Origin of the sequence: Paenibacillus phytorum, from assembly GCF_013141715.1 — a bacterium.
Lineage (GTDB): Bacteria > Bacillota > Bacilli > Paenibacillales > NBRC-103111 > Paenibacillus_E > Paenibacillus_E phytorum.
In genome coordinates this window covers 173,015-226,336 of sequence record NZ_WHOA01000197.1, presented here as the reverse complement: position 1 = coordinate 226,336, position 53,322 = coordinate 173,015, and the positions used below count along the sequence as shown (strand labels likewise).

Genomic DNA, 53,322 nt, shown 5'->3' with positions numbered 1-53,322 from the left:
GCAATCCCCAGGTCCTTCCACCCTCCGGCGTAATATTTCACCGTTCCTCCGTCGAGCGGATTCCCCAAGCTGATCTTCAGCTGTACCGTCGTGTTCACCGTCTGGAATACAACCATCCCAGGCAAACCTGTGTTCTGCGTTTTTTCCTGATAGGTGCCCAAGTAAGACATGCTGAAGGTGTAGTTGCCAGGCAATAATTCCTTGCTTGCCGTTCCGCCAACTGTAGTCCCCAGGTCCTTCCACCCTCCGGCGTAATATTTCACCGTTCCTCCGTCAAGTGAGCTCCCCGAACTGTCCTTCAGCTGTACCGTCGTGTTCACCGTCTGGAATACAACCGTCGCAATCGAACTCGTGTTCTGTACTTTCTCCTGATAGGTGCCCAAGTAAGACATGCTGAAGGTATAGTTGCCAGGCAATAATTCCTTGCTTGCCATTCCGCCAACCGTTGTCCCCAGGTCCTTCCACCCTCCGGCGTAATATTTCACCGTTCCTCCATCGAGCGGGCTCCCCGAACTGTCCTTCAGCTGTACCGTCGTGTTCACCGTCTGGAATACAATCGTCGCAATCGAACCCGTGTTCTGTATTTTCTCCTGATAGGTGCCCAAGTAAGACATGCTGAAGGTATAGTTGCCAGGCAATAATTCCTTGCTTGCCATTCCACCAACCGTAGTCCCCAGGTCCTTCCACCCTCCGGCGTAATATTTCACCGTTCCTCCGTCGAGCGGGCTCCCCGAACTGTCCTTCAGCTGTACCGTCGTGTTCACCGTCTGGAATACAACGATGGGGCTAGCTCCTGTATTCTGCACCTTTTCCATGTATGTACCTTCGTATGTCATGCTAAAGGTGTATGCTTTATCAGGCAAGTTCTTACTAATCAATCCAAAAGCGTCGGTTACCCCAAAATCCTTCCATCCGCCATCGTAGTATGTAACGATTCCACCGCTTATCGGATTACCGCTGCTGTCTTGCAACTTAACGACTGCGGCAGTCAAATTTAATTTAAAGCTAACATGGTTGTCAAGTTCAACATTCCCCGCTTTATCGGTCGATCGATACAGTATGTCGTAATTGCCGCTCTGATCAAACGTCACGGGTGCCGTATAAGGCTGCCACGTAGTCCCGTTATCCAGACTATACTCCGTCTTCTCCATACCCGATACATGATCGGTGGCGGTCAATGTTAGCGTTACCGGATTTACGTACCAACCATTTTGTCCATCAGGTTGTGCTGGAGACACGGAAGCTGTCGTAACTGGTGCAGCCCCGTCGCCTCCGCCGCAGTCCGAGCAAACATAGGGCAGCGTGCTGACCGACAGCTGTGGGCCGTCCTCGCTCCATTGGCCGTAAGCGTCCATGGCATGCAGCTGAACCCGGTATGTGGTCCCTGCAGTCAATCCGGTAATAGAGGTAACGTATACATCACCGCCAACCGTCTGTTTGCCTCCATCCCAGCGTACTTCATAAGTACTGACCGGCGTTCCGTTCACTGCGGGATCCCAGCTCAGCTTCACCGAGCTTTGCGTCACATCGGACGCCATAAGCAAGCTGCCGGCCGGCCATTTGGGTCCGCTATGCAAGGTCGTAAACGAGGAGCCGGGTCCGTTCGTCGACCATAAGCCGGCGGCATTGCCTGCTTGAACGCGTACAGTATAGGCACTTGCCGGCGTCAAGCCGGACAGCGCGTATTCGTACACTTGGCCGCTCACGGTTTGATGCAGCTCTCCGTTCAGCCATACCGCGTATTCGGCAACTCCGACCGGATCGTCGGCCGCTGTCCACTGCAGCTTGGCCGCCGTTGAAGTCACGCTGTCCACGGTAAGCTCCGCATTCGTCCAAACCGGCGATTGCGGCTCGTTCCCGGTTGCGGCGTCCGCCTTCTTGACCACGACTGTAAATGTCCGTTCAGCGCTAGCTTCTCCTTTGCGGATCGTCGCCGCCAAGACTACCTGTACGTCACCTTGTTCATTAGACGGCCGCGTTACCGAACCGTTCGAGGAGACGACGGTTTCGTCCCCCGATGTCCAGTCAATCGCCGTTCCGTTCGCTCCCGCTGCCGGCAAAACCAAATGCTTGGTAACCGATTCAGCCACATCGCCGGCAGCAAAACCGATCGCGACGCTTTGACTGTCCAGCGTTACATCCGCCCGATCGCTTGCGTCCATCGGCCTTAATTTGGCGCTAAACGATTGCCCGTAAGACTGAGCCGCATCGATAGTCAATTGAACGGTCGGAGACAGCCGCTCGATACGGATACGCGGATCATTCGATATGACCCCCGCCGCCTCCCGGTCGAGTTCGATCCGGATGCTTCCGGCATTTTCTTGCGTAGGGTCGGAAACCGAAATTTCCAGCTCATTCGCGTCCTCTTTAAGCAAAACGGAAGCTTTGCTGTCGCTCGTAATGCCGCCCGCCGTCGCCGTCGCATTCTCCCAAAAGTTCGCTCCCGTCAAATGCAGCGTACGATGCTCGACGGCTTGTACCGCGGCCGTATTAGCGAGTATGGAAATAGCCGGATTGCTCGCATAGGCGCCGACTTCATCGCTCGTACGATTCGGTAGAATGACGTATGCATAGCTGCTGTCAGCAGGATTCGTCCCGTGGCCGAACCATATCGTTTCGTAGGTTGCCGTCTGAGTATCGTTTACGGACAACGGAACGTTGCCGATCGTGCTCCACGTACCGGTCCGCTGCTCGCGCAGCATATGAACGCCGGATGGCTCGGGGAAGTAATAGCCGACATCCGAGCCGGTTGCCGTATTGCCCGTTACGTGCACCCAGGAAACCTGCTCGAGGAGCTGCGGTCCCGCCGTCAGCGCATTCGGCTGTATGCTCCCGTCTACCGTAACGACGTTTGCATTATCATTGCGCAGCTTGCGGTTGTCGACGATCGTTTCGATCGTCCTCCCTTCAGAGCTGTTGATCCCCGCACCTATGGCGACGACTTCATCGTCGAACATGAACCATGATTTTCTGGCCTCCACCGCTTCTCCATTGCCGTCGGCATCGAAGCCGCGGTAATCCATCCCGGCTATGCCATACGCTCCGAGCGTCGTCCCTCCGGCCCAAGTCAAGGGGCTGATCTTCTTGAATCCCGAAGAATCGGTTCTCGCTTGCGTGTCGACCGTCGTTCCGGGCAGCCGGTAAGGGTCGACCGTCGGCCAGTAATTACCGTCGAATTGCCCATGATCCTCATTGTATAGATAGGTCATGCCGTCAGCGGTAAACCAGCCGCGCTTATTTTCCCCGACGGTGAATTCATAGTTCGGAATCCGCTTGGAATGCATGCTGATGCCGAAGCCGAAGTCCGGCCGAAGGTGAACGGCTCTATCCATCTTCGGGAATACCTTGCTCAGCATAAGTCCGTCGGCAGGAGCGACGTTCCCGTCCTCCAGCAAGCTTTTGACGCGTACCGCATTGTAAATGCTGCCCGTTTTGCTGATGTAAGACTGATACGTATCCTCCTGCACCCACTTTTTGATCATCCGCTTGTAGTTCTCCTTGTGCTGGGATGGCGCGGACTGGGAGAGAAGCGTCATTGCGTTAATCAGCGTCATACCCGAATCGTGACTGTTGGTGTCCCCTTTGGCAATAACCCTGCCTCTCGTCATGTCCATGAAACCGCCTTTGTGCATAAAGGGCTCGAAAGAATCGTATATCCATTGATACACGTTATCGACATCCGGATCGTCGATTGCCCACTCTGAATCGTTTACAAGATACAGCGCCGTAGCCACCGTATACAGCAAGCTCAAGCCGTACCCGCCGTTATAAGGAATCGATTCGTGCTGAATGAAGGAGCCGTCGGGATAAAAGCCGTCCCCCTTCGAAACATACTTGAACAAGCTATATGTTCCGTTCCCTGAAGTCGGTTCCGCGCTCTTGTATGCGTCGCTCAGGAGAACCTTACCTGTCGCAACGATCCCGCTGTCCTTGTTCAAAATGCCCGCCAAAATATAAATCTGGCTCAACCACGCCCGATTGGCCCCTGTCGCGACCGTCTTGCCGGCGTTGTATTTATTCGGATCTTTTATATAGAAATACATGGCGTTCGACCAATCGGCAATCCGGGAACCGGGCAACTGGTCGTAAAGCAGCACCATGATGTCGTTCAGCAGCATCGGGATACCCATCTCCCAGTAATAAGGATTATCGGAGAGGGGGGTGACGCCATCGTACCAATTGCGGTGCAGCCAGCCAAGCGCATCGGTCATTTCCTTCAGAAGTTCGTTATCCCGATAATACGTCGAGCCTTTCGTGGAATAAGCTAACGCCATCGACCGCAGCCGGGAATAAGAATTAGAAATATTGATGGCGGTGTCCGATCCGCCCGGCACGTACACTAAATCTTCCCATACGGCTGCGCCCGGACGAACGAGGTTCACATAGTCGACGAAAAAGCCGAAGCCGGTGCTTTTATCGTTCTTACCTATCGATTTTAGCCGAAGTTTATGCGTTCCCGCTTCCAGGAATCGCGTCCCCAAAGCCTGCATAACAACCGTTCCCGCGGCAGTGGAAATGTAATGGTCCTGAGGCGAGCCCTGAGGTACTCCGTCGATCTCCGCCTGAATGATCCCCCCGCTGGTCAAGGTTCTCGCTCTGACCCACACTCCATACGTCCCGGCAGCAGGAACCGTTATCGTATATTCGATATAGTCATCAGGCTTGTTCAGCGTAACCCGGTCCCCTTTGCCGCCGCTTAACCGCGCATCGTTAGCCGTCTGCCGCTTTACCCCGGCTGACATGACCGCCGCGAGACCTTCTCCCTCGAGGAACGGAGCCCGCTCGGTTCTTGCAGGCAAAGCGCCCTGCAGAGGTGTCTTGATCAATTGGATGCTATCGATCGCCAATTGGTAATTACTGCTCGCGTCATTGCGGTCTGTAATCGTAAAACGGAATTTGCTCTCGCCGGAAGCTGCGCTCAAGCTCCCCAAATTCAGCGTTTCCACGACTCCCGGCGCCGCGCTCGGGTAATACGTATCCTGCGGCTCGCTCTGCTCTTGCCCGTTCACGGAAAGCTGGAACCGGCCGTAGTTCGAAGCTTTTTTGACCCTTACAAGCACCTCGTATAAGCCTGCTCCGGGAACGTTCAACGTGTACTCGATGTAATCCCCGACGGCATTGAGATTGACCTTATCCCCTTTGCCGTTGCTGAATCTGCCGTCGGCAAACACGACATGGGTATCGGCGGACGATAATTCCGCCTGCAGATCCTCCGCTTCGTAAATCGGCAAGGGCGGTTCTTCCCTAAGTATTTTGTCGTAATACCCCTTAGCCGTCCTATCGATATAGTCGATTTTGTCCCGAATGTCTGAATCGTCCGGATTGTACGACTCCCCTCCCGTCAGCAACTCGTACCAACGGCCGCGGAGCTCGTCAAACCGGTCGGCCGACGATGCCGAAGCCGGCAATGCAGCTAAATTCGAAAGAAGCAGCAAACATGCCAGCATGGCGCAAAGCGATTTTCTTTTCATCTCCTGGTTCCCCCTTCAAAAATCAATCTCTTAAGACAGCGCTTTCATTTGACCGCACTCCAAGCAGTACGCCACTAAGTAGCCCGCAGCCCCCCCCGATTTTTCGATTGATTCCCATCTAATTCCTTTAAACTAAAATTACAAACGTTTTTTTCAAACTGATTCCTTTCTGATTTACTCAGAATTATAGCTGAAGCCGGAATAACTGTCAACCTTCATTCCACCTGTCTCTCCGGACACAACCCGATGTGAATGTATAGCGGCATCTCTAAAACCTAGCAGGACATTCTCCTTCGATGTGACGCCGGACAAAATAAAAAGCAGAACAAGCGATTCGCTTGCCCTGCAGTGCTGTGTGCTGTGCCGGTTTCCTTTTCTCTACAGTTTCATTTCTTTACTCAAAAGCAAATCCGCCACACTGTCCTGGAACTGCCGTTCATCCAGCACGCCGGACCAGTAATATTTAATCTTCTGCTCGACGGCTTTAAGCGTTTGAATGGAAACGCCCAGATCGCGATGGTAGGCATACGTCGGGAAAAGCTCCCGGTACATCATATATCTGGATGGACGATTCAACCCGTTTGCGGCAGGCTTGTCCGCAATGCTTTTGAGAGCCGGTATGCTGACTGTCCGATCATGAATCATGCGCTGCGCGTGCGGAGAGGAAAGAAACCGCAGAAGCTGGCGGCCCGCCTCCTTCGACCTCGAGTTTTTCATGATGGCCGTACCGAACGTAACGAGAAGCGATTTTTGCGGATCGCCGCGGCGTAATGTCGGCAAAGGCGCAATATCGTAATCCAAGGGAAGCTCGTTAAACTGGTTCAGATTGTAATAGGTGGACAAGATCATCGAAACGTCGCCGCGAATAAACAACTGATTCGTTTCCTCGTTGCTGGCCGCAAAATATTTCGGAAAAATGTCCTGGTCGCCGATCATCCGGCAAAAGGTCCGAATGCTATCGACCAGCATCTCCCGGGACCCAGCCCGTTCTTCGCCATCCTTCAATACCTGAATTCCGGCTTGTAGCAAAAAGACCGGATACCGGTTTCGCGACAGAACCTGAAAGTAAAAACCGTGTTTATTGCGGTATTCCGCCAAGCTTCGCCCCGCAGCAATGACATCGTCCCACGTCCAATAGCTGTCCGGCTCCTGCAAGCCGGCCTCCGCAAAATGCTGCCGGTTATAACAAAGGAGAACGGGCGACAGTGAAATCGGACTTGCGTACATGCGGTTATCGTATCGGAAGGCCTCATTCGCAATCGGATACAGTTCAACGTTCGTCTCTACCGGCTCAAGCAGGGAAAGCATGCCGGATTCCGCCATTTCCTGCAGCATCGCACTATTAAGGCACACGACATCGAGCATGTCGTTCGCAGACATTTCTTTGATCGATTTAACGTAATGGTGGATATCGAGCGACACCTTTTTGATGTGGATGGACGGATGAAGACGGGTAAACTCGGCCAACAATTCGTCCAAGCGAATGTCATTGTTCATGGAATAGCTGCATCCGAAATTGAGCGTGATCGTTTGCGCCTTGCTCTCGGCTACTACGCTTCCGACCCTGTCGATTTTGACAATCAGCCCTTCCTCGACCAATATATCCAGACCTTTGCGAACGGATTTATTGCTCATCTGAAAGTCTTTGGCCAACTGGCTCTCCGCGGGCAGGAAAGAGCCCGACTTGCGCATGCCGCTCACGATTTCCGTACGCAGCTTGTCGACCATTGCCTCTAATTTTATTTGGAATGCGTTCATAGTTAATTCCTCTCTAATGTATATGTAAATAAAATTATTCTTAAATATACATCAATAGATACATTCTCTCTTTTCGAGGCAGTTTTGTCAACATTCTGCCAATTCGTCAGAGTGTTGTATCGCGTATCCGTTGAGCTCGAAGCCGAATCAATTGCTGCAAGGCGTACACCTATTGGGCAAAATGAAGCCATTCGTATCCTTGTGGGAAAAGTATACGCAGCAAAGCCCCGTGATGAAATCATCGTGGGGCTTTGCTGCGTATGCTTCAACAGCCGGTCGCAGAACCTCGTTCGTCCATCGTTCCATTTGCAAAGCCACTCCTATAAATACAAAAAGGACACCACTTAAGGTGTTCCTTCTGATAAGTCATATGGAGCAGGGCTCATTATAACGCTAGAAGCCTTACTGCATTTTGTCAGCAAGCATCGCTAATCGGGCTGCTCCAATTATCCCAGCTCGGTTTCCTAACAACGCAGGCTGAAGACACAGCTTTAAATTCGTATGTACAGTTACAGCTTGCAATAAAGCATCCCACCCGCTGTTCCGAGCTTCAATTAAGCCACCGCCTAGTACAATGAGATCAGGATCCAACATTCTCTGTACGTTGATTAGACCTACAGCCAGATTGGCCACAAATCTGTCAATTACCTTCCGTGCCTGCGCGTCACCAAGCATGCTGGCTTCCACCAAACGTCGGCTATCCCAATCGGAAGCAATCTCCCGAGCATGCCGATTCAATGCAGTACCTGAAGCGTATTGCTCCAAGCAGCCCTTTTGCCCACAGTTACAGGCAGCTCCTCCAGGTATGATAATCAGATGGCTCAGATCGCCTTCGCCACCCTGATGACCATGAATCAAGGCTCCATCCACGACCACTGCGCCACCCACACCTGTGCCAAGCGCCATCAATACAAAAGATTTCTGCTCGGTGGCTGCACCTATCCAGCTTTCGCCGACAGCAGCAGCATTAACGTCATTATCGACAACGACTGGATAGGGAAAGCGCTGCTCTATTTCCTTAGCAATCTGAGTTCCCGTCCACCACCTTCTGCTACAACAGGTACCTGAAGCGAGCCCGCAAGCTGTTGGACCAGCTCGAGGTTCGGAAGCTTAACCTGTGAATATGGTGTATGCCGGACAGCGTTGTCGATATGTAATCAGCTCCCCACTGGGCAGCCGAAACGCCTTCCTCGTATGTCGAAATATCCGCCATAACCGTGACACCAGCGTCTTTAAGCATGCTTAAGGTCTGACGTAAGCTCAGACCATCGGGTCTAGGACGCCCAGTAGCATCTATCGCTACAATATCCGCTCCTGCCTTTGCGATGGCAAGAGCATCTTCAAGGGTAGGTGTAATATAGATATCATAGCCTTCATAATCTTTCTTCCATAAGCCAATTACCGGCAGATCCACCGCCTGCTTGATCGCACGAACATCTTCTACGCTATTCGCTCGAATACCTTGGGCACCTCCTTCAGCGGCTGCACGAGCCATTACGGCCATATGGATCGATCCATGGAGCGGCTCATCGGAGAGTGCTTGACAGGAAACAACTAAGCTATGTTTTGGAATCCTACTTTTCATGATGAGCTTTCCTCCTTAACTTCCTTGTACGAGTTATACAGCATGGATCGATGGCCACTTCAGCTCGATACCCGCTTGAACAAGTTTAGCTTGATAATCCGCCAGAAGCTCCCTGTTATCTCGTACTTCTTGAGGCTGCACTTGGTGCTCTAAACAAAATGCGGCTAAATACCCTGCTGATTCCCCAATATTCCACTCTACAGGGTGCAGACGGTAGCAGCCATTCGTAATATGAGTCGTTCCGATATTTTTACCAGCCGGCAATACGTTTTTGACCCGGATCGGGATTAAGCTTCCCAGTGGAATCTGAAAAGGCAGGCTCGACACGTCAATATAGGTGCGCAAGCTAGTGCTAGGATGAAGATCGATGCGGTAACAGCCAATACCGACCGAGTCAAAATAATCCTCGGCAGCACCATTTGGTCGACAGGCCGGATTTAAGTGCTGCTCCACAACCGTAAATTGTGCTCGTATTCGACGGGATTCACGAATATAAGGGCTTTTGGCGAGTCCATCCTTCGTCCCTACAATATCTGGGCGTAACCGAAGCCCCGGGTACCCTTGCTTCCCGTCGGGTCTAGGTGCTTCCGTCTGCATCCAATACAGCAATGATAAGCTTAGCTGCTTCGCATTCTCTAGATGCCTCTCCCGCTCCTCCGCACTCACATCAATGACAGAGCCAAGCCAATAGTCGTTTTGCGGCCAATTGACGAGCGTGATATCGCTAGCATAAGTTCCTTCTATGAATTGTGTGCGGTCGATAATTCTACGATATTTCCAAAGTGAGAATGACTTACCGTCAGGAAATAGGCTGTAAAGGACTGGCTCCAAGGTGTGCGGTACAAGCCCTGACCAGCTTAGTTGCTGATCCGGCCAAAAGTCGGCCTTGTACTGCTTCCAGAATTCATACTGCTCCGGCTTTGGGATCGTGTGATCCTCCCCATCGATGTAGTCCATGGCGAAGCAGTAGGTAAATGCCTGCATGTCCTGCGGATCGGCTTGCCCTGGCAAGGCATGTGGTTCTCCCGTATCCGCCATCGATTCCGCCCCGGTCACATATTCCACGCCTCCAAGCGGCAATAGCTCTCCTTCTTCCGTTGCATCCAGAAAGTAAGGCGCCGTTAATACAATCTTATCTGGAGAGGCCAATTCACGTACGGTAACAGACAGGATCTCATCACCAGACGTTTCCACACTTTCAGCCTTGTATCCGGTATATATATGCAGTCTTCCGCTATGCACATAAGGTGCCAGCATCTCATGCAGAACAGCAAGCGCTGTCCTTGGCTCATGAGCAATCCAACTCACAATGGCATTCCCCGGATCAAAGGGTTTAAGGGGATCTACCGTCTGCGCCAGTGGAAAATGGCGTTTATAATAATCTCGGACACCCGTTCGGAAGCTTCGAAAGCTCGCTGTACAGCCGAATTGCTCAATCCATGGATTCTCATCTGGCGGCACCGCTTGGCTTGTTAGCTGTCCCCCAATCCAATCGGTTTCTTCCGTCATGATCACAGTTTTCCCAGCTTTGGCAGCGGCTAGAGCGGCTGCACAGCCTCCCGTTCCTCCCCCGATAATCACAACGTCTGAGTGAACCTTATTATTCATGTTCCTTATCCTCCTTAGTGTTTTGCTTTAACAAAACTAACATCGAAGCATTATCTTAGAGTTTTCATAAGAAAACTGGCATCGTAAGCATCTTATTGGTGCTTCTGTGTATCCTTGATATATTCGGCTGCCGATGTTTGCAGGCTAGGTGCTTTGTCATATAAAAGCAAGGTTGGCACATCAGGAAGATGCTCTAAATGCCCAAAGATCATCTTGTGCCAATTGCTCCCATATATAATTAGGATGACGGGGCAGCATGAGATGAGCACCATTTCCCAGATGCGTTGACAAAATCGCTCCTGCTTTCACAGCCTTGGAAATTTGTTCTTCTGACGCTGCCGTATACGGGATCATGTGAACAGGCCTCTGTAATGGAAAGAAGCGCTTTTTCTATGGATTCGTCTCCGTTCGTAATCACAGTCGGGTAATAGGAGGTAACCCCTTCCTGCCACAGGGCTCTCGTCACCTTCTCCACTGATCCCATTTCAATGGGGATTGTATTAAAATCCGCCCCATGATATCCATTAATCTGCAAATCGACTAATCCCGGTGCAATCCATGGAAGAGATTCATCTTTAGATTCCATCCGATCCCGCTCAATATCTATGATGAATCCGTCCTGCATTCGTATGATAATGGGTTCCTCTGTTCGATAATGAATGCCCTTTACAAGCGTTACCGCTCCATCCAAACCTGCCATGCTAACTCAACTCTCCGTAAGAATCCGTATCCACATATAATGTACAGTCAGGGTGCTGACGAAGAATAGAGGAAGGGCACTCTGTAGTAATAGGACCGCTAAGCGTTCTGTGTACAGCCGCAAATTTCGTTGCACCAGGTACCATGCAGAATAAATGAGTTCCAGATAATAATGTAGGGATTGTTAAAGTCAGCGCATGAGTAGGAACATCCGCTAACGTCTCAAAGCAACCATCGTTCACTTGCTGCTGCCTGCAAGCAAGATCGAGCTCTACACCTTTAACAGCAACCTGATCGCAAAAATCGGCAACAGGCGGATCATTAAAGGCAATATGGCCGTTTTCACCTATCCCCAAACAAACGATATCTATCGGTGCCTCTTCAATTAAATGGCCGTACCGCAGGCATTCCTCCTGAATAGCATTGGAACTATTGATCAACTGAACTTCCCCCGGCTTCACTTCATAGAATAAACGATGACAAAGGAAGGTACCGAATCTTTGGGAAGCATTAGCCGGCAACCCAATATATTCATCCATGTGAAAAGCTATAACCCGAGACCAATCTATGCCTTCGATTCCTTTTAAAGCTTCTAAAAACTCATTTTGGGATGGCGCTGCAGCAAAAACCATGCGAATGTTTTGATTCTCTTGCAGGAGTTCCTTCATTTTAGCTGCGACAGCGTACCCTGCTGACGTACCCATAGCTTTTCTATTCTCATAAACTTCAACTTTCAAATAATCAATAGTTTGGGTGTGTAATGGCCGAATCGTCATGCTCAATCCCATCTCCCTCTTCGAATAATGGATCTTATATCCTAACGACTTCCATTTGTTTTCTGATTTTATCCGCATACAATTCAATGATTAACAGTACGTTCCGAATAATATGAAAAGGATCTTTTACCGGTAGAGCAACCACTTTCTCCAGGGGAAAGCCTTTACGGTCTAGAATCTGTATCCACTCACCGATTTGCTTATCTGAATTTGGGAATTTCTCAAAAACGTACTGCTGTGTTTTTTCGTACAAGGTAACAAACTCTTTATCCTTAGAAAGCTCATAAGCCAATAAAGAACAGTATAATGCTTCCGAATGAGGCCACCAAAGTTTAGAATCCCACGTGTCCAGGATTAAGGCTTCATATGTGTCCCCGGTTTCAAATCCTTTAGGCTTACCGCCCTCGCGATCCACAAAACGCAGCAAACCACCCTCATTAGAATCCCAGCCTAATTCATAGGCTTTCTTAATAACGGGAATGACTTTATCTATAAGATCCGCTCTGTTTAACTTGGCGGCCGTGTTCATAACAAACCACATGCATTCTAGGGTATGTCCAGGGTTTACGTGCCGGCATAGAACAGAGTCGGGGACTACTCCTTGAATGGGAAGGATCTCAGCAATCCGATGATCCGACATAGCGAACTCTCCCATAATCTGTTCCATATATAAGAGACAGTTATCCCTCATGTTACCATACTGAGGATGATCCATCGCTTCCAGCGTATCCATCAGTTGTTGAGATACATTTAATAAAATCATCGGCACAGAATGGGCTTTAAACCCTTCAGGAATGGGATACGGTTCACTACGAACATCGCTTGTTTGAAGTCTTTGTCTGATACGGTTGTAGAGTTGCAAAGCATCTTCCACAATATCGACTCGTCGACTTACGCGCCCAAACTCCGCAAATCCTAATACAACAAAACAGTCTGCATAGAAGCTCGTATCGTACCCTGCACCTGGAATGCTTTCTTTCTTGTCTCCAGACTCCGTTATTAGAAAGGCACAGTTTCCGTTTTCCATGATGGCATACTTCTTTAGAAAATGGACAGTTTTCTCGGCTTGATCCAAATAATCAACAGCATTTCCCCGCAATATCCCTTGGCTCATCATGGATGCTATTCTTGCCCATAACCATACAAATCTACCTTGAGACCACGTGTACTTGTCTGTACTGATCGATTCTGTTCCCGCATTGTTAAAGCATGTGAAGACGCCGCCGTATTTCTTGTCTAAAGCTCGATTCCAAAAAGGCAGCAAATCTTGAACCAAATGTTGTTCATAAAATTTGAGTAATGCCACATTATCTAGCTCATCATCAGCGAAAATCATGGATACCCCCTAAATATTTAACATTATTGTAATATAATTACAATTATTCACAGACGAAGTCCTCCTCATAACAGCGGAATTAATTCCGAATGCGTCTTCGTCTGTTATTTACTTGTATTTAGGATATTGAATTAGAGTCCCCATAGTCGAAGATGATATCGAGTAATTCCTGTAGGCCTCCGCAGCTTTCTCAATTGGGTATATACCAGTGATCAGATGCTGTACGCTAATACGTTTCTCTGCCAGCAGTCGTATATATTCCCGAGTATTTCGTCCTTCTGTCCATCTCACATACCCGATTGGATAATCCTTGTTATCCCGCTCGTACTGCTTGTCATACCGTCCGGGGCCGCCTGCTCGGGATATGAGCACCTGGGCTTCCTTTCCGAACATCTTATTTCTTGAAAAATTCGTGGATATATCTCCAACAATAATAATTTTTCCTCTATCGCGAATCCAGTCCAATGAGCTGTTAATCAACGACTCTCCATCTCCGCTTGCACACAATAGAACGCTATCTGCACCAATCCCTTCGGTTGCTGCCCATAGTCCTGCCTCCAGATCTGCTTGACTGACATAGGCATGGCGGAAGCCGCTTTGTCTTAGAATGGCAGCACGGTCGGCATTCAAATCATAACCAAGGGTTGTATAAGCGGCAGCGGCAGCAATCTGGGCGCTAATGTTACCCAAGATACCCAAACCGACGATGATCAATGACTCGCCGAATCTCAGATCGGCTATCCGTAACGCGTGAATGGCGATTGCCCCTAATCCAGCGAAGGCGGCCTCTTCCGGACTGACATGCTCGGGAACGAGCGCGGTCAGGTTAACAGGAACGGATAATACCTCCGCATGCCGAACATAGGGAGCTCCATAGCAGGCAACCCGTTGTCCTATCTTCAGCTCCGTTACATCGTCAGCCACCTGCTCAATGATACCAACCGCACTGTAACCTATTGCTAGCGGGTTATCCGCTGATTTCTTAGCCATACTCAGCTCAGTTCCTGGACTGATCGCTGAATATTCGGTACGTATCCGTACATGCCCTGCAAGGAGCTTAGGCTCGTCAGCATGTATCCAACCAATGGTCCCCTTTTGAGCGGCAACGGCTTTCATTATGATCTCCTCCTGAGGGAACGGGAAGTTAAGCCAAGATATTTTTACGATAGTCGCTTGGCGAAATCCCATGATATTTTTTAAATGTGCTCGTAAATGTAGATGAATTTAAATAACCGGTTTTTTCACCGATTTCAGCAACCGAAAGCTCCGTCTTCTTCAACAGCTCTTTAGCATGAGACAAGCGTACTCGATTTAAATATTCTACAAAATTAATATCGAACGTTTTTTTAAAATAACTCGAAAAATATTTAGGAGACGTCTCAAGCATTTCTGCCATATGGTCTAAATGTAAGTTTTTCATATAATTAAGCTCTATATAGGTAGCAATAGACGTTGGATTCAATTTTCTTTTTTGTTCGGTCTTATTGTGTTCCATGATGACTCTGATTGCTTGAACGAGTGCGCCTCGGATGCTCTCATAGCTGAAGGCGGCTTCTACCTTTTGGTTAAATTCCAGTTCCAGCGCAAGAATGTCCTTCGATTCAAAGTCGCTCGTATCCAGATGCTTTACCATATAATAGAAGATGGTTTTGGCAATCGGCATCAGCTGATAGTGATGGATTTGGCGTTCCACATTCGTAGTAAAAACATGATCAATAATTTGAATACATTCGGCTTCATTGCCGCTCACAAGAAAATTAGATGCCCTCTCGATCTCATTAAGCGGTACATAGACTTTCCAGGTATATCTGATCGCTTGAAAATCGGTAACTAGATCGTCTGCATGGATGTTGCGATACAGCAAGCATTCAGTTAGATCCCGATAGGCTTTATGACAGTTCACTGTTTTGGTTGAATAGAGCCGACTGATTCCAGTCAACATAGAACTGCATAACCAACCATCCTCTTGTACCTGCTTCACAAAACTCTTCAATTGTTTAACGACATGCTCACGATCAGAAGGATGATGAATCGCAATTTCCGCGATAAACCTCATGTTAGTCATATGAAAAACAAAGGTCTTTCCCACTCTTTCCTCTAGCCCCGTCTGGATGGCGTGAACAAATTCTTCGATCTGAAGCATCTCGGTCTGCTCACTATTAGGATTAAGCCGCAGCTGAAAGTCTGCCATAAGGAAATATTTGCTTTGGAAAAATTCAGCAAAATATTGCTGCATCCGAAGCTCAGCTTCCTGGGAGCGTGAATCATCATCGAGCGTATTGAGAAAAGCGCTTCTCCTCATTTCCCAGTTGACCCCTGTTAATCGCGCTTTAATGAGTTCATTTTCATCTTGAATCTTAGCTATCCCCGTAAGGATGTTTCGAAAATCGGCGCCTCGCTGGTCCATAACACCCATCAGCTTGAGAATAACTCGTATTGGTTTATACAAATAAAGACTCAGGAAAGCCGACAACAGAACCGCACAGGCAATGGCAATCATAATGATTTGGCGGTTCGCATCCGTGACCGACTGCAGATTGGTGAATTCGTATGGCGCCTTGTTGATATAAATGAATTCATTAAAATCGGATTTATAAACATTATATTCAAAATCCTTTTTCTTCAGAGTCGCTTCAGGACCTGTCCTAATATTCAGATCGTTTAAAACTTCAACGAGATTCCAGCTTTCTTCCGTATTCAGGAACATATTGCGATTCTCATCCATCACGATTAAAGTGCTTCCCTGCATCATAGCCGCTTGATTGACATGCTGTAGCAGCTTATTCACATTCAAAAAGATCAATATGTTCTGGTTATAGGTTTTATTGTTGCCGGTTAAGACAATAAGTTTCCTTTTCCCTTCACTGTCTGAGCCAGACCCGCTGTACCACTGAGCAGGAAATACCTGAAGCGGATGTGGTTTACTCATAAGGGTCTTCCAAAAATTAGCATTGTACGTAATATTATTAAACTTTTTTCGAAACAGCTCCTCCAGTGAAATTGTCCCCGCAGAGGTGACAGCAATATCGAAATTATTATGGAATACGACGATCTCTTCGATATATTCATTAGAGGATATGAACGGGCGAATATCTTTGTACAACTTAGAGGCTTCACTGAAATCGACAGAATCACCTTCGAATGAACCCCATATATTGTTAGATGACTGCACCATATAAATAATATCGTTGATATCCTTGAAGACGTCGTCAAAGGAGCGTATCAGGTTTTTAACAACGAGCTTATTGTTTTCGCTAACCTGATGATAAATACTCGAAAGCGAGTTCTTGTACACCAAATAATTCGATACAAACATAATGATCACTACCAATAGTAAAGCAGAAAAAATCTGCAGAAAACCTTTGTTCGCAACCATTTTCCATTTCGTCTTCATAGCTGCCCCACCCCACTAAAGTCACAGGGATATCCATTCGTCTGTGTTCAAGTCATATTCGACAAAAAATGGCCTACCCCTTCTCTGAACCGAGCATGATACCTTTAGCAAAATATTTTTGAGCGAATGGGTAAATCAGCAGTACAGGTATCATGGAGATGAAGATGGTAGCATTCTTCAGCGCCTGCGGAGCCAATGCAACCTGATCGACTAAACCAGTTCCTTTGGTGGTGTCAAAAAACAGCATATCCCTCAGGACAACCTGCAGCGGATACAGCTTGGCATCGTTTAAGTAGATCATCGGAATAAAGAAACTGTTCCAATGTCCCATGAAATAAAACAATCCAATAGACGCGAGTGCAGGCTTCGAAAGCGGAATGATAATGCTAAACAAAATCCGATACTCCGAAGCGCCGTCGATTACGGCCGATTCACGAAGAGAGCTTGACATAGCCTCGTAAAAGCTTTTTAGAATTAACAGCTCAATCGTCCAGATTGCATTAGGTAAAACCAACGCCCACATCGAGTCAATAAGATGCAGCTGCTGTACGATTAGATAGGAAGGGATGATACCTCCTGAGAGAAACATGGTCAGCACGATGGCGATCATGAAATATTTTCTGCCGAAAAATCCAGGTCTGGATAAAGGATATGCGGCGACAGATGTCATCAATAGATTGATCCCCGTGCCCACAACGGTATAAATAATAGTATTCATATAAGCTCTGGGAATACGGGGGCTTTCCAGAATGTTCTTGTAGGCATCCAGGTTAAAACCTTTGGGCCATAGAAACACTTTGTTTTGCACGATATAGACCGTATCACTGAAAGAGATAGCTACGATATAAACAACCGGATAAACAGTCACTATGGCGACTAGAGTTAGAACTACGGTAAGAATAATATCGAAGAGGGTCCATCTTGACTCTAATGACTTTGTTTTTACCATAGTCCCTTCCCTCCTGCCCTTCTACTCACGGTGTTGGAAATCAGCAGCATAATTAGAGCCACTATGGCTTCAAAAAAGCCTACCGCCGCTGCATAGCTGTAGTTGGTTTCCAACAACCCTTTCCGGTATACATAGGTGGAGAATACATCGGCTACCTCATAGGTCATTGGGTTGTAGAGCAAAAGCACCTTCTCATACCCGATTCTGAATATGGAGCCACTTTTGATAATGAACAAAATAAGAATTGTCGGCATGATACTGGGTATCGTGATGTAGCGCATCATTTGGAAACGCTTCGCGCCATCCACTTTGGCTGCCTCGTACAGGGTAGGATCAATACTGGCGATCGCAGCTAGATAAATAATCGCTTCATAGCCCATATGCTGCCAAATCTCGGTGGAGATGAAGATGGTACGGAACCATTCAGGTGCAGCCAAGAAGTATACACCATTGAAGCCCATGGCTTTAAGAACTTGATTGACTACTCCGTTGGTAGGCGAAAGAAAGTCGATAATCATACTGGTGACGATAACTACAGATAAAAAAGCGGGAAGATAACTGAAGGTCTGTACCAACTTTTTGAATCTCATGAATCGGGATTCATTCAGTAATAGGGCAAACATAATCGGGAACGGAAATGCCCACAGCATCGTGAACACACCTAATAAAAATGTATTCTTAAATAATAACCAAAAGTCAGGACTGTCAAAAAATCGTTGGAAATGCTTCAATCCGACCCAATCACTTTTCATAATCCCTTCGTATACACTGTAATCTTTGAAGGCAATAATCAAGCCATATAACGGGCCATAACGGAACAAAATATAAAAGATGATACAAGGGATAAATAGAATAAGCAGTTGCCGATCACGCTTGATATGTTTCAACATTGAAGCAAAGCGAGACATGGGAGCACGGTCGGTCTGTTTGGGTACGAGCTCTGTTGATGTTGACTGCAATGGACTTTCCTCCCATCTCAATATTGTAAGAATAGGACACCCGGATATAGACACATCCAGGTGCCGCTGGCTCATCACATGATTGGCTTAATTATTTGGCTTCATTGAAACGTTTTTGTGCAGCGTTGTACGCATCGATGTATTTGGACGCACCCAGCTTTTCAGCATTTTGCTGCCATTCTTTCCACTGGCTTTCTCCAAATTCTTTCTTAATTACGTATTTGGTATTGAATTCATTAGAGGCTTTCTCAAGCTGCACTCTAAACTCAGCCAAAATTTTTGTTTCTTCATCTGTAAATTTCAAAACGGGATCTGCAACTTCAAACTTGTTATTTTTAACAATCTTATCCTGTGCTTCCTTCTCTTTTTCCGTAAAGTTGTAGTAAACGCTGCTTTTGTTAGGACGCAGATACATGACTTCCAGCCACATGCCGTATTTTTTCTCAAGAACCTTAATGTCTACAAGTGGAAGATCCTTCAGTTCAGGATACACGGGCTTGCCGTTCTCCATCTTGTAGGTTTCACCTTCTATCCCCATTGTTACAAGGGAAGACCCGGATGGACTGGTCAAATAATCAAGAAGCTTGAGTGCGGCTTCTTTTTTATCATTGTTGGATACCACAATACCGAATTGGTCAATTTTGGGCAGTGTGCGGATATTCCCTGTAGGACCTACAGGATTTCCATAACGTAGATTGTAATCTGGATTTTGTGATTTCACTTGATTCGCGAACGAATCCAATCTTCCAATCCAGTCGAAGGTAACAAACGATTTGTTATTCGTTGTCATTTTTGCTGTCCAAGAAGCATCTGTATCCGTAATAAATTCTGGATCCATAAGTCCTTCGTTGTAAAGCTTTTTCATAAAATCAAGCATCTCTTTAAATTCCGGTTGGGTATACGCAAGCTTCCAGGTCTTTGCTTTCTCGTCGAAATAAGCCGGATAACTTACTCCGCCCACTCCCCAGCCATAAGTCCAATCCTTGAAAATAACTTCCTTCGTTTTGGAAGCGTAAGGATAGGAGTCGGGATATGCTGCTTTCAGCTTTTTGAGCGCTTGGTAAAATTCTTCGTTATTCGTCCATTCTTTGATTCCAAGTTTATCAAATACATCCTTACGGTAAAGGAATCCGTGGTTCACATCACGCTGTAACCCGTAGACCGGCCAAGTATATAAATTATTTTTGTCATCGGACCATGATTTCATGACCCAATTGTTATCTTTATCATCCACATAAAGTTTTTTGAAGTTAGGAAGTTTATCCAGGTATTGGTTAATCGGTACTAAGGCTCCCTGTCCGCCCATCTTGTTCAGCTCTGGTATCGTTTGTGAGTGGAAAATATCAGGAAGCTTACCGGAGGCAAGTACAACTTTGAGCTTGTCCTTGTAGCTCTGCGATGAATAAGCCTGAACCTCTACTTTAATACCTGTACGCTTCTCAATTTCTTTGATGACCATCGAATCTTGTAAGTTGGTATTTTCGCTGACTAGCATCCATGTAAGCGTTGTCGGTTTATCTACAATAGGAAGCTTGATTCCTCCTGTATCACCATATTGTTGGGGATTAGCCGAAGCACTTGCACTTGGTGTAGTAGAAGCATTTCCTGCATTTCCACCATTACCCGCTCCACACCCTGCGAGAAGTGATCCTGCTAGGGTAAGAGATGAGAGTGCTACTAAAAGCTTTCGAGACATTTTTTTTCCTCCCTTTTTATGTTTAAGACTTGTGCTATCGCCGCTCTAATTTGGTTGGTAGGGGCTTGTAGTAGGATCGACACCAGCACTAACCCCAATTATAGGAGACTTACAACAAGAGTAAATTAACCGTTTTCATTAAATTTCGTTATTTCTTATTTCGTCCTGAAATTTCCCGAAAAACCTTATAAATTAAGGATTTTTTCAGTGTGGAAAATGAACAACAGATGGAAAATGATCAAATTTATAATGCTGATGATACACGCGAAAATGAATCATTGATTGTTTTTTCCGTTTTTTTAATATCATTGGATTGTTTTATTTGCTCATTTAAATTTTGAAGTTTAGTTACTACCTCCTCTTTATTGTTTTCATCTTGTTCTTATGTTGTAATAATCTTATGAAGTCTTCCAGAAGATTTAATTAACTCAGACGTTGCATCTCTCAATGCATCAACATACTCGAATGAGAACTTATTAAGCATTTGATGATCAAATACATCGTTTGTTTCAATCTCCCCACCATAAATAACCCACTCATATTGATCGACTGGAATTTTGATCAATTTTATTGGTGTTGGATCTGCCGGAGGATTTTTATTTATGCTAGTTTTTGGTCGGAAAATGTAAGTGATTTGATTCCACCTCACGGTGGACACCCTTGCCTTAAGCTATGGCTACTACTGCCTTCACCATTCGGGACTTGAACCCTAGAGATAGCGCCCATGCTGGGCGCACTACAACAAATAAAGGAGGCCCTTATGGCCTCCTTTATTTGTTTCAAGCATACTAAGATTTAGAAACAGCTACCTCACTTGTGATTATCACAAACGGGTCCTCCGTTGATGAATCATCAATTTCACCTAGTAGTTTTGTAAGGCCTCCAAATTCTAACTCCATGAATTTTTTTGTTGCGGCCTCACGTCGCAAATCCCAAATACATTCGTGTAATTCGCACTCGATTGGTACATCTAATCGTATCCGAGCTAAATCTCTTGATAGATGTAACATTTCCAAATTTTCTTTAATTTTATTTTTAATGCTATTTGGGAGAAGTTCAATATTTTCAAGGCAACCTTCAATTGATTTATACTCAGCTAGTAACTTTTGTGCAGTCTTCTCTCCTATGCCTTTAACCCCTGGATAGTTATCAGCAGTATCCCCCATAAATCCTTTTAAATCGATAATCTGCAAAGGTGTTAATTGCTTTTCGGAATAAAGCGTCTCGAGGTCATAAATAGAGTAATTTAATTTACCTTTTTTCATTATTATGACTTTTACTTGTTCAGTAATTAACTGAAGCATATCATGATCCCCAGTTAATATAAATACCTCAGAATCATTCTGAAGTCTATTTGATAGAGTTCCAATACAATCGTCAGCTTCGTAGCCTACTAAGCCGATATTCGGGATCCCCATCTCTGCAACGACTTCTTTTACCAAATCAAACTGCGGCAAAAGCTCAAGAGGAGCTTCCAAACGATTTTGTTTGTATTCATTATAATTCTCATTTCGAAAAGTGCTACTACCCATATCCCAACAACAAATTACATGCGTTGGGTTAAAAGTGTTAATAGCATCAAAAAAATATTGAATAAATCCATATACAGCATTTGTTGGCAATCCATAGCTAGTTTTTCGAATATAACCTGAGTAAGAAGTCGCATAAAACGCTCTGAAAAGTATAGCCATTCCGTCAACTAAAAGCACTCTTTTTTTAATTTCATCATTCAACCTATATCTCCCCAATCCAAACTTTATTTATTGCTGCCTCGGAATATTAAATACCCATGGAATTGAAAATTTATCCAAACTATAAAACTATAATATTAAAAAAAATAATCGCTCCTATTCTATAAATCATAACGTATAAGTTCTACCAGTAGTATAGCATGGGAACGGTTGTTCAGGACACAAAAAACCGCTACTAGTAAAAGGTACCAGCAGCGGTTTTCCATTAATTAATCGTTTTTAACGGCTCGTATGCCATTTAATTTCTTGAATAAATTCAGTCACGGATTCTTGCAGTCGATTTGCAATTTCATCGTCCAATATGGCTTGTCCTTGATCGCCCCATGTTACTTGTTTATCGAGCACGTAAACCCCTTGCAGAATGTTCTGCGCGCCTAATGCAGACAGCACTGGTTTTAAAGCGTAATCGATAGCTAGCAAGTGAGATATCGTCCCTCCAACGGCTAACGGAAGCACAACTTTACGCTCGAGGCCTTTTTGCGGGAGTAGGTCGAGGAAAGCTTTTAATACACCTGTGTAAGAGGCTTTATATACCGGGGTAGCGACGAATACGGCATCTGCCTCCGCAACATGCGCGTTCGCTTTTACAATAGCTTCGCTGTCAAATTTGGCATATAACAAATCCTCAGCCGGGATGTCGCGTACCTTAATCCATTCCACTTCCAAGCCTGCTTTCAATAGTTCACTTTTTGCCACTTCGATAACACCATGCAAACGGGACGTAGGTGTTGGACTTCCAGAAATAATAACAACTTTAGCCATTTGATTCACTCTCCATTAGGGTTTGGATGAAAAAAAGACTCCGCTGCCTTTGCTCTGTACAAAGTGGGAGTCTCCTGTTGTTGGGTCGACTTTTTTTAATTCATAGTAATTTACTTGGGTTTATATTACCATTGCCTTTTATGAACGTCAATACTTTTTGTTTAAAAGAAATTCCATCCCGGCAGCCACCGGAGGAAGAAGGAATATTTGGATGGAATGATCATCCCCGAAAGAATCGGATAGAAAAGAACGAACAGAACGAATACGGCAATTAAATATCCGTAGACCCATCTTTTCTTATGAAGCGATCCTTCTTCTAAATACTCTTTGATGTAATAGGTCAAGATCAGCACAAGGAATGGCACCATCGCAAAATAGTGATAAATAAATGTGAGCCTTGGTACTAAGATCCATGGTAAATACTGTGAGCAGTAAGCAATTAGCAGCATCCGCAGCAGCTTATCTTTACGTGTAATTGCCACATAAAACGAAAGGATAACGGCAATGAAGCCCGGCCACCATACTAGCGGATTCCCGAACGAGACGATGCTCGAAAGCATGCCCTGCGGCATGAGCTTAGCTTGATAATACCATATCGGGCGGAGCATCATCGGCCACTCCCACCAAGGGGAAGAGAAAGGATGCGTTGCGACCAAATCTTTATGATATTTGTACATGTGCACCTGATAGGTGACCACATCCTTCAGATTGTGCCCCGGCCCGGGAACCATCATAAACGGAATATAGGATAACGTATAAACACCTAGAGGTACGATGACAAACGTGAGTACGCACCACAGCAAAGTAAACAGCGTGTTTCGTATGAAGAGCTTCTCTACAAGCTGCAGTCGGCTGCGCTCCGGTTCTGTCAGTGGAGGCTCATTCTCCGCCTCGCGCAGCAACCTTCGTGCGAATCGATATTCGCTGAACCGCTCTAATAAGGATAATAGCAGCAGCACGGCAAGACCTGCACCGCCATAGATAACAATCCACTTGGATGCAGCTCCAATTCCGAAGAAAAGACCTGACAGCCCTAAGGGGATTAACGTAGTCCAAAGCTTCTCCCTATAGAAGCTAAGCGTTGTGTAACGATACATGAAATAGAACATCAGCATGATGAAGAATACGCCATAAACATCTATCGTCGCGATTCGCGTCTGCGCAAAGTGCATGAAATCAAAGGTAAGCAGGAAAGCAGCGATAAAGGCATATTCTGAACGGCCGAACATTCGCTTAGCGAACACATACATGATTGGAATCATGCCGACGCCGAACAGCGTTCCGATGATTCTCCAGCCAAACGGATTCAATCCAAACACATAAATACCAATAGACATTAGAACTTTACCCAGCGGTGGATGCGTGCTTTCATAGGGCTCTATTTGATGAAGATGCTCATAGGCGGTTCTAGCATGATAGATCTCATCAAAGTACGACCCATTCATATATGTAGGCGTGTAAGGTACTGTGGCAGATTCATCGAACAAATTAGCTGTCGCACCTTCATCAGCCGCGTTTACATCTTGTTCCGATACCTTAGCAATCGGCAAAATAGCCGTGTTGCCATCTCCGAAAATACCAATTTCATGAAGATGCAGCGCCGCTCCTTCCTGCGCATCCATGACCATTTTAACGTAACGCGCATCTTTCTTAGGTTCGACGGTGTTCCAAGTGAATACCTTGGTGTGGTCGGATTTCACCGATATTTGATCCTGCCACTGCGTACCGTCCTGTGAAAACCAGAACGAATAAGCCCCTTCACCTACACCTGCAAAGGTGTTAATTCTCGTAATGTTGTGCGAGCTGCCAAGGTCAGCAATGACCGCTTCTCCTGCGCTTGTTGGCTTCCAGAACGTTGTAGGAGCCTTATGCCCACCTAGATGGAACAAAGCAATTATCGTGTAAACCAACACTAAAGCGCCAAGATAAAGCGCATCCTTTTTCGTGAAAAAACGTCCCCTTGTGCTTCTTTCTACCCTATCCCTACTTGGTTTAAAAATCGCATTCCACCGTTCGGATTTTGTGTGAATTTCTTGCTCGGTTGGCAGCGGAATTAGCGGAACTGGCTCCTCCACCTTCTGTTCTTGTTGTGAGTCCACGAAAAGCCTCCATCCCAATAAACATGCATAGGCAAACATCATAACATTGATGGCTGAAACGACCAACATCAAAGGATCATATCTCGGAATGTGATAATCCTGATGAAAACTGCGTAACAGCACATCGGCTATATTTATAAAATGAGTAATACTAAAACCAATAAAGAGCCCCAAAATCCGGCGGTCCTTGATGTAAATGAAGCTGGTCAGCACGAGCAATAGCCCATAGTGCAAATAGCGCTCGTGCATTTTGGTCATACATATGAAAACGGCCGTGATAAATAAGAAAGCCACATACAATAAGGCGCCACGCTGTCCTTTGCTGCGAACATATAAATAGCAAACATAGACGATGGATAGCACCATAAGCACCCACCCAATCAATTGGTAAGAGATGTGCAGGATACTGCTATTCATATCGATAAAATTGCCACCTAAGAGTGCCATAAGATTGAACGCGTTCAAGGAAGCATACGGATATGAAGCTAAGGTGCCTGAGTATAGAGCGATCAACCAGCCATACCCTCTGCCAACGGCAAAAGGGAGTGAAATCACGGCCATCGTTGCAGCTCCGCTTAGAACACTCAACAACAATACCATCATGCTGCGCTTTCGTAAAACGTCGATAAGTAGAAAAATACCGAAAAGAAGTGCCTGTGGCTTAAGAAGAAGAGCTAGTGCTATAAATACCGCGGCTTGTGGGAGTTTCCCCCGCTGTTGTAGTAACAAAGTTGCAAGAATAAATAACATAAAAAAGGAGTCAACCTGTCCCCATATCGCGGAGTTCGACCAAATCGCTGGATTGAAGGCAAATAAAGCAGCAATTAGAATGCCTTGTATCCATGTCCGTGCCCCGCCTCTACGACTAATCGCTAGCTGAAACAAGAGGTAAACCGTGACTAGGTCAGCCAGAATGGCAGGAAGCTTCAGAATGACCAGTGAACCTGCACTCTCCCAGGGAATCGACAGCTTGTGGTGCAGTAAGCCAACGAGATACAAGACATACATGTACCCAGGAGGATAATCGAGAAAGTAGTCTTTGGCGTTCGTGTACAATCCGGATAAACCTACTGAATATGCGCGATCTGCCCACGCTAGGAACGTTCGTACATCAGTATCATAGCCCACCCAGAGGGGAGCTAGATATAATCTTAGTAATAACGCGGTTAATAACAGTAAACCCAGAAGAAAGAATTTATGGGGAGCCCCCCACAATTGCTTGAACCAGCTTACCATGTCACAGCTCCTTAGATTTAGACTACTACCATTATACCCGTCCACTCTCTTGCAGAAAAGGAAAAAAGCACCGACCGGAAATAGGTCAGTGCTTGGGTTCAAGCTTTTCGATGCGCTCGCAAATTTCATGCAGCCAATCATAGTCTCCAGTGAGCGAAGCACAGAGCGATAAATTTTCCAGCTTCAAACGGTTCCATACATATGTCGCGTTAGCTTCCATACACAGCAGTAATTCCTCTTGCTCTGCACGTGTTAACTCTCGCGCTCTGCGTAATGTCCATAACTCCGCCATACGTTGATGAACGGCCAACATGGTCTGGGATACCCTCCTGCTAGTTAAGTAGCTACATTATGCAGTATGGTCAAAAATGGGAAGACTGAAACAATATGTGCAGCATCTTGATCATCTGGTCCAGCTTGGCATTACGGCAATTTATTTTACGCCGCTTTTTGAAGCAACGACGAATCATAAGTATATAGCAACCTCTACTGAATGGTTGTGCCTTGATATGGGAATTGCGTTGAATAATTAGAAAACTGTTGAAAGGCTTGATCCAGTTTCGTTTGTTCTTCGGCCTCTAATTTGTAGTGCCCTTTTCTGAACATCATTTCAAATAGTTCATATTGACATTGATGTGTCTCGTTCAAAATCGTCATAATATCCTGGTGTAGGGAAGTGTGACTTGCTTCTCTGGCAGATACGTTAAAGCTATCCGTTAAGTATTTTTCCGTTGCCAAAATATCATTTACCCGGTCACGATCATTCAATTCGGGACCTTTGACTTGCGGCTCATTGGCAGGTTTAGGATTCTTGATGACTTGTGGATTCTGATTCATATACGTTCCTCCTTCATTGTTGTGTTTGAGGAACTTTTTTCATTTCCTCTGTGTTATTGTTTTGCAGGTGTTTTAATAAGAGCATGTAATGTTTTTGATGCATTTGACCGGCCTTATCAATCAATTGTCTAATTTCTGAATCCGTGCATTCCTGTGCAAAATGGCGGCATTTTTTCATGGCTAAGAGCTCCCACGATAATTGGTCCTTTAAATACTGAGAGTCCTTGGTTGTAATTACCTGAGGTGGTACCTGCATAATGGCGCTTTGTTGTTGTTCTTGTTGAGTTTGCATGTTGTCTCCTTTGTTTTTTCGAGAATACGTATAACATGCACATATTAATAAATTTTTATGACAAAGTTAGGATAATAGGAACAGCCTTCTTCCAGTTCAAATTTAAAATCACTGTCGTGTAAACAGGCACAGTTAGCTTCCTTCCGTCCATTTTCCATGTACTACGAATCCACTCATCGAATTATTGTAAAACGACAAAGGAAACACAAAAGAAACAAGCAATGTTGTCTTTTGTACAACATTATTCAAGCTAATCAGCTCTATCCGGGGAGAATGTTGCAGGAAATACAACAAATTCCCCAAAAGTGAGCCGATTTGGATGAAAAATGGTTTAATTCTTGTACATAATACAACATCTTCGATTTTCCAGGAAAATATCAAGGAAATTGTTGTACGCCGTACAACTCCCAGGCAAACAAGCAGGGAAAAAGTCAGCCATATTTGCATTCATTCTCCCCCCGCGCCCCTTAAACAAACAAAAAGACAAATGAGATCAATCTCTCATTTGTCTTTTTGCAAGTGTTTTATGAAGCTGACGAAGCCACATCATCCTCATCCGCACTTGCGCTATCCGTGCCTTCAAGGAAGAATTGAACAAGCTTCACATGCTTTTTCAGCGATTTCTCGTGGATAAGATTGATCTTACCGTTATCCAACGCGCCAAATACGTAGATCAATTCCTCATTGTCATGCGACCAATCGAAGCCTTCCAGAAGCTGCAAAGAATTCGTCCATTCCTCGTTATACTCGCCATTCGGGAATAAGAAGCGATTAGCATACAGCGCAATACTTTCTTGAATCACACGATTTGCGGATGTATATTGCGCCAAGCCCGGTTGCTCTGGCATCATCGGCAGGACCGTATTAAAAAATTGGTGCAAAATTTCTACATACGTCGATGGATCGTGGCGAATTTTACGTTGAAGCTCATAGGATGGCTGCATTCTGCCTGAAAAAAGCATCGTCGCTGTCGCATATAACCAGCTGAAACACGTAAAGTTACGATTGAACGAAGTCAAATTGTTGCGACGCTCAACACCGGCTGCTTTGAGATAGACATTATGATCGACAACCTGTTGAATAACTAGATTTAACGGGTCAATGGAATCGAAGGAATGACCAAGCTCTTTACTCACCAGCTGAACTTTAGAGTTAATATCGCCGAACAACTGCTGCTCTTCTTCCTCCGTTAAGCCAATATAGATTTGCACAGCAAGCTGTGTTTCCATCAAATCTAGACGTCTTCCCTCAAGCTGATTAATTGTACCTTCTGTTTCCTCAACCTCTTGCCTAATTTCAGCATTCTCTGGAAACTTCCGTTGTTTGATCTTTAGCACTACTAATTTTTTCTCATACCGTCTAACTTCCTTTTGCATCTGATCATTCACATAGCCTAGTGCTAGAATACGATGCTGACCGTCCAGAATAGACAGCTTGGAGCCATGCTTCAGAAGGAATTCCTTCTCGCCCTTGGACAGTTGATTCACTTCGCGCAATGACAGCGTAACAGGTCCGAAGAACACATGATCGAGCTCCCGCTCCTGCAAATAGGTGGAAATTTTGCGTCTTTGCATATTACTCAACTTACGCTGCACCATAGGGTCAATCATCGTATAATTCAACAGATCCTGAACGCGTAAAGCTACAGTTGAAAGTCCGAACTTATCGCAAAAAGGATGAATGGTCATCTTAAGGCGTAATCCTTCCATTAGCTCACGTCCTCCTTAGAATTGTAAGAATCGGCATCGCTGATTAGAAATGCATTCTGATCTTGATAAAAGTTTTTGATATGGTTGTAGGCTTTCATAATGCGAGTCCGTCTCGGCAACCGATCTTTCTCTTCACCCGCATAAATGCTGTTCCAATTCACATGAGGAAGTATTTTCAATACGTGCTCAAGTGCATAGCGATTAAATTTACCTGGTTTCGTAGCTTCTTCATGCATAAACATGGCTAGTGCAATTTGGATATTCTCAGACCATACGATTTCACCCTTAGTTGGTTCGGGCAAGTAATTCAGTAAGCCATTGAAATAGGTTCCCGCCAAGGATACAAGTTCCTGCAGCTCTTTATCCTCATATTGATAGCCATTATTACGCGCTGCTGATTTCATTCTGCCTTCAAACAAAGCAATCAATATTTCAATCAGCAAGTGATAGGAGAACAAATACTCTGGTGACTTCCCGCGTTCAGAGAACATATCTACGGTCAGCTTCTGCATAGCTGGCGCTTTGGCTGCAAGCTCAGACGCAGCAACGTGATAGAATCTGCGCTGATCGCGAAGTACCGCCAGGTTGCCGCCAAGCTTGCGTGGAAGCTTATTAATGTCAGAGAACAACTGACGCTCTTGACGAGCATTAATGTCCAAATAGGTCATGGTTGAGATAGGGAAAGCGTACAAACGGCGCAGCTTTTCTGTGATCTCTTCCATCTTGTCGTACTCACGACGATCCTTGGCACGAGCCATTTGACTTTGTAGCGTCTCCATAATACGTTGGAAAGCGGCCAAACGATGCTGACCATCAACTACATACAATTTCTCAATTGGCTGCAAACGAAGCGCTTGTTGATCTTCGTCATAGTGACCTGCACCTCTTGCCGAGAAAATGATTCCCGGGAAATAAATAGGTTGGCGATCTTCTAAATACAAATTAACGTAATCAATTAGTTTAGAAAGATTACGCGGAATAATCGCACGTTGAACTTCTAAATCAACTTCATAGATTGAAAATAATTTGCTCATGGGCAGTGTAGCTGCAATTGTCGCTTGCCCAAATGTTTGCCCCAAAATCCCGGGAATTTCTACGAACGATGAAGGCTTCTGATCAGCTAAAAGCTCCGATAATGAGGAAATGGCATCCATATGCTTACCCCTTTCAACAAATAAGTTTTATTTCATTACGTAAACATCTATATGTCTCTCATTCTCCTATTTTTACCAATATCTCTAATTTTCATTCTAATGTACGAAGCCAATCTCCTATTCGCTTTGCCGCCTCAAGTAATCGACCCTCTTCTTGTACCAATGCGATTCGCACAAAGCCCTCTCCCTCGGCCCCGAAAGCGTCTCCAGGAATAACGACAACACCAGCATGATATAACATTTCCCGGGAAATTTGTCGAGATGTCCATCCTTTTGGAATTGGAGCCCAGATAAACATAGTTGCCTTGGGTGGTGGTATGATCCACCCCGCTTCCGCTAGTGCCGAGATCAACACATTTCGTCTTCTTTCATACACATGCGCAACGGAATGATCATGCTCCATGTCTTCCTCTAATGCTGCAATTCCAGCCGCTTGAATGGCACTGAATACACCGTAATCGATATTGGATTTCAGTGTTTTAAGAGCATTCACTGCGCATGCATTTCCGGTTAAGAAAGCGATTCGACAACCTGCCATATTAAAACTTTTTGACAGTGAATGAAACTCGACAGCAACCTCCTTAGCGCCTTCTATCTCCAAAATACTTATAGGCCGGTAGCCGTCAAAAGCCATTTCGGAGTAGGCAAGATCGTGTACGACAAGCAGGTCGTGCTTCTTGGCATAAGTAATCAAATGCTCAAAGAAAGCGCGATCTGCAACAGCAGACAATGGATTGCTTGGATAGTTAAGCAGGATGAATTTAGCCTTAGCAGCCACGTCTACTGGAATGTCCTCTAATTGGGGTAAAAAGTTGTGTTCTGCGCGCAGCGGCAACAAGTAAGGTTCGACTCCCGCCAGCACGAGACTTGCCGAATATATAGGGTAACCTGGATCAGGGACAATGGCAATGTCCCCAGGATCACAGAGTGAAAGCGCTAAGTGAGCAAGACCATCTTGTGAGCCCATCAGAGTTAATATTTCACTTTCCGGACTCAGCTCCACACCGAATCGATAGCGGTACCATTTGGCAACCGTTTCTCGAAATGCTAAACTTCCTTCAGATGTTGGATAACCGTAATGCGCAGGGTTACGAACGGCTTCAGTAATTGCTTCAATAATTCGATCAGAGGGAGGTAGATCAGGACTTCCTATACCTAAATCTATGACGTCTACCCCTTGGTTCATAACCTCTCTCTTCCAATCTGCTACTTCTGAAAAAATAGCCGATCCTAGTTGACTAAGTCTCTTTGATCCTGTAATTTTCATGGTTTATATCCTCTTTATGATAAATTCACTTCATATCAGTAATTAATAGGGCGATAACGCTAAAGCGTTAGTCGATAATTCCCACTTGATGAACAAGTCTTATCATATAAAGCAAAAACAAAGCGAGCGCAAGATAAGCAATTCCGAATTTCCAACGTGTTTTCGCAGGGACATCATAGTAAAGCTCCTGTATCCCTAGAGGTGAATAATCCACTTTTACTTGTAATCCTAAATAAAACCCATTCTCTTTCTGCATACGTTCCACTTTAATTAACTGAACTCTTTTAATGATGGATTGCTGAGGCAATAAAGCATGACCCTCGAATCCGATCCCTTGCCAGTACATCACAATGGTTTGTCTACTTTCCGCAGGGCCCTGCAAATCCGAGTAAGTCGTATATTCTAGATCTCTTGTATGATTCTCCCCCGGAATGATGTATCCCTGCTGAAGCAAATGATCAGCCCCAAAATCAAACCGAGTGGAGACCGAAAGAAGCTCTTCGCGATTTCTGTATTTCACGTATTTTTTATACAAATCCCAAGCGAACATGGCCCATATCACGAAGAAAACCAATTGACTTACACGGCTATTTATATAGTAAATAAATACCAAACCGCCTATTAAACCTAGAATCCATAACCAACGAGTTACTGCTGTAGAAATTCGCCCACCATCTAAAGGATGAATAGGGAGTAAATTAATTAAATTTAAATAGAATGCGGCATAGGCAACCGAAACAATGACAGGAGAATCGGTATATACCCCCAAACCAAAAGCGGCAACACCACCAATGGTCCCAAGAATAGGGCCTCCTATTCCAATGAACGCTTCTGTTGCTGCATCGGTAGGATTCTTTTTCATTGTAATCAGTGCTCCAAGAAAAGGAATAAAGACTGGCGCTGACACTGGAAGCCCCTTCATCTTGGCAGCGAAAACATGACCGAGCTCATGTATGAGAATCATCAGAACAATGCCGATCGCAAAGGGCAATGGGGCAAGATAGGCATAAGCCCAAATTGTAATGAACATTGAGATGATGGCTCCGCCAGCTTTACCAAGCTTTAGTAAGCCTAAAAGCAGCTTCCCTTGTGATAATAGAACAGCTATAAAACCGCCAATGGCTAGTGGTGACTTTTTACCTGCTGGTTTCTTCTTCTCTTCCAACCTAAGATCACCCCTTCGCCCATACTTCGTCATACACTGCTTCCTTGAAACCCACTGTTACCTTTTGACCATCGGTTACGATCGGACGCTTAATCAACCTGCCGTTCGAGGCAAGCAATTCGAGCATTTGCTCTTGCGACATGCTGGGAAGCTTGTCTTTCAGACTCATCTCTTTATATACTTCTCCGGAAGTATTAAAAAACTTTTTGATTTCCAGACCGCTATCACTTAGCAGCTTAGCCAATTCCTTGGCAGAGGGCGGCGTTTCGAATAAAGGGACATTTTCTGTAATATCTACATGATGTTCTTTCAACCACTTTACGGCACTACGGCATGTCCCGCATTTATCATAACAAAATATTTTTACTCCCATGATGTTTAAAGCTCCTTTAAGTCTAAGTTGAAATGAATCGAACTACTTAAAATTCTGAGGTAATTGATACGGAAAGTCAAGTTATAACAAAGAAAACCATCCTAAAAAAGGGATGGTTTCTGTTTATTTAGTTACTTTCCTGCAGCCATGATTGTAAAACTGCTAAATCCGCAGGCAGAGGAGCATGAAACTCCGTCCATTCCCTTGTTCCTGGATGCACAAAACCCAGTTTATACGCGTGCAAAGCCTGACGACCCAGTCGTTCACTGACTTCTACTGCAGATAAACTTTGCTCAAACTCTGGAAGTGTGTACATTTTATCTCCAAGCAGCGGATGTCCCAAATGGCGCATATGCACACGAATTTGATGTGTCCGACCGGTTTCAAGCCATATTCGAACCAAAGCGGCATGCGCGAATTGTTCCACGACCTCATAATGAGTTACTGCCGAATATCCGTCAGGGGTAACGATACGAACATGCGGCTGTTCAGGATCGCGATCAATGGGTTCATTGATCGTTCCGCTTTTCGCTGTGATGACGCCCCACACAAAGGCCAGGTATTTTTTTTTCACCTGATGCTGAATCATCTGCTCTGATATTTGCTGGTGTACATAGGGTGTCTTTGCAATAGCCAGAACACCAGACGTTTCTTGGTCAAGTCTATGCACGGGGCGGAAACGACATGTAATGCCCGCTTGCTGCCAGTGATACACAACGCCATTGGCGATCGTATTCAAATAATGCCCATGCGTCGGATGTACGATGATACCGGCATCCTTGGCTAGTATCAACAGATGCTCATCTTCATGCAGAATGTGCAGTGGAAGATCCTGCGGCAAGATATCCTCAGATTGCTCTTCTTCCATACGAATCTCTACACGATCGCCAGCCTTCACCTTTATGTTGATGTATTGTCTAACCCCATTCACCGTAATGCCCTGCTCGGTTAGTTTAATGCGGGATAGCAATTTGCGAGAGACCATTAATCTTTTTTGCAGCACCGTCTTAAGTATAAAGCCCTCTTCCTCCGGCGGTACGATGTATACTAACGGTTCATAATAACTCATGATTTACGTCTAAACACCTCAGCGCTTCGCACATATTCCACATCAGTAATACCTTCACGGTGATTCGCAGTGCGGGCAATGGTGAAGAATAAATCGGACAGTCGGTTCAAGTATCTGCGCACTTCTGGATTAATTGCCTGCGTTCGCGCAAGCGTTACCACCCGACGTTCTGCTCTACGGCATACGGTACGGCAAACATGGAGTGTGGATGAAACAGTACCCCCGCCCGGCAAAATGAATCGTGTAATATCCGGTGTTTCGGCATCATATTTATCAATCCAAGTCTCCAGCATATCGACCATTTCCGCCGTTACTTTATAAGGACGCAGCTCTTGCTTCAAGAGAGCGAGATCTGAACCGCAATCAAACAATTCATGCTGCACCTGCAGCAAGTCCGGGAGTAAATCGGGGTACTTCGCAGGATCCATAAAGCTCATCGCCTGACCTACATAACAATTCAGTTCATCCGTTGTGCCATAAGCCTCAACACGATCATCATCTTTATCGACACGACCACCAATTACGCCTGTTTGCCCCGCATCTCCAGTTCGAGTATAAATTTTCATTTTTAAGCATCCTCCCTTTTCCAAGGCTTTGATATATCCATCATCTCATAAACTCGATTCATATCCAAGTGACATCTAACGTGGTCAGCCAATCTATCGAAAGCAGCTTCTCGACGTTCCTTAAAACGAAGGCCACCCTCGATTAGGGATAATCCTTTATGCTTGCGAATACGATTTAACCAGGCTCTGCGGAAGTCATCATTATGAAAAATCCCGTGTAAATACGTCCCCCAAACACGCCCATGATCCGCAGCTGCCCCGTCCCCGTGCAGAACGTTGTCAGAGCTTTCATCATCGAGGCTGGTAAGCGCCTTAATCTGGAAAGGCGTTACCATTTCTTGCAAATAACGCGTCCGCCCCATGTGAATTTCATAGCCATCAATGACAATCTCAGTGCTATTTTCAGCAAAAAGTGTACTGCTTCCCTGAACTTGAACGGTCCGTTTATCGGAAGTAAATACCGTCTCCGTTGGTAAAAGCCCTAGTCCCTCTAGCTCAGGATGATCTGATTCGTAGCCGTTTGGATCAAGCAGCTTGGCGCCCAACATCTGATAGCCTGCACAAATACCGGCGACCCAACCATTCTCGGATTGCGCGAAAACCTTCACCCGTTCTGCCAGACCAGATTCGTTCAAATACCGTAAATCGTCCATGGTATTCTTGCTGCCTGGGAGCAAAATGACATCCGGTTCACCCCATTCAGATAGGTGTGTAATATAGCGAAAATGGACATCTTTCTCCTCTTGCAGAGGATCGAAATCCGTAAAATTAGAGAGGCGTGGCAAGCGAATGACCGCGATATCCAGCTGATCTGCTCGTTTCCCTTGAGAGCTCTCATTCCTCTTGCTCTGCATGCGCTTGGAATCTAGTGAAGCTGAGTCCTCATCCTCAATGCCTAACTGAGGCAGATAAGGAATGACCCCAAGAACAGGTTTCCCCGTCTTCTCTTCTAGCCAATCCAAGCCCGGTTTCAGTAGACTAACATCTCCACGAAACTTATTAATAATAAAGCCTTTCACCCGGTCTCTTTCTTCCGGCGTTAAGATCTCCAGTGTCCCTACAATTGAGGCAAATACGCCTCCACGATCAATATCAGCAACGAGAAGCACAGGAGCGTCCGCCCAACCTGCCAACCGCATATTTACAATATCGCGGTCCTTCAGATTAACTTCAGCTGGGCTTCCCGCCCCCTCTAGCACCACTACATCATACCCACTGCGCAGTCGGATTAAAGCTTCCTTCACAATGACTTCAGCCTGCGGCAAATAGGTCTCTCTATACGTCCTTGCATCTAGATCAGAGTATGGCTTCCCGTGAACAACGACCTGAGCAACCATGTCTTGCTTCGGCTTAAGCAGGATCGGATTCATATCCGTTGTGGCTAAAATACGACAGGCATCCGCCTGCACCCCTTGTGCTCGGCCAATCTCTTTGCCATCAAAAGTAACATAAGAATTAAGGGACATATTTTGCGACTTAAATGGCGCCGTTTGCCAGCCGTCTTGAACTAGAATGCGGCACAGTGCGGCCGTTAGAATGCTTTTACCCACGTCGGAAGCTGTGCCCTGGACCATTAATGTTGCAGCTTGTACAGTCTTATTCGTCATCAGCTTGCCCCCGGTTCTGCATGAATTCTGCCATCATGTGACGTAACCCAGCTATTAACCGTTCATTGTCTTCGCGAAGACGTATCGCAACTCGGCAATAGCGTTTATTGAGACCCTCAAAAAGGGAAGCATCTCGGATCAATATCCCTTGATGCCCCAAATGCTTCTGCGCCATCTTCACATCGATGCCCATCCGCTCAGGAAACGAAAAAAGCAAAAAATTCACATCACTAGGCACGACCTCAAGACCCAATTGCTCAAGCTGCTGGGTAAGCCATGGCTTCTCTTCCTCCAGCCACTGCCAGCTAGACTGCTCAAAATCCAAATCATCAAGCACGGCTGTTCCGATTCGCTGCGCTAAATAGTTTACGCTCCACTGCACCTGAAGATGTTGGATTTGCCGAATCCTATCGGGATGAGCCACCATGAAGCCTAAGCGTATACCCGGGATGGAATAAAATTTCGTCATAGATCGGATGACGACAAGCTGCTGACTGGTGGAAGCGAGTTTGAGTAAAGAGTGCTCCTGCTCATTCGGTACAAAATCCATGAAGGCCTCATCAAGCACCAATCTACGGTTACTCTGCATAAGCATGTCCAACACTTGACGAGGAACCAGCTTTCCTGTTGGATTATTCGGATGTCCTAGAAAAAACAAGTCCACAGTCGGATAGGCGGCTTCAATATCTTGCTTCAGCAATTCAAAATTGTGCATTGGCAATAGAGGGATGTTGTAAATACCGCCTCCTGATTTATGAACCGCTTCCTCATATTCACTAAAAGAAGGCCTCGCTAATCCGGTAACTGATGGCTTCAATACTCGCGCGGTCAGATCGATCAGCTCCGCTGCCCCGTTGCCAACCAGAATGCTTTCCACCCCGATATCATATTTCAATGAAAGCTTGTTTCTCAGCTCACGCACAGCGGGATCAGGATATTTGACCATATCGCGCCACCCGTCTCTGAGAATATGCTTAACAACCGAAGGAGGACCTAACGGATTCATATTCGAGCTGAAATCCAAGAACTGCTCCTTCGGACGGCCAAAGGCTTCTTCTGCCGTCCAGAGGTCGCCTCCATGACCAAAGCGTTCTAGCATGATATTCACTCCTTTCTGTTTGGTATGATTTATATGAATGTAGGATGAACACGGAATAAATGAGTCCTATGCTCGGTTGAATGATGTTGTAAAAAGTGCAACAATTACTGCCTAGATCGTGCTATTCTCCCTTCATTGTTGCATGTTGTACAACAATTTGGCCCAATTCAGGCCATTTCGCAACAAATGAGTTCGAAATGTTGTACAAACTGCAACTTCAACATGCAAAATAGCCTTCAGGCGTGTGAATTTTTGTAGAAATTACAACATTGATAACTACCTTAGCCTATCTCCCCTCACGATGATGCTGATTTATCCCCAAGGCATATTTTTGGTCCGGGATGTTACAAACCTACATGTGAGAAGTTATGAAAATGGTAATGCCCAACAAAAGTAGTGTTTCGAGGAGTTCATTCAAGGCACCATATGTATCTCCGGTTAAACCGCCTAATTTACGGCTTATATACGTGGCCAAAAGCCAACCTATTAGACTTGTGCCTATAGCAAAGCTAAAAATAATAGTTAAATCATAGATTAAGGAGAAAGATATCACGCTAGGATCAGCTAGCCATGTGGAAAACACAGCGACTAAAAGCGTAGTGGCAAAGAGGGCTACTAATCCAGACATAGTTACATGCCATTTGGTAACTCCGCGAAAAAAACTCCCTAATCCTGAGCTTTGCCGGGCGTAGGGCCAACCTTGAATAGCTGCAACCATAAACCAACGACTCCAGATGGGAACGATGGCAAGTAAGAAGTACACTCCGCCCATTCCACCAGTACCCAGCAAGGTGTAAAGAAGCGAAAATTTGAGGAGCAGGTGGAGAACACAAACGATGACACCCATGGCGCCTACGCGACTGTCTTTCATGATTTCTAGCATTTGCTCACGGGGTCTGTGGCTAAGGATACCATCAGCGGTATCCATTAGCCCATCTAGATGAAGGCCGCCTGTTAAAACGACCCAGAACCCAAGCAGCAGAACGGCTGCGGGCATCGCAGGTAGGACGAGACTTAACCCCTCGTCTGCTAGGAGTAAAAGAAGACCGATGACGAAACCCGCTAGCGGATAGAATATCACGCTTCTTTGGAATACTCGGTCTGTATAGTCAATTTGCACAGGAATGGGCAAACGGGTTAAAAACTGAAAGGCTGCTATGCAAGCACGCAGCCAGTCTAGTAAAACAGTACGAGTAGTATGCATAGCAATCCTCCCATCACTACAAAGCTAACGCCGTAAAGCATCCTCACGGCGTAGACAATATCCTGCTGCGCTAGCTCCCGCAGCGGCCAGCCCAGGCGAGCGCGCTCGCTCGCAGCGCCGCCATAGACGTTCAGCCCGCCCAGCTCAATTCCGAGTGCCCCGGCTACCGCCGACTCCGGAATTCCGCTATTCGGGCTGGGGTGCAGGTGCGCGAAGCGGCGAATCGCTGCCGCTGCGCGCTTCGCCGAGAGGCCCGGCTGCAGCAGGGCGACGAGGATCAACAGGAGGCCGGTCAGCCGAGCCGGGATCCAGTTCATAACGTCGTCCCAGCGGGCCGACGCCCAGCCGAAATGACGGTATCTGTCATTTCGGTAGCCGACCATCGAATCCAGTGTATTCGATGCCCGGTACAGCATCGCGAGCGGCGCTCCGCCGATCAGCGCATAGAACAAGGGCGCGATGACCGCGTCGACAATGTTCTCCGCCACGGTCTCCACAACCGCGCGCGTCAGTTCTTCCTCGCCGAGCTCATCCGTATCACGGCCTACAATGTAGCCCGTGTACTTACGAGCATCTGCGAGATTCCCTGTACGCAGCGGATTGTATACCAGATATGCGGCATCTTTTAATCCTTTTATAGCTATCGTTGTGGAAATGAACCACGTAGAAACCAAATATCCGAGCCACTCATGAATCGAGCGAGCAGTAAGAATGAACAGCAGCATCACGCTAAAGCTAAGCACTACTGTTGAAACAGTAAGCACGACACCTTTCGTTCGCACCCATCCAGACGATATAACTGGCGTCTCTTTTCCTTTATGTAACTTGCCTTCTACCCACCGAATGAAGCGTCCGACGAGAATAACCGGATGTGTCGGCCACTTCGGATCACCAATCAGCCAGTCCAGTACAATGGCAGCAGCCGTCATACTAACGATTTCCTGCCAAGAATATATCCACATAATGATCACCGTTCCATGCCTAAAGACTTATTATTCCAGTCGATAAGCTCTGCTTTTTAACTCCATGGGTATGCCTACCGTGACAAGGAATACCTGCTCACATACCTCGGCTAAGCGTTGATTCATTCGTCCTGCCAAATCACGAAAATGGCGGCCAAGTGGATATTCCGGCACAATGCCGTCACCAACTTCATTCGTAACCAAGATGAGGTGTCCACGGTAGACGGACACTGCTTCTACAAGCTCGTCTATGCGTTTCATTACCCGAGCAGAAGCATCTAATTCCCCCTCATGATGGAGCAACCAATTGGACAGCCAGAGTGTCAAACAGTCGACCAAGACCACGGCATCCTCCCCGCTCTCCTGCAGCTGAAGCAGCAGCTCCCGCAGTTGGAAAGGCTCCTCCCGGGTATCCCATGGATACCCCGAGCCAAGCCTCATCTGCTGATGCAGCTCAACCCGCTCCTTCATTTCCTCATCGTAGATGTGGGAAGTCGCGATATAAATCCCTCGCTCGCTGCCATGCATGGCGAGCTTCTCCGCGAAAGAACTCTTGCCACTGCGCGCGCCGCCCGTAACCAAAACCGCCATGGCGCCTTCGCCTCCTTATCCATGCTTACTGCGTAAGCTTGCCTTTTACCGGCATATCGCCACGAGGCTAACCCCGCGACACGCCTGCGCTTTCGAATGTCGCCATTTCCTTCATGATCTTGCCTGCGGCATCGATCAAGTTAAAGGCAAGCACCGCGCCCGTTCCTTCGCCCAGGCGCATATCCATCTGCAGCATCGCTGCGAGGCCAACTGCTTCGAGCAGCTTCGCATGCCCCTGCTCCTGCGATAAGTGCGAGGCGAGCATGTAGGACGCGCTTAGCGGTGCTAATCGGCTCGCCACGAGTGCAGCTGCCGACGAGATGAAGCCGTCGACTACAACCGGACAGCGATTCTTCGCTGCGCCGAGAATTACGCCAACAAGTCCGGCGATCTCCAATCCGCCGACCTTCATTAACACATCGAGCGCATACTCAGCGCTTGATCGATTCACCTCATCCACACGAAGCCCATTCACATCCAGCGCCTTATTCACAACGGACACTTTATGCAACCATTTGCCATCATCAATGCCCGTTCCCCGGCCAACAGCAATACTAGCATCCAAGCCCGTTAAAGCGCACAGAATCGCGGCGCTGGCCGTTGTATTGCCAATTCCCATCTCTCCCATAGCAAAGAGTCGGTAGCCCTTTTCCACCAACTCGTCCACAACTTCTACACCAGCTTGTATCGCTTGCACTGTCTCATCCAGCGTTAATGCCGCTTCTCGCGCCATATTGCGCGTCCCTTTTCTTACTTTGCGAGAAACGAGATCAGGATGCTCCAGGTCAGCATTTACCCCCATATCGACACAGAAAACTTCAGCGCCAGCATGTCTGGCAAGAACGTTGACAGCAGCCCCGCCATAAAGGAAATTAAGCACCATTTGTGGCGTTACTTCCGCCGGATATGCACTAATACCTTCTTCACATACGCCGTGATCTCCGGCCATTACGATGACCGCTTTTTTATCAAAAATCGGCATGACTTCGCCCGTTATTCCGGCAACCTGACGCGCAATATCTTCCAGTTTCCCGAGGCTTCCCTGTGGTTTCGTCAACTGATTCAAATGCTCATTCGCTTGGTTCACTACCTCCTGATAAACAGGCTTAATGCTATCTATAATCTCTTGCATCCTATTCATGATTGTGTCCTCCGATAGCTCAACTATTTTCCTGGCTGTAATAAAATTTGCGGCGCATCGTTAACGGGGTGCTGTAGGACAATCGGTTCTGTCCCATACACTTCGCTGATTAATCCGCTAGTAATGATTTCATCAGGTGTTCCTATCGCTGCAAGCTCGCCATGATGTACAACCATTAATCGCGTGCAGTACTGCGCAGCCAAATTCAAGTCATGCAGGACAGCTACAACCGTCAACTCGGATTCCAGCTGCCATTCCTTGATGTAGTCCATCATCTGTACTTGATATCCGATATCCAAGAACGTTGTTGGTTCATCCAGCATAAGCAGCCGCGGCTGCTGCGCCATCACTTTAGCAAGAGCGACACGCTGCCGTTCACCGCCGCTGAGGCGCTCGATTGTTCGATCAATCAGCGGTTCCAAGTGCAGCTTCCGGACAATCCCATCAATTAGACCTTCCGCATCAGCCGGCTCCTCACCAAGCCAATTCTGAAAAGGATATCGGCCCATTTCCACAACTTCACGGACTGTAAAGCCTACTGGAGGCAGCGCATCCTGCTGGAGGACAGCAAGCCATCTAGCTAGCTCTTTTCGTGAATAGGAGGATACTAGCCGGCCATCCAGGTCAACACTTCCGTTTTTCACAGGATCAATCCCTGATATTAGACGGAGTAACGTCGACTTACCGCTGCCGTTTGGCCCAATAATGCCAAAAAATTCACCCTGCTTGATCTCGAAACTGATGTTCTCCAGCACTTGCTGTTCCTTAAAGCTTTGGGAAAGGTGTGCCACTTTAATCATCTTGATCAACCTCTTAACGTTTTCTTATCCTTGTGGAGCAAATAAGCAAAAAATGGCGCGCCCAGAAATGCCGTGATAACCCCAAGTGGAATTTCGGTTGGACTCAGCAGGGTACGGGCAAGTGTATCTGCCCAGAGGACATAAATGCCGCCACCAATTGCGGACAATGGAATAATCAACCGATAATCCGGACCTACTAATAGTCGCACTAAATGTGGCACGATGAGCCCTACAAAGCCGATTACACCAGCAACCGATACCGCAGCGGCAGTTAGGAATGTAGCCACAATTAGTACAATTAGCTTTGTACGCTCTACACTCACGCCGAGATGCGACGCCTGCCGCTCACCTAGAGCCAGTAAATTTAACGACCTCGCATAGCTAAGCAGCACGACAAAACCGATAATTAAATAGGGTGAAATGATATATGTATACGACCAACCTCGCATTGCCAAGCTGCCCATTAGCCAGAAAATGATTTCATTTATGACTTGATTGGAAATAGACACCATGAAGGATACGATTGCCCCTAGAAATGCCTGCATGACCACACCTGATAATATAAGCGTCTCCATCTTCAGCTTCCCTTCGATCTGGGCCAGCTTTAGAACTAGAAATAAAGAAATAAGTCCCGTTACGAAGGCAACAATAGGGATCGACCATTGCCCAAACCACGCCACTTGCAGTCCAAAATAGATTAAAAATGCGGCCCCTACAGAAGCCCCCGAGGATACACCGAGTGCATAAGGATCCGCCAGCGGATTGCGCAGCACACCTTGAAAAGCTGCCCCTGCAATAGAGAGTGAGGCCCCTACAAGAATCCCTAGTAATACACGAGGAAATCGTACTTTATTAATGATTTGTTCCGACGACTGCGGCCAGGTGGCATCGATGTGATCTCCCAGCCAAGGGATATGCTTGGCGAGAATACTGGCAATTTGCAGAACGGGGAGATTAGCGGTGCCCAGCGACAAGCTCGCCACAATAGAAAGAAGAAGGAGTATAACCCCTACTCCTCCCCATAGCATTAATTTTCTTTTCATTTTATTTCACCAGTTCGGGATAAATGCCTTTCGCCATTTCAAGCAGTCCATCGGTCATTCTTGGACCGGGACGGCTCAACATGTTTTGGTCGAGGCCAATCACCTGCTTATTCTTCACAGCATCAATGGTATCCCAGCCGCTTCGCGTACGGATAATTTCATCAAGTGGTTTCTTGCTTTTAGTATCGACGACCCCATTGGCGAACAAAATTACACCTGGGTTTTGTTGAATAATTTTCTCTTCACTGATTTGATACCAGCCTTTACCGTCTCCTGCGACGTTAATCCCGCCAGAAAGCTTGATCAATTCATCCATGTATTCGCCACTGCCCACAGTCCATCCCGGGGCAAATTCAATGTATACCTTTTTCTTGTTCTCTTGCTTGACGTCTTTCACTGCATTAACAACCTTTTGACGGTCCGCTTTCATCTTGGCAACCACTTTTTCCGCTTGCTCCTGATGATCTGTAATCAATCCGTAGGTTTGAATGTTAGCAATGGCATCATCCAAAGTTTTCGGCTCCACTTTAAACACGTTAATATTCAAAGTACGGAGCTTTTCTACAGTATCAGGTTTCATCGAAACCCCTGTGAATACGACATTCGCGTTGGCTGCAATAACTGCTTCTTGGTTAGGCTTCGTTATACTGCCAAGCTTCGGCTTCGTTTTCGCCGCTTCTGGATAATCATCAAAATCAGATACACCAACAATATTAGCCTCCAGCCCAATTGCAAAAAGGGCTTCAGTCTCTGCGGGGGAGACGGATGCAATACGCTCAGGCGCTTTATCAAAGGTAAACTCCTTGCCCGTAGCATCCTTTATTTTCAATGGATAGACCGTCTTTTTGGCTGCCGTTGATGGTGCCGTCGTTGCAGCAGGAGCTTTCGTCCCTTCCCCGCCAAGCTTAGACGGATTGGAAATTTCCGTTTCCTTTTTACCACAAGCTGCGAGACTAATTGCTGTTACTAGCGCTACTGTAAGAATAAATGCTTTTTTTACTGAATTCCTTTTCATCTAATAAACCCTCTCTCTGAACAATTATTTCGATTGACCCTAACAAAAGAGCCCCATTGTTCTCAAAGGAACAATGGGGACGATAAATCGCGGTGCTCAGCAACCCTAAGGTTACTTCCTGATTTAACGCGATCCTTTTCCTCGAAGGATGTCGTAAACGGCACCATGGGCAGGTATCCTGACTCTCCCGGCAACTCATGCCTGGATTACAGTGGCGGGACCGTGCCGGACTTTAACCGGCTTCCCTTTTAAGTGGCAATCTCTTCTTAATGAGCTTACCAGCACCTATGGCTGCATATTTTACTATCAATCTATTTGTCGATTATAGACTTCTTGTTACTTTTGTGCAATTACTTTGAGCACTTGCTTCGACTCATTCAACTTTGGAGCATTTTGAGGAATAAAAGCCACCAAGCCTTTTCCTTCAAAGCCTTGCTCTTTCATCCATTTGTTTCCTGTAAGAGGAATACCATAGAGATGCTTTTCAGCAGGCTTGCCCTCTTCAGCGATTTGAATAACGCCATCTGGATAATCTTCCGGTTTGATCGTATCATCCAAAGAAACGAAACCCGCTTGATTACTAAGTGATTTGAATTGATCTTCGGCAAGAATGAAGATGCCGTTGCCTCCTGCAGCTAGCTCCACAATCATTTTTTCCAACGAAAATATAGGGGATGTATTGATTTTGACTGTAGGAACCTCGCCCACCTTTGATTTCAAAGAACTCTCCAGCTTGTCCCCCGCTTCACTTGGAAAACCATTAGAGCCCATCATAAATATAGATACATCCGGCTTCGGCCCGCCGCAACCCGTAAGCATCACCATAAGCCCTATCATTATAACCAACAGCCATTTCACTTTCATGTTGTGAGCGTACCTCCGTTTGTTATCTGAATCCATCGATAGTCATGAGAAAAGTCGGTTTTCACCGACTTTTTTTCCCATTATGCATATATTCATTTATTTTTTGGTCTAGGATTGTACTCAATTCAACGACGGAATCAGAAGTCATTTCTTCCCCATCAAATACCATCTGTTCTAACCTTCGTCGCAGAGAATGAATCTCTTCTTCTAATAAGGTGAGGGAGTTTTTCTTCTTCGCACGCTTGGTCAACCAACGTTGTCCGAAATCCTGTTCTCGAATTTGAAAATGTTTTTGATAGGTTGATAGTTGATATTCCATAAAAGCCATGCTCATCCCTCCTTACTACAAGAATACCAGTTTTCATCAATAATGAACATATTTATTTACATTATTCATTACAATTTTCTCATAAAATTTCCAATTCTCTCTAATGCTTCATTTAATTGAGAAACACTATAGGCATAGGAACAACGTAAGAAGCCTTCTCCACCTAAACCAAACACATCTCCCGGCACTGCAGCAACTTTTGACTCAAATAATAGCCGCTGAGCAAACTCTTCTGAAGTTAATCCTGTAGCAACAATACTTGGAAATGCATAGAAAGCGCCTTGCGGCTCATGGCATTCGAGACCAATATCTCGGAACCCTTTTACAATTAGACGTCTGCGCTGGTTATAGGACTCGATCATCCGATCTTTTTCTTCCAAGCCATTCGTCAACGCCTCATGAGCAGCAACTTGACCCATCACCGGTGCGCACATCACCGTATATTGATGAATTTTGGTCATCGCCGAAATAAGCTCATGGTGACCGCAAGCATATCCCATCCGCCAGCCTGTCATGGCAAAAGCTTTGGAGAAACCGCTAACCAAGATTGTCCGATCTTTCATACCAGGAATAGCCGCGAAGCTCACGTGCTTCTGCCCATAAGTCAGCTCTGCATATATTTCATCGGAAATGACAATAAGATCGTTCTCTTCAATGACTTTGGCAATCGGCAGCCAATCCTCATAGGTCATAATACCGCCAGTTGGATTGCTAGGATAGCAGAGAATCAATATCTTAGAACGTGGCGTAATCGCGTCGCGAAGTGCTTTCTCAGTCAGCTTGAACTGGTCCTTCGCGAAGGTCTCGATCCCAACAGCTACACCGCCGCTTATGCTCGTAATTGGGGAATACGAAATATAACAAGGTTCAGGTATAAGAATTTCGTCACCCGGCGTTATCAAAGCTCGGAGAGCTAAGTCAATCGCTTCACTGCCGCCAACCGTAACAAGAACTTCATTTGATGGCTCATATTTCACTTTAAACGACGTATGAAGGTAATCGGCAATCGCTTCACGAAGCTCAGGAATACCTGAGTTTGGCGTGTATTTCGTTCTACCGCGTTCCAAGGAATGCACAGCTGCTTCACGGACATGCCAAGGTGTTGAAAAGTCCGGTTCCCCTACACCAAGAGAGATAATATCTTCCTTGCTGTTACTCACCAAATCAAAAAACTTTCGAATACCTGAAGGCTTCATTTCACGTACGGCAGGAGCGAGGTAGTCCTGCATCGATTTTACCTTGTTCTGCTGGATCGTTATCTCATCTTTGATCATGGCGTTCCCTCTTCTTTACGGCGAAACGAGCATTCGGTGATCGTTTTCCTGATCCTCGAATATAATGCCGTCTTGTTTGTATTTTTTTAATATAAAATTCGTCTTTGTTGAAAGTACACGGTCAATCGGCGAAAGCTTGTTGGACACGAAAGAAGCGACTTGTTTGAGGGAACTGCCCTCAATTTCCACAAGTAAATCATAAGCGCCAGACATAAGATAAACCGATTTGACTTCTGGATATAAATAGATCCGTTCCGCGATAGCATCAAACCCGTGTCCGCGTTCCGGCGTAATTTGCACTTCAATTAGGGCGGTAACCTTTTCGTCATCCACTTTACTCCAGTTAACTACTGTCGCGTATTTGACGATGACCTTATCCGCTTCCATCTCGCTTATCGCTCGCGCCACCTCGGCCTCCGCCGTTCCTAGCATAGTGGCGATCAAGTCCGCACTCCTGCGGGCATCTTCCTTCAGTAGTTCGAGAATTTTAAGCTTCAAAGCATCCATGGTTAAACCTACCTTTCTGAAATCTGATTCGTTCATCCTTTAATCTTACAATGAATTGCTGTCCTAATTCAATTACTGAGCTTGTTTTAGAGCGGAATATTTTTGTATAACCGAAATTTCCACCTCACAAATAAAAAAAAGGCCACCGGGACCTCCCGAGTAGCCTCTGCCTACAAGTAATAATCAGGATTGTCCGTGAACCAAACTAACCTTCGATTCGGCTTGCAGCAACTTATTCATCATAGTTTCAATTTCACGATGCTCATACGTAGGACGCACATGGACATGACATTCTCCCGCCATACAACCGATTCCGACAAGCTTATTCTCATCATAAACCGAGATAACGTGTTCCGATTGGAAATCGTTCCAATTCACAATCGCTTGCGCTCCAAATGTTATGCATTCTTCTGTATATGTCTGTATAAATTCCTGGAATTGACCTTCTTCAGGAAGCGCATTAATGTATGCTAATTTCAACGTATTTCCACCTTTCATCCCAAACCTTCTTATACTTATAATTATACTCAATTATGAATTTTTATTCAATGTTCTTTTATTATCTTTTTTGTTAAAAAATAATGAAGAACGGCCCATCCGAATCATTTGGATCCGGTGGGCCGCTCATATTTGCTAACTTATTTATGAATTTAATCATGTATTTAATCAAAAATGTCCATACTCAAATATCTTTCGCCCGTATCCGGTGCAATACAGAGCACTCTCTTGCCCGCTCCTAGCTTACGAGCTACCTGCATACCTGTCCACACGGAGGCTCCGGCCGAAGGTCCCACAAGAATGCCTTCCTTGCTGGCCAGATCTTTCATGGTTCGAATTGCATCTTCGTCAGTCACCTGCACGATCTGATCATATACGCTTGTGTTCAGAATAGCGGGTACGAAACCTGGACTCGTACCAACCAGTTTATGCGGACCTGGACTTCCTCCAGATAGAACCGGTGAGCCCTTCGGCTCCACCACATAGATCTGGATATCCGGCAGCTTCTCTCGGAGCACCTCTCCCGTTCCGGTGATCGTTCCGCCCGTTCCTGAAGTTGCTACGAAAGCATCCAGACGCCCGTCCATTTGCTCCAGAATTTCCGGAGCTGTTGTCGTCCGATGAATGCTCGGATTCGCCGGATTCTCGAACTGCTGCGGGATATAGCTGCCAGGTATCTGATCCCGCAGCTCCTTCGCTTTCTCAATCGCTCCCGGCATCCGCAGCGCGGCGGGAGTGAGTACGACCTCTGCGCCATAGGCCTTGAGCAGATTAATCCGTTCTTTGGTCATGTTGTCCGGCATGATTAGAATAGCCTTGTAGCCTCTAGCAGCTGCATTCATGGCAAGTCCAATGCCAGTATTACCGCTAGTCGGCTCAATAATCTTAGCGCCAGGACGAAGCAGTCCATCTTTCTCCGCCTGTTCGATTAAATTAAACGCAGCACGGTCTTTTACACTGCCGCTTGGATTAAAGTATTCAAGCTTCACGTAGAGCTCCGCATCATTCGGACCTACCAATCGGTTAATCCGCACGGCCGGTGTATCACCGATTAGCTCTGTGATGCTATTCACCATTTTTCTATGTGTCAAGGGTTACCCCCTCCTCTTCCCAATAAAACAATCTATACCCACATTTTTATCGGGAAGCGTGAAAGATGTCAAGTTCTAATTACAGTTAACTGCTTCTTCATAAAGTACCAGCTAACCAACGGTGAGCTGCCAATGATCAACAACAGTACGTTTATCACAAGCGGCGCCTTACTCCACGAAATGACACAAATGAATAAGAGCACCCCACACACACGCCCCACATTAAGGGAAAGCTCACGAAGTACAATGTACTCCTCCCGCTGCTTAGCGCTGGCTTCATTTGAACCAATAAGATCGAATACTGCCGATACCATAGGTACCGAATACAACGGAAAGAAGAGCGAAGCTCCTATGCCGAAGATAAGTAAAGTGCTATATCCCATTTTCCAGAAAAAAGGAATAATAACGGCTACGATCATAGCAGCGCCAATCAGCATACTGATCTTTCGAAAATGCGGCTTAATAAATCGTCCCGCCGCCCAGAAACTCACTAAAGATACCGCAGAAGTAATCAGTACAAAACTACCTAAGCTCGCTTCACTTGATGTGGATATGTAGACGAGAAGTGCAATCATGAATCCAAAGACACCCTCTCGAACTCCTTGAAATACCAGGGCTAAGCACACGCGCTTCCAGGGTGTTTCAGCTTGCTTTAGACAACGCAAGGGAAACAACCATTCGTAGGTACCTAGTACTTTCCGTTTTTTCAAAAAGAAACTGATAACCACGCCCAGTAAAAAGATACCTAACGAGATGGAAAAGATTAAACGATACCCAGCACCATCTCCCAAACTCACAATCAGTAAACCGGAGATCCAGGGTGCGACTATTCCGGCGCCAGAACCCAATAGTCCTACCCAGCCATTGAACCGATCTCGATTATCAGGGTCCGTCACTTCAAAATAAACAACATTAAAAGCCACCCAGAATAAGCCAGCTGAAATTCCCTGGACCATACCTAACCAAACAAAATAGTGAAAGCTATTTGCTCCAAGCCACAATACCAGCATATAAAAGCCCGCGGAAACTGCAACGCCGACCCGTAAGCAGTTCATTTTATTGTGTTCCTTCACCCATTTCCCTGCTAACCAGAAGGTAATCGCCATTGTCAAATGCGTCGTCAAAGTAAACCAACCGATTAAAGCGAAGTCATTTTTGGCCTTCCACAAATACACACCAACGAAAGTTCCGGACAAGGCATTTGCACTGCCAAATAACGTGTGAACGACTAGTAAAAGAATCGCCTGAGCATCTAGCCGACCTTTCTTCTGCGAACCCTTAACTTCGACGGCTTCACTTCCACGGTCTTCAAAATAATTGGTTTTAGTGCCTTCCTTTGCCCTACCTCGTTGAACAAAATGCTTACTCTGATCCTTTTGCATACTCCTCCTCACCTTTCCCCACAGATCGAAATAGCTCTTGTTAAGCTTCCCCAATCGAGTGAAAATATGAGGCTGGACATATAAAAAAACCGAATCCATAAGGGACTCGGTTCCACCGCTACTCCGATTTAATACGTTCAACCATGAGCAGTCGATCTGTATCAGATAAGATTTTCTCCACCTTAAAGCAAGACGGACATACAAAGACATTCGAAGTAAAGGGACCTGTTAGGAAAGCACTTCCTAACGTTTTGGGAATAACAGGCGTGAAAGAGGAGCCACTCGTGACCTCAGTACCTGCAAACAACAATAGTTCATGACAGCTCGAGCACTCAGGTGCCTCTTCTTGTTCGTCAGTAATATGCTGAACTTTTTCTCCGTATTTATCGAGAGGTTCATCCGAATCATCCCAAGCCAATGATAAATCTTCATCCGAATCGGCATATTCTTGTTCATCAAAGCGGAGCGGTTGACCTGTTTGTTTCACCTTTAAATCGATGCTCCTATAATCGTTCAGTTCATTAAAACAGTGCGGACATTCGTCCTCGGGTCCAATTTCCGGATCCCAAACGATCTCTGTTTGGCACCATGGACAAACTATTTCTTCATTGGTACTCATTACGTAATCCTCCAACCTAATGCATTCATGCATATTTCAATAAATAATAAACCCCTGCCGCCATAAATACAAACGCGATGGCAAACAAAGTGCCCCACAGGTATTTCATTGTTCAAGCCTCCAAGATTATGTATGATTCTAAGTTACACAAGCTCCGACCACGTAGGAAAGGGAGACAGACAGCGTCAAGGACAAGAAACCTACAGCGCGATTATCTTTCTTGATTTCCTCATCGATTTTGAAATAAGGCGTCAAGAATTCAAAAATGAAGTAGGCAGCCAGCAAAAGCAAGAATCCGTACCCTGCCCAGATGAGGGAATGAATCATCGTGTCATTGTTTAGGATAGCGAATCGGAACAGATTACAAATCCCAAAAATCTTCCCACCTGTAGCCATCGCTACAGATAAGTTGCCTTTTTTGATCTCTGCCCAGTCATCATATTTGGTGACCATTTCAAAAATCGTTAGAAATACAACTAACGCGATCACAGCAACTGCAAAAAAGGCAAGCGTCGATAAATACGGGTTACTTAGCAATACATCCACCTCTTCGTTCATATCGTCTCCTGCCTTCCTTCGCGAAAGATAGAAGAGACTGAGTTTGACTCAGTCTCTCGCAGGTACTATTAGTATAACATTAGGATTGTTTTTTTTCAGCAAGCTTTGCTCTCATAGCTGCTAATTCGTCATCAATTCCGCTGCTGCTTGCGCCAAGTCCGTCGAGCTCATCATCTAAGCTGCGGTTTTTAGCACGGATTTCACCGCTTGCTTGCGCTTCAGCTTCCATTTGAAGCACTTTCTCGCTCATACGATCAAAACCTTTAGCTGCATTGTCTGTACCAAAACCAGACATCGCTTGATTGATTTGTTTTTGAGCTTTTGCTGTTTCAGCACGAGCAATCAACAAATCCTTCTTGTTCTTCATTTTGTTGAACTCGTCTTTCATTTCCGTCAATTGGCTGCGAAGTTGATCAGCATTCGTTTTCGCAAGATCATATTGGCGTTTCAATTCATCATAACGTCCTTGGTGCTCTTTCTTGTCTTCCAAAGCGCGGCGAGCCAGGTCTTCATTGCCTGATTCAAGGGCTTTCATAGCCTGCTCAGTACGTTTCGTAACCATCTCTTCGGATTCTTCAAACTGAAGCTTGAATTTCTTCTCAATTGCGATCTGCTTAGCTACTGCAGACTCAGCCTCCATGATATCTTCTTCCATGTCACGCAGAAACTGATTTAACATCTTAATAGGATCTTCTGCTTTGTCCAGCAAGTCATTAACCGAAGCCATTGTCATATCACGAAGTCTTTTAAAAATTCCCATTTTTGAATTCCTCCTAAGGTTTATAAACATGTATTTTAAAATTTGGGTATTGCGAATGCTAATTTATTAATCACCGGTGCTTACACATATTACATACGCAGTCCCATAGAATGAGTTTCAAAAAGATGAAAAAATTTAAAAGTTATTTCAATTCGACGATTGTAACTCCTGCTCCGCCTTCATTGTAATTCCCCATGCGGTAACTCTTCACATGCTTATGACGGCGTAAATATTCCTGCATTCCAGTACGCAGCACACCTGTTCCTTTACCATGAATTAAGTACACTTGACCCAGGTTGCCCAAGAAAGATTCATCCAGGAATCGATCAGCCTCTATAAGGGCGTCCTCCATGTTGAGACCGCGCATATCCAGTTCCATCCGAATGTTATCATCTCGGGTTCTTTTAACGGTTGTAGCCACCTGATGAGCTGGCTTTTTCTGAGCCGTGCTGCCGATCTTCTCGAGATTCGACAACTCGACTTTCATTTTCATAATTCCCAACTGCACCGTCGCTTCTGTGGCGCTAACAATCTCTACGACGTGACCCTTCTGACCCAGGGTCACGACACGCACTTCATCCCCGGCCTCGATTCTCTCTGGCCGCTTCTTTGCCGCGCGAACCTGCTTCTCGCGCAGTTCAGGCGCCGCCTGATCGAGGCGGCGCTTCGCTTCTACCAACCGGTGATCCTTAACTCCACCGGCTTCCTCCTGCGCCATGCGCCGCAGCTCGGCGATGATTTCATCCGCCTCGCGGCGTGCCTTGGCGACAGCCTCACGCGCGTCGCGCTCGGCCTTCTCGAGCAGCTTATCGCGCTGCTCGTCGAACTTGGCCTGCTGAGCCTCTAACGTTAGGCGCATCTCTTCAGCCTCTCGTCGCAACCTCTCGGCGCTTTGGCGCTCAGCTTCTGCAATCAGGCGATTCTCCTCAAGCGACGCGATCATTGATTCGACGCGCTTATCCTCCTCGCCAACCTGCGTACGTGCATGCTCAATAATGCGTTTTGATAAGCCCAGACGCTCTGCAATCGCAAACGCATTACTTCGACCAGGAACACCTACAAGTAAGCGGTAAGTCGGACTTAACGTTTGTATATCAAATTCCATGCTTGCGTTAATGGTGCCTTGCTTTTGGTAAGCATAAGCCTTTAACTCCGAATAGTGCGTTGTTGCAATGATTCGACAACCAATTTGATGAATATAATCCAAAATGGAGATCGCTAAAGCCGAACCTTCAGCAGGATCAGTACCCGCTCCAAGTTCATCAAGTAAAACCAAACTTTTTGGTGTCATATCCCTCAAAATGCTGATGATATTCGTCATATGACTCGAAAAAGTACTTAAATTCTGCTCGATGCTCTGCTCATCGCCAATATCCGCATAAATGGCATCGAACACACACAACTGACTGCCTTCCTCAGCTGGTACAAACAACCCTGACATCGCCATTAAGCTAAGGAGTCCCACTGT

Annotated in this window: 48 protein-coding genes and 1 riboswitch (1 of these 49 running past the window's edge); of the genes, 1 reads left to right on the top strand and 47 read right to left on the bottom strand. The window is 46.0% G+C overall.

The window, feature by feature from the left end:
* On the bottom strand, positions 1-5,471 hold a 5,471-nt coding region (locus GC098_RS28475; RefSeq protein WP_171646548.1), incomplete at its 3' end, for a polysaccharide lyase family 8 super-sandwich domain-containing protein.
* Between the two features lie 378 nt (positions 5,472-5,849).
* Positions 5,850-7,229, bottom strand: a complete 1,380-nt coding sequence (locus GC098_RS28470; protein WP_171646547.1) for an extracellular solute-binding protein — start codon at positions 7,227-7,229, stop codon at positions 5,850-5,852.
* A gap of 114 nt (positions 7,230-7,343) precedes the next feature.
* Here GC098_RS28470 and GC098_RS28465 point away from each other — a divergent pair, with 114 nt between their 5' ends.
* Positions 7,344-7,577, top strand: a complete 234-nt coding sequence (locus GC098_RS28465; RefSeq protein WP_171646546.1) for a hypothetical protein — start codon at positions 7,344-7,346, stop codon at positions 7,575-7,577.
* Positions 7,578-7,631: 54 nt separating this feature from the next.
* On the opposite strand, the gene GC098_RS28460 is transcribed toward GC098_RS28465, so the two are convergent.
* From GC098_RS28460 to GC098_RS28235, 45 genes are all read right to left on the bottom strand, one after another.
* The gene (locus GC098_RS28460) at positions 7,632-8,243 is read right to left on the bottom strand and encodes an ROK family protein (protein ID WP_312880395.1); all 612 of its coding nucleotides are present in this window, start codon (positions 8,241-8,243) and stop codon (positions 7,632-7,634) included.
* A 37-nt stretch (positions 8,244-8,280) separates the two neighbouring features.
* The gene (locus GC098_RS28455) at positions 8,281-8,814 is read right to left on the bottom strand and encodes an N-acetylmannosamine-6-phosphate 2-epimerase (RefSeq protein WP_171646545.1); all 534 of its coding nucleotides are present in this window, start codon (positions 8,812-8,814) and stop codon (positions 8,281-8,283) included.
* A gap of 33 nt (positions 8,815-8,847) precedes the next feature.
* Entirely contained in the window at positions 8,848-10,422 is a 1,575-nt protein-coding gene (locus GC098_RS28450; RefSeq protein ID WP_171646544.1) for an FAD-dependent oxidoreductase, read from the bottom strand.
* Between the two features lie 238 nt (positions 10,423-10,660).
* Positions 10,661-11,122, bottom strand: coding sequence for a hypothetical protein (locus GC098_RS28445; RefSeq protein ID WP_171646543.1), 462 nt, complete (start codon positions 11,120-11,122; stop codon positions 10,661-10,663).
* A 1-nt stretch (position 11,123) separates the two neighbouring features.
* Complete coding sequence (locus GC098_RS28440; RefSeq protein ID WP_216625454.1) at positions 11,124-11,897, bottom strand: glucosamine-6-phosphate deaminase; 774 nt, start codon at positions 11,895-11,897, stop codon at positions 11,124-11,126.
* A gap of 34 nt (positions 11,898-11,931) precedes the next feature.
* Positions 11,932-13,233, bottom strand: a complete 1,302-nt coding sequence (locus GC098_RS28435) for an AGE family epimerase/isomerase (RefSeq protein WP_171646541.1) — start codon at positions 13,231-13,233, stop codon at positions 11,932-11,934.
* 108 nt (positions 13,234-13,341) lie between these two features.
* Positions 13,342-14,349 (bottom strand): zinc-dependent alcohol dehydrogenase, encoded by a 1,008-nt coding sequence (locus tag GC098_RS28430; RefSeq protein ID WP_171646540.1) that lies wholly within the window; start codon positions 14,347-14,349, stop codon positions 13,342-13,344.
* A 28-nt stretch (positions 14,350-14,377) separates the two neighbouring features.
* Positions 14,378-16,627 carry a helix-turn-helix transcriptional regulator gene (locus tag GC098_RS28425; RefSeq protein WP_171646539.1) on the bottom strand — a complete coding sequence of 750 codons (2,250 nt, stop codon included), beginning with the start codon at positions 16,625-16,627 and terminating at the stop codon, positions 14,378-14,380.
* 73 nt (positions 16,628-16,700) lie between these two features.
* Positions 16,701-17,576: a carbohydrate ABC transporter permease gene (locus GC098_RS28420; protein ID WP_171646538.1), complete on the bottom strand. Its 876-nt coding sequence runs from the start codon at positions 17,574-17,576 to the stop codon at positions 16,701-16,703.
* Complete coding sequence (locus tag GC098_RS28415; protein ID WP_376773967.1) at positions 17,570-18,535, bottom strand: ABC transporter permease; 966 nt, start codon at positions 18,533-18,535, stop codon at positions 17,570-17,572. Before GC098_RS28415 ends, GC098_RS28420 begins: the two co-directional genes overlap by 7 nt.
* Before the next feature lie 91 nt (positions 18,536-18,626).
* Positions 18,627-20,231, bottom strand: coding sequence for an extracellular solute-binding protein (locus GC098_RS28410; RefSeq protein ID WP_171646537.1), 1,605 nt, complete (start codon positions 20,229-20,231; stop codon positions 18,627-18,629).
* 382 nt (positions 20,232-20,613) lie between these two features.
* Complete coding sequence (locus GC098_RS28405; protein WP_171646536.1) at positions 20,614-20,880, bottom strand: hypothetical protein; 267 nt, start codon at positions 20,878-20,880, stop codon at positions 20,614-20,616.
* A 139-nt stretch (positions 20,881-21,019) separates the two neighbouring features.
* Positions 21,020-21,964: a 5'-3' exonuclease gene (locus GC098_RS28400; protein WP_171646535.1), complete on the bottom strand. Its 945-nt coding sequence runs from the start codon at positions 21,962-21,964 to the stop codon at positions 21,020-21,022.
* A 237-nt stretch (positions 21,965-22,201) separates the two neighbouring features.
* Complete coding sequence (gene ssuE, locus GC098_RS28395; protein WP_171646534.1) at positions 22,202-22,744, bottom strand: NADPH-dependent FMN reductase; 543 nt, start codon at positions 22,742-22,744, stop codon at positions 22,202-22,204.
* 161 nt (positions 22,745-22,905) lie between these two features.
* Positions 22,906-26,079, bottom strand: coding sequence for a glycosyltransferase family 39 protein (locus GC098_RS28390; RefSeq protein ID WP_171646533.1), 3,174 nt, complete (start codon positions 26,077-26,079; stop codon positions 22,906-22,908).
* Positions 26,080-26,164: 85 nt separating this feature from the next.
* A complete protein-coding gene (locus GC098_RS28385) occupies positions 26,165-26,392 on the bottom strand; it encodes a DUF7667 family protein (protein ID WP_171646532.1) in 228 nt (75 codons plus the stop codon).
* A gap of 173 nt (positions 26,393-26,565) precedes the next feature.
* On the bottom strand, positions 26,566-26,916 hold the full coding sequence (locus GC098_RS28375) for a spore coat protein (RefSeq protein ID WP_029194100.1): 351 nt from the start codon (positions 26,914-26,916) through the stop codon (positions 26,566-26,568).
* Between the two features lie 13 nt (positions 26,917-26,929).
* Positions 26,930-27,208, bottom strand: a complete 279-nt coding sequence (locus GC098_RS28370; protein ID WP_171646530.1) for a hypothetical protein — start codon at positions 27,206-27,208, stop codon at positions 26,930-26,932.
* Positions 27,209-27,732: 524 nt separating this feature from the next.
* Positions 27,733-28,917 carry a DNA sulfur modification protein DndB gene (locus GC098_RS28365; RefSeq protein ID WP_171646529.1) on the bottom strand — a complete coding sequence of 395 codons (1,185 nt, stop codon included), beginning with the start codon at positions 28,915-28,917 and terminating at the stop codon, positions 27,733-27,735.
* Positions 28,917-30,071: a DNA sulfur modification protein DndB gene (locus GC098_RS28360; RefSeq protein ID WP_171646528.1), complete on the bottom strand. Its 1,155-nt coding sequence runs from the start codon at positions 30,069-30,071 to the stop codon at positions 28,917-28,919. The genes GC098_RS28365 and GC098_RS28360 overlap by 1 nt, the downstream gene beginning before the upstream one ends.
* Positions 30,072-30,162: 91 nt before the next feature.
* Positions 30,163-31,338, bottom strand: a complete 1,176-nt coding sequence (locus GC098_RS28355; RefSeq protein WP_171646527.1) for an aminotransferase class I/II-fold pyridoxal phosphate-dependent enzyme — start codon at positions 31,336-31,338, stop codon at positions 30,163-30,165.
* 67 nt (positions 31,339-31,405) lie between these two features.
* Positions 31,406-32,503, bottom strand: a complete 1,098-nt coding sequence (locus tag GC098_RS28350; protein ID WP_171646526.1) for a site-2 protease family protein — start codon at positions 32,501-32,503, stop codon at positions 31,406-31,408.
* Between the two features lie 7 nt (positions 32,504-32,510).
* On the bottom strand, positions 32,511-32,876 hold the full coding sequence (locus tag GC098_RS28345) for an arsenate reductase family protein (RefSeq protein WP_216625453.1): 366 nt from the start codon (positions 32,874-32,876) through the stop codon (positions 32,511-32,513).
* Between the two features lie 127 nt (positions 32,877-33,003).
* Positions 33,004-33,945, bottom strand: coding sequence for an RluA family pseudouridine synthase (locus GC098_RS28340; protein ID WP_171646525.1), 942 nt, complete (start codon positions 33,943-33,945; stop codon positions 33,004-33,006).
* Complete coding sequence (locus tag GC098_RS28335) at positions 33,942-34,511, bottom strand: cob(I)yrinic acid a,c-diamide adenosyltransferase (RefSeq protein WP_171646524.1); 570 nt, start codon at positions 34,509-34,511, stop codon at positions 33,942-33,944. The genes GC098_RS28340 and GC098_RS28335 overlap by 4 nt, the downstream gene beginning before the upstream one ends.
* A gap of 2 nt (positions 34,512-34,513) precedes the next feature.
* Positions 34,514-36,118: a cobyric acid synthase gene (locus GC098_RS28330; RefSeq protein ID WP_171646523.1), complete on the bottom strand. Its 1,605-nt coding sequence runs from the start codon at positions 36,116-36,118 to the stop codon at positions 34,514-34,516.
* Positions 36,108-37,217, bottom strand: a complete 1,110-nt coding sequence (gene cobD, locus GC098_RS28325; protein WP_171646522.1) for a threonine-phosphate decarboxylase CobD — start codon at positions 37,215-37,217, stop codon at positions 36,108-36,110. Before cobD ends, GC098_RS28330 begins: the two co-directional genes overlap by 11 nt.
* A gap of 352 nt (positions 37,218-37,569) precedes the next feature.
* Entirely contained in the window at positions 37,570-38,421 is an 852-nt protein-coding gene (cobS, locus tag GC098_RS28320; protein ID WP_171646521.1) for an adenosylcobinamide-GDP ribazoletransferase, read from the bottom strand.
* Positions 38,394-39,383, bottom strand: a complete 990-nt coding sequence (cbiB, locus tag GC098_RS28315; protein WP_171646520.1) for an adenosylcobinamide-phosphate synthase CbiB — start codon at positions 39,381-39,383, stop codon at positions 38,394-38,396. The genes cobS and cbiB overlap by 28 nt, the downstream gene beginning before the upstream one ends.
* A 30-nt stretch (positions 39,384-39,413) precedes the next feature.
* Positions 39,414-39,974 carry a bifunctional adenosylcobinamide kinase/adenosylcobinamide-phosphate guanylyltransferase gene (gene cobU, locus GC098_RS28310; protein ID WP_171646519.1) on the bottom strand — a complete coding sequence of 187 codons (561 nt, stop codon included), beginning with the start codon at positions 39,972-39,974 and terminating at the stop codon, positions 39,414-39,416.
* 67 nt (positions 39,975-40,041) lie between these two features.
* Entirely contained in the window at positions 40,042-41,115 is a 1,074-nt protein-coding gene (gene cobT / locus GC098_RS28305; RefSeq protein ID WP_171646518.1) for a nicotinate-nucleotide--dimethylbenzimidazole phosphoribosyltransferase, read from the bottom strand.
* Between the two features lie 23 nt (positions 41,116-41,138).
* Entirely contained in the window at positions 41,139-41,915 is a 777-nt protein-coding gene (locus GC098_RS28300) for an ABC transporter ATP-binding protein (RefSeq protein WP_171646517.1), read from the bottom strand.
* A 5-nt stretch (positions 41,916-41,920) separates the two neighbouring features.
* Positions 41,921-42,958 carry a FecCD family ABC transporter permease gene (locus tag GC098_RS28295; protein WP_171646516.1) on the bottom strand — a complete coding sequence of 346 codons (1,038 nt, stop codon included), beginning with the start codon at positions 42,956-42,958 and terminating at the stop codon, positions 41,921-41,923.
* Position 42,959: 1 nt separating this feature from the next.
* Positions 42,960-43,973 (bottom strand): ABC transporter substrate-binding protein, encoded by a 1,014-nt coding sequence (locus GC098_RS28290; RefSeq protein WP_171646515.1) that lies wholly within the window; start codon positions 43,971-43,973, stop codon positions 42,960-42,962.
* Positions 43,974-44,124: 151 nt separating this feature from the next.
* Positions 44,125-44,277, bottom strand: a riboswitch (cobalamin riboswitch).
* Between the two features lie 32 nt (positions 44,278-44,309).
* Entirely contained in the window at positions 44,310-44,837 is a 528-nt protein-coding gene (locus tag GC098_RS28285) for a type 2 periplasmic-binding domain-containing protein (RefSeq protein WP_171646514.1), read from the bottom strand.
* 61 nt (positions 44,838-44,898) lie between these two features.
* Positions 44,899-45,165, bottom strand: a complete 267-nt coding sequence (locus GC098_RS28280) for an aspartyl-phosphate phosphatase Spo0E family protein (protein ID WP_047677416.1) — start codon at positions 45,163-45,165, stop codon at positions 44,899-44,901.
* A gap of 68 nt (positions 45,166-45,233) precedes the next feature.
* The gene (locus GC098_RS28275; protein WP_029194083.1) at positions 45,234-46,439 is read right to left on the bottom strand and encodes an aminotransferase class I/II-fold pyridoxal phosphate-dependent enzyme; all 1,206 of its coding nucleotides are present in this window, start codon (positions 46,437-46,439) and stop codon (positions 45,234-45,236) included.
* A gap of 15 nt (positions 46,440-46,454) precedes the next feature.
* A complete protein-coding gene (locus GC098_RS28270; RefSeq protein WP_057304798.1) occupies positions 46,455-46,946 on the bottom strand; it encodes an Lrp/AsnC family transcriptional regulator in 492 nt (163 codons plus the stop codon).
* Between the two features lie 183 nt (positions 46,947-47,129).
* Entirely contained in the window at positions 47,130-47,426 is a 297-nt protein-coding gene (locus GC098_RS28265) for a hypothetical protein (protein ID WP_171646513.1), read from the bottom strand.
* 182 nt (positions 47,427-47,608) lie between these two features.
* Positions 47,609-48,520 carry a cysteine synthase A gene (gene cysK, locus GC098_RS28260; RefSeq protein ID WP_171646569.1) on the bottom strand — a complete coding sequence of 304 codons (912 nt, stop codon included), beginning with the start codon at positions 48,518-48,520 and terminating at the stop codon, positions 47,609-47,611.
* 83 nt (positions 48,521-48,603) lie between these two features.
* Positions 48,604-49,917, bottom strand: a complete 1,314-nt coding sequence (locus GC098_RS28255) for an MFS transporter (RefSeq protein WP_171646512.1) — start codon at positions 49,915-49,917, stop codon at positions 48,604-48,606.
* 118 nt (positions 49,918-50,035) lie between these two features.
* Positions 50,036-50,536 carry a hypothetical protein gene (locus GC098_RS28250; protein ID WP_171646511.1) on the bottom strand — a complete coding sequence of 167 codons (501 nt, stop codon included), beginning with the start codon at positions 50,534-50,536 and terminating at the stop codon, positions 50,036-50,038.
* Positions 50,537-50,674: 138 nt separating this feature from the next.
* Positions 50,675-51,094 carry a DUF350 domain-containing protein gene (locus GC098_RS28245; protein WP_057304794.1) on the bottom strand — a complete coding sequence of 140 codons (420 nt, stop codon included), beginning with the start codon at positions 51,092-51,094 and terminating at the stop codon, positions 50,675-50,677.
* 79 nt (positions 51,095-51,173) lie between these two features.
* A complete protein-coding gene (locus GC098_RS28240) occupies positions 51,174-51,854 on the bottom strand; it encodes a PspA/IM30 family protein (protein WP_171646510.1) in 681 nt (226 codons plus the stop codon).
* A 142-nt stretch (positions 51,855-51,996) separates the two neighbouring features.
* Positions 51,997-53,322 carry the 3' portion of an endonuclease MutS2 gene (locus GC098_RS28235; protein WP_171646509.1) on the bottom strand. The gene runs 1,035 nt beyond the window's last position, so only the last 1,326 of its 2,361 coding nucleotides appear in the window; the start codon falls outside the window, past its right edge; the stop codon is at positions 51,997-51,999.

Excerpts from the sequence above, each read along its gene's own strand:
- GC098_RS28370 (WP_171646530.1), bottom strand. The coding sequence starts at position 27,208 with ATGCAAACTCAACAAGAACAACAACAAAGCGCCATTATGCAGGTACCA.
- GC098_RS28255 (WP_171646512.1), bottom strand. The coding sequence starts at position 49,917 with ATGCAAAAGGATCAGAGTAAGCATTTTGTTCAACGAGGTAGGGCAAAG.
- cobU (WP_171646519.1), bottom strand. The coding sequence starts at position 39,974 with ATGGCGGTTTTGGTTACGGGCGGCGCGCGCAGTGGCAAGAGTTCTTTC.
- GC098_RS28290 (WP_171646515.1), bottom strand. The coding sequence starts at position 43,973 with ATGAAAAGGAATTCAGTAAAAAAAGCATTTATTCTTACAGTAGCGCTA.
- ssuE (WP_171646534.1), bottom strand. The coding sequence starts at position 22,744 with ATGGCTAAAGTTGTTATTATTTCTGGAAGTCCAACACCTACGTCCCGT.
- GC098_RS28275 (WP_029194083.1), bottom strand. The coding sequence starts at position 46,439 with ATGATCAAAGATGAGATAACGATCCAGCAGAACAAGGTAAAATCGATG.
- GC098_RS28335 (WP_171646524.1), bottom strand. The coding sequence starts at position 34,511 with ATGAAAATTTATACTCGAACTGGAGATGCGGGGCAAACAGGCGTAATT.
- GC098_RS28340 (WP_171646525.1), bottom strand. The coding sequence starts at position 33,945 with ATGAGTTATTATGAACCGTTAGTATACATCGTACCGCCGGAGGAAGAG.
- GC098_RS28345 (WP_216625453.1), bottom strand. The coding sequence starts at position 32,876 with ATGGGAGTAAAAATATTTTGTTATGATAAATGCGGGACATGCCGTAGT.
- GC098_RS28280 (WP_047677416.1), bottom strand. The coding sequence starts at position 45,165 with ATGGCTTTTATGGAATATCAACTATCAACCTATCAAAAACATTTTCAA.
- GC098_RS28330 (WP_171646523.1), bottom strand. The coding sequence starts at position 36,118 with ATGACGAATAAGACTGTACAAGCTGCAACATTAATGGTCCAGGGCACA.
- GC098_RS28470 (WP_171646547.1), bottom strand. The coding sequence starts at position 7,229 with ATGAACGCATTCCAAATAAAATTAGAGGCAATGGTCGACAAGCTGCGT.
- GC098_RS28365 (WP_171646529.1), bottom strand. The coding sequence starts at position 28,917 with ATGGAAGGATTACGCCTTAAGATGACCATTCATCCTTTTTGCGATAAG.
- cbiB (WP_171646520.1), bottom strand. The coding sequence starts at position 39,383 with ATGTGGATATATTCTTGGCAGGAAATCGTTAGTATGACGGCTGCTGCC.
- GC098_RS28375 (WP_029194100.1), bottom strand. The coding sequence starts at position 26,916 with ATGAATCAGAATCCACAAGTCATCAAGAATCCTAAACCTGCCAATGAG.
- GC098_RS28360 (WP_171646528.1), bottom strand. The coding sequence starts at position 30,071 with ATGGATGCCATTTCCTCATTATCGGAGCTTTTAGCTGATCAGAAGCCT.
- GC098_RS28455 (WP_171646545.1), bottom strand. The coding sequence starts at position 8,814 with ATGAAAAGTAGGATTCCAAAACATAGCTTAGTTGTTTCCTGTCAAGCA.
- GC098_RS28425 (WP_171646539.1), bottom strand. The coding sequence starts at position 16,627 with ATGAAGACGAAATGGAAAATGGTTGCGAACAAAGGTTTTCTGCAGATT.
- GC098_RS28450 (WP_171646544.1), bottom strand. The coding sequence starts at position 10,422 with ATGAATAATAAGGTTCACTCAGACGTTGTGATTATCGGGGGAGGAACG.
- cobS (WP_171646521.1), bottom strand. The coding sequence starts at position 38,421 with ATGCATACTACTCGTACTGTTTTACTAGACTGGCTGCGTGCTTGCATA.
- GC098_RS28390 (WP_171646533.1), bottom strand. The coding sequence starts at position 26,079 with ATGGTAAGCTGGTTCAAGCAATTGTGGGGGGCTCCCCATAAATTCTTT.
- GC098_RS28440 (WP_216625454.1), bottom strand. The coding sequence starts at position 11,897 with ATGACGATTCGGCCATTACACACCCAAACTATTGATTATTTGAAAGTT.
- GC098_RS28240 (WP_171646510.1), bottom strand. The coding sequence starts at position 51,854 with ATGGGAATTTTTAAAAGACTTCGTGATATGACAATGGCTTCGGTTAAT.
- cobT (WP_171646518.1), bottom strand. The coding sequence starts at position 41,115 with ATGAATAGGATGCAAGAGATTATAGATAGCATTAAGCCTGTTTATCAG.
- GC098_RS28270 (WP_057304798.1), bottom strand. The coding sequence starts at position 46,946 with ATGGATGCTTTGAAGCTTAAAATTCTCGAACTACTGAAGGAAGATGCC.
- GC098_RS28250 (WP_171646511.1), bottom strand. The coding sequence starts at position 50,536 with ATGAGTACCAATGAAGAAATAGTTTGTCCATGGTGCCAAACAGAGATC.
- GC098_RS28355 (WP_171646527.1), bottom strand. The coding sequence starts at position 31,338 with ATGAAAATTACAGGATCAAAGAGACTTAGTCAACTAGGATCGGCTATT.
- cobD (WP_171646522.1), bottom strand. The coding sequence starts at position 37,217 with ATGCTAGAACGCTTTGGTCATGGAGGCGACCTCTGGACGGCAGAAGAA.
- GC098_RS28430 (WP_171646540.1), bottom strand. The coding sequence starts at position 14,349 with ATGAAAGCCGTTGCCGCTCAAAAGGGGACCATTGGTTGGATACATGCT.
- GC098_RS28435 (WP_171646541.1), bottom strand. The coding sequence starts at position 13,233 with ATGATTTTCGCTGATGATGAGCTAGATAATGTGGCATTACTCAAATTT.
- GC098_RS28385 (WP_171646532.1), bottom strand. The coding sequence starts at position 26,392 with ATGTTGGCCGTTCATCAACGTATGGCGGAGTTATGGACATTACGCAGA.
- GC098_RS28410 (WP_171646537.1), bottom strand. The coding sequence starts at position 20,231 with ATGTCTCGAAAGCTTTTAGTAGCACTCTCATCTCTTACCCTAGCAGGA.
- GC098_RS28285 (WP_171646514.1), bottom strand. The coding sequence starts at position 44,837 with ATGAAAGTGAAATGGCTGTTGGTTATAATGATAGGGCTTATGGTGATG.
- GC098_RS28245 (WP_057304794.1), bottom strand. The coding sequence starts at position 51,094 with ATGAACGAAGAGGTGGATGTATTGCTAAGTAACCCGTATTTATCGACG.
- cysK (WP_171646569.1), bottom strand. The coding sequence starts at position 48,520 with ATGGTGAATAGCATCACAGAGCTAATCGGTGATACACCGGCCGTGCGG.
- GC098_RS28300 (WP_171646517.1), bottom strand. The coding sequence starts at position 41,915 with ATGATTAAAGTGGCACACCTTTCCCAAAGCTTTAAGGAACAGCAAGTG.
- GC098_RS28445 (WP_171646543.1), bottom strand. The coding sequence starts at position 11,122 with ATGGCAGGTTTGGATGGAGCGGTAACGCTTGTAAAGGGCATTCATTAT.
- GC098_RS28420 (WP_171646538.1), bottom strand. The coding sequence starts at position 17,576 with ATGGTAAAAACAAAGTCATTAGAGTCAAGATGGACCCTCTTCGATATT.
- GC098_RS28295 (WP_171646516.1), bottom strand. The coding sequence starts at position 42,958 with ATGAAAAGAAAATTAATGCTATGGGGAGGAGTAGGGGTTATACTCCTT.